Raw genomic sequence first — 45,766 nt, 5'->3', positions numbered from 1 at the left:
GGCGAGATTGGGGAACAGTCAATGGGACGATAGGTTGTGACATCATAAATCCTCCAGTAATGTTTTTTATAACAGTATACTGGAGGAGGGAGGGGATGGATAGGTACCTTGTTATTGGGCGGTTACACAGCTTCTTACCATTCTCTCATTTGTTCAGAAAGTTAATCGTTTTTCACCTAAAAAGCACCAATCTAACCAGATTAGTTACCACTAATCAGCCAGATTGATGCTTTTATCTTGCCAATTGGTCATCAAAAGAGCATTCCACTACTATTTCTAAACCTGAATCTTATGAATGAGCAGGTTTTAATAAGACACTTGACAAAGTTATGAAAGCCACTGCTGTCACTAGCATTGCCAAAAGATAAGGCCAGGCCTGTGCTAGGCTTCCTCCACTTTGGAAAACGGCGATGGCTGAAAGAACCCAATTCTGAGGTAAGAGTTTCCCAATAGCTTGCATATAAGAAGGGGTAATGGACAAGGGCCATAAACACCCTGCCAGCATAGACGTTGGCATTATAATTAAGTTGGCTAATTGACTACTTTGTTGGGTATTTTGAGTCACCGCACCAATTAACAAACCAAAACCTATCGCTAACAAACTAAAGAGGAAGAAAATCAGTAAGAGCATTGGGGTCGGAATGTAAAAACTAACGTTAAAAATCTTTAACAGGCTAAACATAATCGCAATTTGAATTGTAAAAGCGACAAGACCAACACAGACATAACTGAGCATGTATTGAAAACGAGACAAACGAGATAGTACTAAACGATTATAAATTTGACTAGACTTGTCTGTTAAAATCCCACCATAAATCACACTCGTGCTACCTAGCATCAAGATTAATAAGAAACCTGTTGTGGTAGATGACACTGATTTGCTACGTGAACGATCAGCTAAGGTCTCTTGTTGCACGTGGTAATTCAAACTCTTATTCTTCTGCAACAACTGGTCAAATCGTTTGTGATCCCCAGCAGCCACATCGCCCATGATATTATAATTCTCCAAAAGGTAATTAGCTTGTGCTTTGACCCATTCTGTAATTTCACTATTAGCAATAGAGCGCAGCTTCAGTTTCTGTGCTTTACCTGTTAACACTTTTTCGGAAAAGCCTTTATCAATGGTCAAAACAGCTTCTAAAGATTTGTTTTGAAGGTAATTATCAATATGCTTTTCTTCTATTTTGGTGAACACATCGTACTTTTTCGTTTGTTTTAGCTGAGCGACAAATTGTTTCGAAATTCGACTGTGATCTTTGTCTAAAATTCCAATTTTAGCCTGATTATTTCCTGAAAAGCTCAAAGATAAAGCCAACAGCGTTGTTAAAATAGGCAACAAAAGAAAGGTCACGTAACTGGTTTTTTTCCGTCGTATTTTAACAAATAATGTTTTGATAAAACGAATCATACGCTCACCTGCTTTCTCATTCCTATTAAAGCGAGTAGAATAAAGGCTGTTCCAAGGCCAATATTAACCATCAATGTCACTGGGATTGGATTGTTTTGCCCACCAAAAATAAGGTAAAACAAACTATCATTAACCCACTTGATTGGAGAAATATTGGATAATTGATTGAGTAAAGGACTATTCAAAGTAGACAACGGAACATAGCTTCCTCCCAAAAAGGCAAAGATAGGAATAACCGCATTTGAAGCCACTGTCAAGAAAGATTCATTTTTAATACTAGTTGCCATTCCGATACCGATAGCCACAGATAAATAAATCAAGGAAGCTGTCACTCCGATAATCTGCCAATCATTGGTTCCCCAATTGACTCGCAAGACAAACCTAGTAAAGATATAAAGAATACCCAATTGAACGGTCGTTGCTAGCATAGCCCCAATCACTTTACCAAGCACAAGCAAGCTAGGAGAAACCCCAGTCAGGTGAATCCGATTCGTTGTGTGTTGTTGCCGATCAGATAAGACAAGGTTCATTGCTGACATAATGCTATAAAACGTAATCATAGTGAACATGGAAATGGCATAATAATCAGCCGAGGTCATTCCCTTACTTGTTTGAACAGAACTAACCTTAACAAAGTCTACTTTGCGCTTCTTAACTTCCCCTAAACGTTGTGGGTACAAATCAGCGATGGAATCGTAGGTTTTAGCATTATCCACATAGTTTGTCACCAGCATATTGATCAAATCAGCATTCTGTTGATTAATCTTATTAGTCGTCACCTTAATGGTTTGGTTACTTTTGACTTCTAGAGTAGCCGTCAAAGCACCTTCGCTAACCTTCTTCTTATCCGCTTCAAGAGACTTGCTGGGTTCAGCTTCTAGCTTTAGTTCTTTGTTTAATACCTTCAAAAAATCTAGAAAATTCTTTTGATAGTCTGTTTTTTTCCCTTCCAGCTGGTAACGGACTGTTAACTTAGGGACTGTTGTGGCTGCATTGAAGCTTGATTTAAAGGCAAAACTTAAAATCACAATCATTACAATGGGAAAAATAACCATCATTAATAAAGCTGTTCGATTTCGAAAAATCTGCAAACTTTCTTTTTTGATTAAATGTAATAAAACCATAATAACCTCTAATCTCTTAACTTCTTACCCGTTAAGTGCAAGAAGATTTCTTCTAAATTCAAGTGGTTATGCTTAATCTCACTGAATCCAACATTTGCCTCAGTCAATTGACGGACCACGCTAGCAATGTCTTCGTTCTCAATGATTAAAATAGATTCATCACCATCATTTTTCAAGCTCCAACCAGGTTTGTCAGATACTTCTAAACCTTGCGGATTAGTCAAAGTTACTATGATTTGATTGGTCACATCAGCAGCATAACGTTTTTCAAGATCATGTTTATCGCCTTGTTCAATAACCTGACCGTGGTCCATAATGAAGATATAATCACAAAGGGCTTCAACTTCTTCCATATAGTGGGTCGTATAAATGACTGTGGCCCCTTCTGCATTTAAAAGACGAATAGACTCTAGAATATGATTTCGAGACTGTGGGTCAATCCCAACAGTAGGTTCATCAAAGATAATTAACTTAGGAGAATGCACCAAAGCACAGGCAATGTTTAAGCGTCTCTTCATTCCTCCAGAGAATTGACTAGGAAATTGTTTAGCCTGCTCACGCAAACCAACAAAATCTAAGCTTTTCAAAACCTTCTCCTTTAATTGATTACCTTTTAGACCATACAAAGAACCAAACAACTCCACATTTTCATAAGCTGTTAAGTCAGGGTAGACAGCAATATCTTGAGGAACATAGCCAATCTGAGAACTAATTTTACGAATCGATTTCTGAGATTCTTGTAAAACGGTCACATCACCAGAACTCAAAGGAATTAAGCCCAAAATCAGATTGATTAGAGTGGATTTACCTGCACCATTTGGTCCCAATAGGCCATAGATTCTACCTTCTTCAATGGTCAATGACACGTTATCAACCGCCCTTTTGCCACCTTTATAGACTTTGACAACATCTGTTAATTCTACAAAACTCATATATTACTCCTCTTCCAACATTACTGTTGCTCTTTAAAACTAATCATCGTGTAAGTCACCATTAATACTAACACTCCGGCTAACCAGCCATATAAGAGCGTAGCTGTTACCGCCCAAACTCCAATAAGAGCAAAGAGACAAAACGCCATCACCCAATGTAAACCACCTGAATAGCGACACGCCTTAGCCAATGCATAGCCTAAAACGATTCCTAATACACTCACTAGCGACTGCTTTCCTAAAGCCACCAATAGACCTAAATAGAAAATACTATCAGCAACGAGAACTAAGCCAAGTAAGAACAAACTAGCGATTGGTTTATCAGGTTTAAAAGCTAACCAGGTGAGTTTCTTAAACAGTAAACGACTATCTTTTTGGAGAACGAGATCAAAAAGGAGAACCAGAACAACAAGGGTTATTTCGATTAATGCCAATAGGTACAAAACCATATAGACTAGGAACTGCCAACTCCAAGTCAGCCGTCCTAGAAAAGGCAAAAAGTCTCCAAAATCAAGTCTCGCCGAATACCCAAACAATACCAGAACAACAATACTCATTTGGATAACACTCAACATCGCATCTAACCAATCTTGATAAGATAAGACACTTACCCGTTGAAAATGCCATCTCACTAATCGACGTCTACGAGGACTGGTTAACCAAAGTGTGATTAGGCATAAAACGATTAGTAACATTCCTATTATCATTTAGCCACCACCTTTGTCTGTCTTGTTTGAAGGTGGCTAAGACACTCAACTAATAGATTACTTCCAACGTGAGCGATGATGACCAACCATAAACTACCGGTCACGTAATAAAGACTTCCATAAATGACCCCTGTCACTAATTTGGCATAGAAAATAGATCTGCCCATCAATACGTGGTTCAACGCGTAACAAAAACTTGTGATGGCCAGTACAGCAGCTAGGGGAAGTTGCCATTGAACCAATAAAATGTTAAACCACAACAACCGATATGTGACTTCTTCACAGATAGCTAGGAGCAAAGGATAAATTAGATTCTTCCATTCCCCCGTTGTTCCAACAAATGATATGGTCAACTTAAACCATTGCCGCTTTTTCCAGCAACGCATAAGGTGAAGGAAAAGCACTTCAACCACTAAAATCAAAACACTCAATCCTAATCCCATGACAATCACTTTCCAACCAATGGGGCCAAAAGATAAGTTCAACTGAGGCGTCATTAGATAGGTGCCTGCTAATGCGATGACATAATAAACCAAAACTGCTTTTAGAAAAGCAACTAAATTAAAGCCGTAGCCACTACTTCCTTTCCCAAAAATAGCTTGCATAGGAATTGATGGGCAAATGGTCACTGACAGTAAGCAAAAATTAAGGCATTGGGTGAACAAAGGCATTGGTTACACCTCCAAACTGTCTCATTCGCGGATGATTAGCAAATGGAAAGGCCGGAATACACATTTCAAGAAGTTCAGGGGTTAACACACGGGTCACATACCAACCTTTTTCTGCAGCTTCAGGAGGGGTTATATCAAGAAAAACAGCATTGGGACTAACCTGTTTGGTATAAGCTAATAAGATTTTTAAATCTTCTTTTTTGTCTTTACCAGAATGATCCTCCAACTCACTAAGCAAGATTTCACCTGAAATCAAAGGTTCAAAAGCCTCCCATTTATAAGCTTGGTCTTTTGGATGAGCGTAATAGAACACATTACTATCCAAATCTAAGAAGAGCGGATGGTTACTCTCAATATTATCAAGAGCATCCTTTTTATACAAAAGATTATAGTAATAACTATAACTAATAGCTGCCGCTTCCATGATGCCTCTGAGTAAGGTATGTTTAGGATCTAAACCAGCCTGAACACCAAAGAGAAGATAAGGACCTTCGTTGTATTTATTTTTAAGGATAATGCCAAAGGTATATAGCGGATTATCTTCCCCCACTGTCATATCAATAGGAATAATCTCATACAAACTGTCTTTCCCTAATCTAGCTTCTTCCAAAATTGCCTGAATATCAGGGTCATCGATTATAATTCTAGGACAAGCTTTTTTGGTGTGCCAGCTCAGCATCATCGAATCAATTTGAATATATTCAATCAGGCTGTTGCACATAGCTGCTTCTAAACTAGTATGAGATGCTGTGCCTGTTGAAAATCCTGGAATAATATGTTTTTCTCCCGCTGCTTCATTAGTTTTATACCCAATACAAAGCATTTGGGCCGGAACATACATGTCTTGGTCCTCAAAGAACATCGGACATTTCACCCAGCCCAAAACATCCTCTTCAGTCACCATTTTATCACACATCACCATGTGCAAATCTAGGCAACGATCAATCTGGTCCTGTGTGAAGACTTGTAAATATTCCAAAGGCATAACGCGATCAGTTTGGCTCAATTCCTTATAAGAAGCATAAACAATTCGGTCAGATAACAAGTCCCCAGAAATGATACTCGCGTAACGTTCAATGCTTTCTCCTAAGTATCTAATCAGGGCCTCTTCATAGTGGCTGCCATATCCAATAATATGATAACTGACCTGGCTCAACTCACCAATAAATTGTTTATGGTAATCAGGCATCTGCCCCGTCACGCTTTTTAAGTAGACATCATGGGGATGGTTACAGACAGGAGCTTGTGATTGATTTAAAATACCCGTCCGGTTACCACTCAAGCCTTTGAGATCATCAAAAATATGATTAAAGGAAGGGTAATACTGTAACATCTTTCTACCTCCTTATTCTTCTTCGTTAAGGAGTTTTCTAACAATCTCACGTGTTGACATTTGTTGATCCTCATATTTTAATCTTGCTAATGCCCCCTGTGCCTGAGAATTTGACATTTTTAGAATATCTTGCACTTGAATTTCAAGTGTTGGTAAATAAATACTTAATAGACGGCCTTCAAATTTTGAGCTTCCTGTTTGAGCAATGATAAAGGCTTCGCTAATAACTAAATTCATCAAAATGTTAAGCAGAGGAAGATATGCTTTGCTGACCATTTGAGTTGGTGGTAAAGCTTGATTAGCAAAATGTTGATATAGCGTATGGTCTTGCAACCGGGCCAAGACACGTCTTTCTAAACTATCAAAATCAGCACTGTGAGGAGGATTTAAGGTACAAGCATGCAAGAATGGACCATCAACAAAGCCTAGTACCAATTGTTTATGATGAGAGACGCTTACTTCGTTCAAATGACGCAACATCATAATATTCAAGCGTTCTTGACAAACGACAATACTTTGGTAGCTTTCTAAAGCTTCAGTCAACTTCTTCATATATCGATGATGCGTCAATGCATCTAAGCGAGAGGTCACATCCGTTTGTTGAATCAGTAGTTTCAACTCATCACTGGCTACTTCCAAAGGCAAGTGTAATTGGTGAGCCAGTAATTCTGCTGACTCATTGACGTTAGTTGAATCACTGATAAAAAGAACTGGAGCAGTATTTTTAGTATGTCCAGCTTCTGCCATAAAACGGAAATTCCCCATTAAGACTTTCATGATATTCTCTTCAAGGGCATAATCGTCTTCTAGCATTAACAGATCATTATAATACAAAGCTGTTATAACTTCCATAAAGGTTGCAAATAGATCCGTATCTAAATCATTCTCATAATTATCTGTATCAAGAACTTCACCTGCAATCAAGGTTGTCACAACGTCTCGATAAGCTTCTTTTAAAGTCTGGGGTTCTTGCGAAACATCTAAAACAGCTTCATTAAAATCCCAAATACCTTTTCTAAAACAAAAAGTATCTTGAAATTGAACAATACGAACATTACTATTTAATTGGTATTTCATTGAGACTCCTTATTTCCTACAAGCGTCATGTGAATCACATGTTGACTGATTCCATCTAAATTTAACTTTTCTTGAAGGTATTCTTTATTATACCCGCCAATATCAATGCTACCGTAGACAAGAGCTGTCGCTGTTAATTGAATATTCTGAGCTATCTCACCTGATTCAATAAAGGCATAAGCAGTCGCCTGATTGCCATATTTACGTGTATTTTTAAGGTAGTGGTACACATAAATGAAAACAAGATTGCAATTTTCAGCATTAATGGCACCATATTCTGCGAAAGCCCTGACATTTTCCTCCGGGCTAAGCTGATGACACCTTAGGGCATGCTGGTAAGGCAAGTACTCATAAAAGCCATTTTGCAGTTTATTAATATTTCTGGCATAAAAGAGGAGAGTAATCGGGTATAAACCGCCCCCAGAAGCACAATTCCTTAACGTTACTTTATCCGGCCGACCATCTTTGATAGGTGCTTCCGCACTTACTCCACAAGCGTAATACAGGAGATTAGCTAAATCTTGGAGAGGCATTTCCCTCTCTACAAATTGTCGGTGACTCCTTCTCTGTGTAATACAGGTAGACAGTGCTGTTGTTATCTTCGACGGTTTAGGTAGAGGAATAATGCCTTCTCTACTTTCAAAATAAGCGCTACTTGAAAAAGTTGCCACAGCAGAATCGGTGAAGAAGTCGACGACACTTGCTTGGAAGCCTAGATAATTATTATTAGACTTGTAATTCATTAAAAATCGCTGACTAAGATTATCGGTCTCATTAGGCATTAAATGTTGAGCAACCAGCTGTTTTGATGTCTTTAGAACCGTCTGATGATGATACCCCGATAAGGATAAGTGATTGGTATTAAATTCAAATAATTGTCTTGCCTTTTCCGACGTTAGGGGAGGACGATTGTCTAAAACGTGTTTATCTTTCGTAAAAAATGGCATAGTGATCTTCCTATCTTATTCTAGCAAACATATAGTAATTAGCAGGTACCACTTAGTACCTGCTAATTACCTCGAGACACTAGAACCAAGACGATTACCACTGCCTCATGTCCTAACACCTCCATTTAATACTAGTCTCACCAACTGTTACGATAGGTAACCTAGTCGCTAGCAAACTAATCACGTTGATATGCCATTAAATTGAGGTATTAAGTAGATTATTTACCTGGTGTATAGCTTCCGCTACCACCTTGAGCACTACCGCCCCCAACGTTAATTGAGAAGCAACATGTAGTACAGCAGCAGCAGCAGCCTCCAGGAGCAACTTGAGTTGTTTCAGCTACACTAGTAGCTAAAATATTTGAAGTAAATTGTAACATAACGATTACCTCCTTATCCAACAAATAAACAACTGATAAGAGTTCGTATAATTGTTTTTTAGATAGCCCTAAATGTGACCTCATGACAAGGCTAGCTTTTGTATGATTGTCACCAAACAACTATTCAATTCTTATCACCTATATTATAGTAAAAAATGATTTAAATGTAAACCCTTTCTTTCTCATTTTGGGAAATTTTTGGGCTAAAAATAACAATTAATTAATACAAAAATGATAATTCAGAAAGACTCAAAAAACTCTAATGGAGGAAATCGCGAGACAACGAGAACCTAACTCTCAAAATTACTTCTTTCATCTTTGTACTCCTCTACTAACTCCTTTTTATCGTGGCCATTCTAGTCAGCCTAACTGGGGTGCGACGACAAAATCGTATTCTACGAATGACCAATCTCTGTTTTACCGCAAAAGAAAAGACTTGGATAACATATCCAAGCCTTCCTCAATAACTTTACCTCGCTAATACATTAGCTCAGGATAAATTAGTCCACAATTAGTTTTCACTCTTTAGAAAGAAAAAAGCTTGGGATTTCCCAAGCTTTCTATTCTATCACTTTTGCGTCGTAGCTGTCTGAACGCTCACTCCTTTTTGTCGTAGCCAACCTAGTCAGCCTGACGGGGGTGCGACAACGAAATCGCATTCTACGAATGACCGATTTCTGTCTTACCGCCTAATTTATTTTTTTAAGTTATCCCAATATCAAACAGTTCAATAAAATACGCTAAATTACTAACCTACTTTTTACCCGTTTAACTCTAAAATGTAAAGTACAAACAAGTACAATATACTAAAGGGGTAGTAAAAAAGGTATTAAATTATGAGTTCAGCAGGCAAGAAAATAGCACCCTATGAGGTGCTATTTTTTTATTAAAGCCATGCTAACTTTCGATTGATGAGTTTTACTACCAATTGGCACTTCTTTCACTTCACGGTAAATATCGATGAAACTCTTTCCCACATTATTTTTAGAACTTACAGTATTTATCTTTGTATTAATCCTTTTTTTAGTATCGAAAGAATGGTTTAAGAAATCCATAACTAACTCTCCTCTCTCATCCTATAATCAAGATTCTTATCAATATCAAAATAGTATTTTCTATCAATCCAAATCGGTCCCTCTCCTTTAGAAATAGCAAGTACATCTACCGGACCTCCTACTGTTTCAAGAGTATTGACAATTTTTCTCTTAAATGAAGTTAATTCAATAAACGTTTTAGCTGTACTCGCCATTTCATTAAGTGGCTGCATTCCAATAAGATCTATTATAGGATTTATATAATATTTTTGCTGTATAGATGATATATTTTCAAATATTTTCTCAGTTTCTTCACCTAATCCATTTTTATCCATAACAGATGATAATTGCTCTGCGATAAATATATTTAGGTTAGGGTCAATACCATTCATAATCGTTTCAACCATCTCTGATTGTGCAAAAGGAATTATATGACAAGTTTTATTATGATTAATTTCACTCTCATTAATAACTTTCCAAATTAATCGCTGAGAAAAAATACCGTATAGCTCAACCTGTCTAATAGATGGAAATATCTCTTCTTTTCCATAACCTGCAATAACCAAGCCAGTTACATTTGAAGAATCATATCCAGTAAATATTGCCTTATATAAAGATTTAGCAATCACATCAACTTCACCATCAGTATGAGGAAAGGTTTTAAAAAAATCTTCTACAATACTTTTTATTAAATTTAACTCAGCTTCAAAAAACTCAAAATGATGTTCTATTTCTATTTTTGAAATTTCTAAACTAAAATTATTTATATTATCTAATAATATTTTATTAAAACTATCTAGAGTTATAGTTTCACCGTTAGAAGCTCTTAAATCTGCCGTTTCTTGAGATTCATATGCAATGTTATCCAAAATACTTCTTGCACTTCTAACAATATAATTTATCAATAAATCCTCAACTTGAGTATGTTTAAAATTAATTAAAAACCTTATTAACTCATCAACATATTGAGCAGTATTATCTAATACCCCTTTACCAATAGTCTGTTTAAACTCATTTAGAATTACCTCCCATGGAACCTCCATAAATGAAGCATTACCATATATCATAATCCCAACAGAATGTTCTTTTGATAGAGTAAATAATTTTCGAGCACTATTAAAAACTTTTGAATTTTTTCCATCCGATAAAGTTACAGCACTATCAGAAGCTAATACTACACCATTTTTATTTAGTATTCCAATTTCTGCTGTCAAAATATTACCTCATCTTTTCTATGCTTGTTCATGCTCCAATGGTACAACAGCTAAAGTCTTACCCAAGCTAGCCAATACTTTTAGCACTGTATCAAGCTGTGGGCTTGTCTTTCCTGTTTCCATCCTAGCGATAACAGGTTGACTAACACCACTCATCTCCTCTAGTTTCTTCTGGCTAATTCCCTTTTCATTTCTAGCCTCAATAAGCTCGCTCATGATAGCCACGCGCATATCACTTTCTAAAATTTCTTCTTTGGTGAATAATTCAGCTCTTACATCTTTCCAGTTACTACCAATAGCATTATTTTTCATTGTCTAAACCTCTTTCTTTTAAATCTGCTAGCTCACGTTTAGCTTGCTCAATTTCTCTTTTAGGTGTTTTCTGTGTCTTTTTCATAAAGTGATGTAGTAAAACAAAACTACCATCAACCCAAGCCACAAATAAAATTCTATCTCTAAGTGGTCTTAGTTCCCAAATTTCAGCATCTAAATGCTTAATATAGGGTTCTCCTGCGCGTGTTCCATGCTGGCTTAGTAACTCAATATAATCATTGATTTTATTGAGTTTAATTCTACTATCTTTCCCTTTTTTACTAGCAAGCTCTCGCATATAATCTAAAACAGGCTCATTCCCATTCTTATCCTTATAAAAATAGATATTATGCACTATTAGCACCTCTTTCTAAGAGTTATTATAACCTAAAAGTTATTATTTGTAAATACTTTTAAGTTATTAAAACAAAAAAAGCACCTAGTTTCCTAGATGCTAGCACAATAGCCCGGATTCGAACCGGAATTTCCTCCATCAAGGCGTAATCCCTATATACTACTCCTTGTGCTTAAGTTTATTATATCACCGCAAAATAAAAAAGGAAATAGAAAATTATAAGCAACTCTATTTCCTTACATAGCAGACGGTAATTAAATTATACCATATATAGGCTAGTTTTTACAGTATTCCACGCATCCTATTATAAACCTTAGCATTATGGGTCTGTGCTTTAGTATAAGCATCAACCGTACCTCCAACTAATGCTCCGGTTTCAAGTACAATATCAGTTGATTTATCAACTAGTCTATCTAATTTATCACCAATTTTAAACAATTCATCAAGTGCTGATTTTTGCCCACTATCCTTAACATTTACAGTTGCTTTAACGGCTTTCTCAAAGTCAGATTTAACCTGTACCACCTTAGATAACTTGGTTTTACCAACACCAATAATATCCTCGGCTTTGTAGCTAAATGCCTGTATATTGTCATACATGCCACCCATAGCCTTATCAACATACTTGGTGTTTTTCTCGATACCAACAGCAACCCCCATTGGTAAGAAACGCCCTACGCTGTCTCTAAACAGTCTTGATGGTGAGTGAATTTGTGCTTTAGCTCGTGCCGCTCTTTCTGCTTGAGCTACCAAGGCATTAGCTGCTGCTGTAACAGCCCCTAAAGATGAGTACATACCTTGAGCCAATCCTTGCCCAATCATTGCACCAATACTACGCATAGAGCCTACACCAGACATACCAGCAGACCTTACAGCACTCATTAGAGCTTGCATAGCTCCTTGAGATTGTCCAATACCTCCCCTAATACCTTGAGCGATATTTTGGGCTGTCTGCTGTCCAATTTGGCGACCTTGTGACTTCATCTGATTGCCAACTGACCGAATAACAGACAGAATGGCTTGCATAGATGATTGCACTTGTCCACGCATCGCATTAAAGGCTGAAATGACGGATTGTGTGCTGGTTGCCATGTTTCTTACTTGAGATGAGGCATTATTAGCACTAGATGATACTTTTGTAAATCCGGATGATACAGCTACAAGAGATGTACCAACAACTGCAACCCTTGAACTCAACATAGTAAATGAGGTGCTTGCCATTGTCATTGTGGTTGAAATTGTCATCACACGCACATTAAACGCTGTAATAAGACCACCAACAGTAGCAAACGCTGTACTAATAACCATTGCTTTTGAGCCAAATGAGGAAAAGCTAGCACCAGCCATCATCAATGCCGGGGTAATCGTCATAATTTGGCTCTTGAATGTTGCAATAGGTGTATTGATAGCAGATAAACCAGATACCCCCTTTACAGCTTGTTCTGTAAAGCTCGCAAATCCAGATGCCGCTGTTGTCATTATGGTTGGTAATTTACCTAAAGTAGTTGATAATGAGGTTATTTTTGTTGAAAAAGCTGTAAGCCCTGCAACTGCCATTAAAGAAGATGTGGAAACTAGAACCATTGATGACCCTATTGTTTGGAAAGAACTTGATATTTTTCCAAATCCAGAGCCTAGCTCCTTAACTGCTCCACTAAGTTTTTTAATATCTGCTGTAAATCCAACTAGATTACCAGCATAAGATGCGGCACCTAAACCTGTAACAGCGGTAGCTAATGCAGCAGTTCCTGCGGCTGCGGCTGCAATTCCTCCAGCACTTTTGGAAATCTTAGCTAGTGAGTCGCCTATCTTGGTAAATGAGTTACCAACTGACTCAATGACACCTTTAATGCCATCTAGAACTGTTCTGATAGCCTCTCCAACGCTCTTGAATACGTTAGCTACTCCATCAAGTGCCGTTTTAACGGCAGTACCAAAACTCTTGACAACATTAGCAGCTCCATCTAAAGCAGATTGCAACCCTTGACCGATACCTTGTGCAGCAGTGCTAATCGCTTGACCTGTGGCGGCAATCGCCCCCTCTGCATTAGCAAAGGCATTTACCAACATTGACAACCCAGCTGCTGCAACTGCTACACCAGCGCCAATCAAAGCAACAGATGCGCCAAACGCTAAGATACCGACAGCATTTGCGGTCAATGCCGGTCCTAGCAAAGCAAAGATACCAGCTAAAGCTGCGATACCAACACCAAGTGCCACCATTGCAATTTGTGCGCTTGTACCAGCGTTGCCTAGTTGTATTGCTGCTTGTACCAAGATATAGATACCACCAGCAGCCAAAGCCACACCAGCACCGACCATGAGCATTGCAGCACCCATTGATAACCACTGAGCCGGATTTGCTTTTGATGCTGCCGATGCAAAACCATTAGCGATTATAGAAATCCCTTGACCGATACCTTGAGCCGTGGTTGAAATGCCCTTGCCTAGACCTTGAAAGGCTGTTGATAGACCAGTACCCAAGCCTTTTAGTACCGTTGCTATACTTGTTCCTAGTTTGGTTAAGATAGTACCTAAACCATTGAAAATCTTAGCTACTAAGCCACCACCTCGACTTGCTCGGTTGCTACCTTCTTCTCCTTTTTGACCAAAAATAGAGAATTTTTCACCTAACTTACCAAGGATTGCACCGATAGGGCTTTTACCTGTAATTGCTGAAAAGAGCTTAAAACCACCTATAACAGATGCAAAGGTTGCTATCCATGATTGCAACCTTGATGGCTCCATTGTAGCAATAAATCCAGAAATACCACTAGCTGCCTTAGAAAGCCATTTTACAATATTACCTAATGTCGTTCCAAAGTTCGTCCAGTCTCCTTTACCTCCACCTAAAGCAGCAAAGAAATTACCTATTGCAGCACCAACATTCTTAAAAGCACCCCCTAATGCAGTCAATGCGCCAGTATCTTTGAACTTATTAAAAAATTCTCCAACTTTTGTAATAGCTGTATTGATTTTATTAGCAACTTCATCAAAGTTCACTTTACCTGCTAGACCACTAAGGGCATTTATCATTTCAGTAATTTTAGGCTTTACTTTATCAATAACTGTGAGTAGTCCAGTACCTATTGTTGCTTGTAAATCACCAATAGCACCCTCGAATGTTGAGGTATTAGTAGCTGCTTCACGTTGACCTTCACCAAGTGAGATAATAGCTGCATTAAATTCATCTGCTGTAATCTCTCCTTTTTCCATAGCCTCACGGAAGTTCCCAGTATAAGCCCCTGCATCTAACATTGCTTTTTGCAATTTCCCACTCGCTCCTGGTATCGCATCGGCTAGCTGATTCCAGTTCTCAGTTGTAAGCTTTCCAGCTCCTGCTGTCTGGGTCATAACCATACCAACAGTTTTAAAAGTATCAGCATTACCACCAGCAACAGCATTTAAATTACCTGCACTTTCTGTAAGTTGCTTATAGTTGGTAATTCCATTTGCTGCTAATTGAGCTGTCGTATTTGCAATATCTTCAATGCTATATACAGTATCATCAGCATAGCTTTTAACATCAGCTCTAGCCTGTTTAATCGTGGAATTATCATAACCGCCAAAACTCATCGTTTGCTCAAATTTCTGCAAGCTATCACTAGCAGAGATAGCTTCACCCATCAGCCCCTGCATACCTGCTTTAGCGGCACCAAATACACTCATAAAAGCACCACTCAATAGATTGGCACTAAATACAGATTTAAAAATAGAGCCTACTTTTGAGCCTGTACTACCCAAACTATGAAAAGCACTTTTTAAAGAATTTACGTCATTTTGTGCTGATTTACCATCTAAATCAACTGTAATGGTAACTTTACCATCAGCCATAGCTACTCACCTCCTCTCTTTATTTTGTGTTCAAACTGATACATAGTAAAACCAGATACAGTATTAAAACCTTTTAAAATCATCCCTTTTTCATCATCAACCCAATATTTATATAGTAAATCTATAACATCATCTAGTGGGTAGTCTTTGAAATAATCAGTATGAGCTAACATACACATAGCAAGATGAGGCAATATAAACGGTGACACGCTTTTATCAGCCATCATCTCCCATATTTTTGAAACATTATCAAAAGAATAATCTAAACTGAATTCCCTACCATCTATAACAACATCTAATGTTGTTCCTCGTATTTTTTCTTCCATATTGCTTTACTCCTTTATAAAAATTAGATGCTCACCATTTCATGATATACCCCCATATTAGGCAAAGGAACAATACTAAAATACAAATCTGAATAGGTATCAAACCACTTATTCAGCTTAGTATATGCTGATGATTGAGTAAGAAATAGTATCCTCTGACAAGCTCCAATAACATTCATACGATTATATACATAAACCTCTTTTACAGTCTCTAGCACATCCTCTTGGCTTGTCTGTACCCTAATGTCTGTTATCTGCTTGATGGTAGCGTATTTTTGATAAGCTAGCATGTCTTGATTTTTAGCAGCGTCAAACATTTTACGCTCAAGGACACTATACTTAGGTTGTTCTTTATCTCGCATGAAATACCACTTAAGCCATAAAATCTTCTCTCGATGTATTACAGAAATACGATCGATTTTCTTCTTTGTCATTACTACCTCCTAAATCATCAATCTAACAATTCTAACCATTCAATTTTAGAAATAGTTGCATAGGGCTTGTTCGGTTTATGATACAAAGGTTCTAAACCTTTTTCCACCCTAATATAGTCCATCTTATCCTCATGAGTTGGAAAGTATAGTATTTCTGTTTCATCCTCACTTAACATACGGTTAGCATCATCATCAATAATAACCGCCACTTCCCACTCATGCCATTTTTTAAGGTTTTCTAAAAGTTCATTATCACTAAATAGCTCGCCATCTATTTGGAAAAATTCCCCTAGGTCATTGTTTCCCTCAACGATAATAAACTCTGGCATATTTCTATTACATAATAACTCCTTGAGTTCTTGTAACTCTTTGATTTCCTTTAGATACTTCCTCAATTTCCAACCTCAATTCTTCAATCTGCCTTACTACTCCAAAAATTTCATGGGTCTTATAAGATTGTTCAAGTATAGCCTTTGCTGCTTGAGTTCTTATGAATGGGTTAACTTTGCTATCCATCATAATATCATTGAGTACAGAAACAGCGTTAGATGATGCTAAATAAAGCATTTGAGTTGTTTTATCCATCATCTCATCTTGCTTTATCCTCAATGTCTTTCTAACAGCTGCAATATTCAGATACTTATGCCCTGTTGCCCTAGCTATCCCTGCTTTTTCGCATGCTTTTTCTATCGTTGGTTCAGTAAGCATGGCATCTATAAACTTAACTTGTTTAGTTGTAAGGCTATCATTTTCATTTCCTGCCACTTACTACCTCCTAACATGTAAAGGGGGATAATACCCCCTACGGACTAAAATAACCAACCATTTTAGCTATACCCTTTTTGATGGCTTGCCTAACTTCCTGCCACCTCGTAAAGGGTGATGGCTGTGAAATTTGCCCCTTTTCAAAGGCTCTGATAATTCTTTTTGAGTATAGATTGGCTGATTTGATTTGATGCATTGGTACTCTCTCTTGTTCTACAATTTCAGCATACAAATTAAATGCTTTTTTCTCTAACTCGGTGTCTTTTAGCAGATGTTGCAAAACAAGCGTAAATACCAATGCTGTATGATACTTCTTATAAATCATCCAAGATTAACTCCTAGGATACGCCCAGCATCATATAACTTCTGATAAGTCTCATAACCTAATGGGATTGCATTTGCTAGTGAATGATTATCAGCACCAATAAAAGTTGTTTGCCCACTGAATGCCTTTCTAAAATCTCCATTGACAACCTGTGATAACACTTCTTTGTTAAGTTCTGACGGCTTTTTAGTATAACGACTTAGCAAGGATACTGTTTCTTTAAAACTGTTCAATGTCTGCTCTGTCAGCTCTCTAACTTCTTCATTTTGCCCCCATTGCTCAATCAAATACGCATGGTATAACTCTTCAACTTCACGTAACTTATTAGGTAACTCTGCATCAAGTTCACGTTTCAAGGCATTATAGCGGCTCTCAACACGCATTATATAATTTTCTAACTCTGATACCTTATTATCAGTTTCAAATGAGAAATCCTTTTCTCTGTCAGTTTTTGCTTGCTCTAATTCTGACTTAGCTGCATCTAGTTTTTGTTTGTACTCATCCACCACATCACGTTTAGTATTTACTTGAGATACGACAGATTGAATGTTAGGCAATACATTTGATGTTGTCATTTTAAAACCCTCCTTATGACAAATAAAAGAACCCAACACAATAACAAAGCCATAAGCCTTGAAATTTGCATTGGGTTCTTCCTCTAGCATTATTTATTAAATTAAACTGTCAACGTGTTCAGTCTTTTTGTATGGCACACCAGCCCTAAAATGGATTTCTACGCTACCATGACTTACATTATTGACTTTCTTAAGTATACCATCTTTTTCTAAAATTATCCAGCCTTGGCTTAATAATTCAGCTACTGATTCCATTGGTTGAATATCTTTAAAATCCATGTTTTCGCTCCTTTATTTCATTTTATTATAATCTGAATACCCCTAGCCTATTGATTTCACTAGGTTTTTAGGGTTCGTATGCTAAAATACTACCCTTTTTGTGTACCCTATGGCTGATTTTTCAAATTGGTTAGATTGCCACGCTTGATTTATTTGGTCGTGGAAAGCATGGCAATTACTTCTCAAAGGGCGATTTCTCACCCCATGAAAAGTGTCTATTTTTGTTTAGGTTTGTAAGTTAGTTCATTATCACGTAACATCATATTGATGCAACTGATAGTATTATACAAACTAGAAAATACACCCTCTATCTGCTCCTTGGAATAACTAGTTCCCTCAAGCATTGCATCAAGTGCTAGTTTTTCTTGTTCATCAAGCCATTTTTTAAATTCATCATAAGTCATTTTAATTCTCCTGTTCTAAATTATTTTGTTTTTTAGCTGATTGATTGAGTAACGCTTATCTTTGATACCAAACGCCTTAAAAGTGTTACCCTCAAGCCCTTTTAGGATACGGCTATAATTCCGCTCATTATACACTGTCTTGAGTTCATCACTATCTAGGTTGGTATTAAAAATGGTATTTTCACGATTGTTAAGTACGTCAAAAAGTAAATCCTGCTCCCAGTCACTCTTAGGCTTAATAACAGCATTTTTTGCTCCTAAATCATCAATAATTAGATAATCAGCGGATTTCATAAGCTCAATAGCTTCAAATTCTGTAAGGGTTGCGCCTTTTCCATAGTTCCATCCCTCTTTTATTTGTTTGATGATTTCGGTCAAGCTAACAAATAATACACTCTTGGGTTCTCCTTTCATCTTATAACCCTCATTGATACCTTTAGCAATAGCGACTGATAAAAGTGTTTTTCCAATCCCTGTACCTCCAGTAATGAGTGTATTGCCTTTCATTCCGTCAAGATATTTTTGCACTTGACCTTTTGCAAATTCTAAAAATCGCTTTTCTTCTGGTGTTATAGCATTAAAATCATCAAATGTTTTAGTTTTCAACTCATTGGGAACATAGCTTTTATTGCTCATCAATACATTATAGGTTTTCAAGTATAGATTAGCATTCAAATTGTCAGTAATCGCATTTTCTTCATCCTGCTTTTTCTGTTCTATTTGGCATTGTTCACAATAGGGAGGGATATGGCGAACTTCTTTTATTGCCTCTCCATTCTCATTCCACCCCACTACTACATGTCTTTCTTTTTTTATTTGTGTTAGTGGTATTTCATGCTTAGGACACAATTCATCAAGTTTGACTGTCTCAATATTTCCTAAGCTAGGTTGCAATGTTTTCATTTTCCTACCTCCTAAAATGGATTTTCTTGTGTCGGTGTCCAATCTTCATAGCTAGTAGGCTCTGGTTGATTAGTTTGCTGCTTCTTAACCTCACGCGCTGCTTTGCTCTGCTTAACTTGTTCAATGGTATTAAGACCTTGCCCTTTCCATCGCTCAAGTATGGAACGCGTGTATCTAATTGACCTACCATTATTCAAAATAGTTTCATCTAGGGCATGCATCACTAGAATTTTCCCATGGCTTTCTAGCAAATCCTCCACTTCTCGAACGATTGTGCCAGATATTGCCATTTCTCCAAAAGCCTCTTTGAGTTTTTCAAAAATTGGATTTTTACCAACTCCAGCAGCATTTTTTTCTTTTTGCTCTAGCTGTTGCTCTTTCTCTATATCTAACTCTTTCTCTAACTCTATCTCTGTTGGACATGAGTTGGAATTTGTCAAATTTGATTGGACATTATCCAATTTCTCCTTTTCCCGCTGATTTCTTTTGTATCCAGCCCAGTTTGTTTCACTCATAACAATAGCTTTAGCTTGGGGCATCTCGGCATTTTTATCCTCATCAATCTGAATTAGCCCACATTTTGTAAAATATGCCATAGTCATATCTATATCATCTTCTGACACATCCAACTTCAAAGCTAACTCCTCTTTCAGGGTTTCAAAATACCCCTCATAGTATAAAACGCAATCACTATCAAGACTTTCTAGCATTAGCCTAATGTAAATAACAGTCATAGTATAGCCCCCCGGAACAGTCTTTAACCTTTTGATAAAAATGTTCTCAAAAAATTTTTTATCAATCTTGAGCCAAAAATATACTTTAGTTTTTGCCACGTTGTCGCATTTCCTCCATTCTAAGCTCGTTCACTTTTTTAAATAGTTGATATACCGGGTTATCGTCTGGTATTATTGGCTTCGCTCTAGCAAATTCTTCTGATGTAAATTCAGTGTCTTTATCCAAAATAGTACCATCTCCAAGCATATAGCCTTTTGGTAGCATGTTTATTACTTCATAATGTTCTTTAGGCATTCCTAACCTCCAAATTGTTTTACTACTTGATTTCGTCACACGTTCAATCAATTCATTGTGCATGTTTTTTGGTACTTTGTCGCTCATAAACACAACATCTAAACTAGGGGCATAATGCGCCTTACCTCTCCACGCATCACCATCAATTATAAACACTTTCAAAATAGACCTCCTAACGAATCGTAAGAAAGTTAATCACATCAGAAACCTTAAAATAAAGTTTCTTGCTACTTTCAAAAGGGGATTGATACGATACAAGCCCAATATCCATCCAATTTTTTAATGTTGTTCCAGAAATATCTAACTCATCTTTAAGCTCTTTTGCTGTAATTAGACCAGTTTTCTTTTGTAACTTCTTCTCTAGCTCTAGCTTTTGCTGTGCTAGCTTATCAACTCTATCTAATAAGCCCTGTTCAAATTCAACTGAAAATGTCGCCATGTTCCCCTCCTAATTGTAATGCTTGTTTGAGAACCAAATATATGCGCCATAGCGCTCTTTTACGTGGTCAGTGGTATCTTCCCCTACCTCATCAATTTGTGGGCTAATATCAAGCTCTATATAGCTATCATAACGCCATAACAGCAATAGAATAACCAAGCAAACAATAATCAATATAATATTTTCAGTGGGGGTTAAGTTTAACTCATTCATTCTTACACCTCCTCATATAGCTTGTCATGCAATTCTTGTAAATCATTTGATAAACATTGGTTAAGGTCATACGCTGCATTCAGTACTTTTACAGCTGCTAAATTTCTAATAGAGTTATCCTCAATACTCATAATGGCATCAAATGCAATAGATTGTAAATCTAACGCTCTCTTAACTGCTTCTGCCATATCTGCCAAATCAGCAAACTTCTTTTTATCGTTTTCTAGTTCCATTTGTGATTTCATTTCTACCATTTTTGATTTTCTCCTTTGTTTTTGGTAAAATTAAAGTGATAAAATTTGACAAGGGGGTAACGATTTTTTACGCCCTTGCTAATTACCTAACAAAACCACGCGCCTTGCCTTTGCTTGAGTTTTGTTATTTTTCCTTAGCCGTGTACGTTGGTTTGGTCGCCTGTACATGGCTTTTTTGATACCTTAGTAATCTTTTGCTAGCCATTCCATGACTGATGCATAAATTCGCTTTGGTGCTTTATAGTTACCAGCTACTATTTTAGGAACTGTACGACTAGCCACACCTATTTCTTTAGCAAATTCATATTGCTTTAGCTGCTTATCAGCAATCTTGCGACGAATAGCTTTGGCTTGAGTTTCTGTAATAATCATGTCCTTATTCTCCTTTCTCTATTGCTATCGTTTTGTTGTTCTATTTTTGAGAACAAAATCATTTTACATTCTCTATTAAAGAATGTCAATAGGGTTTATTCTTTTTTTGAGAATTTTTTACCTGTTATTCCATTTTTTGTGTTATACTTATCTTGAAAAAATTTATTTCCTTTAAGGAGAACAATATGGCAAATAGGATGAATAGATTAAAAGAGCTACGGAAAAGAGACGGAATTTCATTTAAAAAACTTAGTGATGAATTGAAAGAGAAATATAAAATAATAGTCTCAAGTAGTCAGCTTATGTATTATGAAAAAGGAGAAAGAGAACCAAGAAACAAGGAACTTTGGGGAAAGCTTGCCGATTTTTTTAAAGTTTCTGAAAGTTACTTATTAGGGTATAGTTCTGAACCTAATGTTAATTTCTCTCCTGTAAGAGAGTTGAAAGATGACAATGACAAAGTTCAAAAGGGTAAACAAATTTTTCATGATTTTAAAGGTGAGGATGCTGTTAAAACATTTGAGAATGATGTTTTATTATGGTATACAGAGAAATATAATGACATAGATGGAGAAAGTCCTACACCATCATTCTTTGCTGATAATTTCAAAAATCAAGTTTATTTTACACTTTCCGAAAGCCAAACATTCAATAATTACATATCTTTACTTCTAACCGATTTCTTCTCATTACCTTATAGCGAATGGGATAGAATAGCTCTCATGATTGCTGGATATTCTGAAAAACTAAATAAAGCTGACGAAGATTAGCCACTATCAAACTTCATGTATAAATACCTAACAAAACCACGCGCCTTGCCTGCTGATGGAAAGAAAGGTACAAATTACATGAAAATCAAAGATAAAATCAAAAAGAACGGTCAAAAAGTTTACTATGCTAGTGTTTACCTGGGCGTTGACCAACTAACGGGCAAGAAAGCCCGTACAACTGTTACAGCCACCACCCAAAAGGGTGTTAGAGTAAAAGCGCGTGAGGTTATCAATGCTTTTGCTGCTAATGGCTATACAGTTAAAGACAAGCCGACAATTACAACATATGAGGAGCTTGTAAAAGTTTGGTGGGATAGTTACAAAAATACAGTTAAGCCAAATACTCGCCAATCTATGGAGGGATTGGTTAGGGTGCATCTATTGCCTGTATTTGGCGATTACAAGCTATCTAAACTCACTACGCCTATTATCCAACAACAAGTAAACAAATGGGCTGACAAGGCTAATACTGGGCAAAAAGGAGCGTTTGCTAACTACTCCTTACTCCATAACATGAATAAGCGTATTTTGAAATATGGTGTTTCTCTCCAAGTGATAACATATAACCCAGCTAATGATGTTATTGTGCCACGTAAGCAGCAAAAAGAAAAAGCTGGTGTAAAATATCTAGATAACAAAGAGTTAAAACAATTTCTTGATTATCTCGATACCTTAGACCAATCAAACTATGAAAACCTGTTTGATATTGTCCTATACAAGACTTTGTTAGCTACTGGTTGTCGTATTGGTGAGGCTCTAGCTCTTGAATGGTCTGATATTGACCTAAACAATGGTATTATCAGCATCACTAAAACAGTCAACAGATTTCAAGAAATAAATTCTCCTAAATCAAGCGCTGGTTACCGTGATATACCAATAGACAATGCTACGTTACTTATGCTCAAACAATACAAGAACCGTCAACAAGTGCAATCTTGGCAACTAGGGCGGTCTGAAACAATTGTATTCTCTGTATTTACAGAAAAATATGCTTATTCTTGTAATTTAAGACAACGCCTAAAGAAACATTTAAAGGCTGCTGGCGTAACTTATGTGTCATTTCATGGTTTCCGTCACACACATACAACAATGATGCTCTACGCTCAAGCTAGCCCCAAAGATGTACAATACAGATTAGGACACTCTAGCTTAATGATGACAGAAAATGTTTATTGGCACACTAACCAAGAAAATGCAAAAAAAGCTGTCTCAAATTATGAAACAGCAATCAATAGTTTATAAGGGTTTCCCCATATCGGGTTACCCTCTTACTATACCTAATTTTCACTAGGGGTAGTACAAAGGGTAGTAAATTCTAAAAAAGCACCTTGGGATGATGCCCCAAAGTGCTTAATATCAAGGTTTCTAGCCCTTTATGCAATAATTAAATTATTTTTTTAAGTTATAGAATGATTTGATTCCTTTGTATTGAGCAACTTCACCAAGTTGATCTTCGATACGAAGCAATTGGTTGTATTTAGCAATACGGTCTGTACGTGACAATGAACCTGTTTTGATTTGGCCAGCGTTTGTTGCAACTGCGATGTCAGCGATTGTTGAATCTTCAGTTTCACCTGAACGGTGTGATACAACGGCAGTGTAACCAGCTTCTTTAGCCATTTCGATAGCTTCAAAAGTTTCAGTCAAAGTACCGATTTGGTTAACTTTGATAAGGATTGAGTTAGCTGCATTTTCTTTGATACCACGAGCAAGGTATTCAGTATTTGTAACGAAGAAGTCGTCACCAACCAATTGAACACGTCCGCCTAGGCGTTCAGTAAGAGCTTTCCAACCATCCCAGTCGTTTTCGTCCATACCATCTTCGATAGTAATAATTGGGTATTTGTTAACCAACTCTTCAAGGTAGTCGATTTGTTCTGCAGATGTACGAACAGCAGCGCCTTCACCTTCAAATTTAGTGTAGTCGTAAACGCCACGCTCTTTGTCGTAGAATTCTGATGATGCACAGTCGAAACCGATCATAATGCCGTTTTCACCAGCTTCGTAACCAGCTGCTTCAATAGCTTTAAGGATAGTTTCAACACCGTCTTCAGTTCCTTCAAATTTAGGTGCAAATCCACCTTCGTCACCTACAGCTGTAACAAGTCCGCGTTCTTTAAGGATTTTCTTAAGAGCGTGGAAAACTTCAGCACCCCAACGAAGACCTTCTTTGAAAGTAGGTGCACCAACTGGCATGATCATGAACTCTTGGAATGCAATTGGAGCATCTGAGTGTGATCCACCGTTGATGATGTTCATCATAGGAGTTGGAAGAACTTTAGTGTTGAATCCACCAAGGTAAGTGTAAAGTGGCACTTCAAGGTAGTCAGCAGCAGCACGAGCAACAGCGATAGAAACACCAAGAATAGCGTTAGCACCAAGTTTACCTTTGTTAGGAGTACCGTCAAGTGCGATCATTGCACGGTCGATAGCTTGTTGATCGCGAACATCGTAACCGATGATTGCTTCAGCGATAATGTTGTTAACGTTATCAACAGCTTTTTGAGTACCAAGACCAAGGTAACGAGATTTGTCACCATCACGAAGTTCAACGGCTTCATGTTCACCAGTTGAAGCTCCTGAAGGAACCATACCACGTCCGAATGCACCTGATTCTGTGTAAACTTCTACTTCAAGTGTTGGGTTACCGCGTGAGTCAAGGACTTCGCGAGCGTAAACATCAGTAATAATTGACATTATAATACTCTCCTTATGAGTTTAAATATTTTACATGTTAATAATACCACAAACTAGGCCTTTAATCAACTCAAAAAGCAATTTCGTGAAAACCTTACCTTGTTTTCAATTTATCATTCATAAACTTTCGTTGGTTTACAGAAAACTTCCACAGTTGATTGAATTGGTATTTTTGGAGATAAATCGGTATAATAAAGAGACTAGAGAGAAAAGCGAGGAAAGTTATGGAGCGGTTAGACGATAAACTATTACAAGGCGCCCTAGGAGAAAAACGATTCAACCCTGACGAACAACGTCATTACTTAGGAACTTATGCTGAGCGAGTCGTTTTAAGCTTACCTTTGGAAAATGCCCAAGATAATCGGGTAAAAGATTACTTAGAAAGCGAATTACCAAATCTTGCTCTAATATACCAGCCCCTTACCTTAAAGATTTCTTCACTGTTAGCACCTAACTACCAGATGCTTTACATGAAACTAGCCAAACAGTATGAGCTAGCAGCAACTATCGTAACCGAAAAACACATGACCTCGCCTTTTGCTTTTGTTCTTCACACAGATCACGTGGTAAACCTAGATGAAACACGCCTAGAAGTTATTTTGACACAAACTGAAGACAGTAATACCATCGATCAACCGGCTGACAAACCTAAAACCTTTTGGCAAAAATTATTTCACTAAACTGACAAGACAAGCATATCTATTTATTATGCTTGTCTTTTTCGTGGAGAGACAAGATAGGAATCAAGACAGTCTAATACTAACCCTAAATCTGGCTGATCAATGTAATCATCAGCAGCTTCTTTAAGAACTGGTTTAGGACAGTAGGCTATCCCAAGACCAGCCTGCTGCACCATTAAAAGATCGTTAGCCCCATCCCCAACAGCGATGGTTTGTGACAACCTTAAACCATTCTCATCAGCCCATCTTTTGAGGCAATCGGCCTTTGTCTGTTGAGTTACCACTTCTCCTATGACACTTCCTGTTAAACGTCCACAATTTATTTCTAAGCGGTTAGCTTTAACATAATCAATCTCAAGAGTAGCCGCCAAGTCATCAATAATCTCATGAAAACCTCCCGACACTAGACCAATTTTATAACCTCTTTCCTTCATCTTCGTAATAAGCTTTTTAGCCCCCTTATGCAAATGAAGAGATTGCGAAACCTTTTCAAAGGCACTTGTAGGTAAACCAGCTAAAAGAGATACTCGCTGAACCAAAGCTGTTTTAAAATCTAATTGATCTGCCATGGCTGCTGCTGTTATGGCTACAATTTCCTCTTCTTGCCCTGCTTCTTTTCCAAGAAGATTAATCACTTCTTCTTGAATGAGTGTCCCATCGACATCCAATAACAATAACCCTGTCACAGTTTCCATATTGTTCTCCTTCTATTATCACAACCAATAAGCATTTTAGTAATGACTTTTTCACCTAAATCGCTTTTTCTCATTAGCAACTAAAGCCAACAGCTAGCAAAAAAGCCGTGATAAATCACAGGCTTTTAGGTATTAAAAACGGATACGTTCACGCGTCTTTTCATAGGAGTTAACAAAACGGTCTGTCACTCCGGGCTCTACTGTTTCAAGCGCATAAGATATTTCATCAAATGATGCTTGATAATCATTGTCTACTTCAAACAATCTCAAGGCGTGCTCAAAACTATTTTGAACACCAGCTTCAAAGGAACGGTAACGGTTAGAGTATTGTAATAATTGTTCTGTCAAAATCGCATTTTGAACGACTTGGTAAGTTAATTCTTCTAAGTTTGCAATAGCCACCGTAGCAACCTCAGATAAGCGTGAAACAGCTTCAATATTGATGCGGCCTCTGCTAAGTTCATCCATTAAAGCTTCTAATTGAGAACTAGTTGTGAAGAAAGCACTAAGGAAATCTTGAGGGATTCCAGGTAAGTTACGCTTCTCCATGTAACGTTTGATCATGTGAAGCTGAGTCACATAAATTTCAAGATTTTGACGGGCATACGATTCAATTTTTTCAATATCTTTGACAGCTTCAAAAACATCCATTTGACCAGATTCAACCGATGCTAATGTTTTGATGCTGCGTTCAAAAATAAGTTGTAGTTCTGAGAATGGTTTTTCTTGTGTACCAAACTGCTCTGCAATTTCAAGGGTGTTTTCCTCAACGTCATTAATATCCTTCTCAAAAGCTTTAACATTGAACCCTTCATTTTCACTCAAAATGTATTTTCGAGATAGACGAGAAATTTCAGTTTTAAGTTGTTCGTTATTGCGTTTAGCATGAGCCAAGTATCGTGGTAATATTTTGCTATTTTTAGCGGCAACCTTATAAGCCGCGATTTCACGTTCAAATAACTCATATAAAGAATCGATTCGCTCTTGAATATGAGTGTTTTCTTCTCTAGCACGATCTAAATCCAAAGTCACCAATTCTGAAGAGTTGGCACGAATAGACTCGCGAATTTCTTGAAAACGAGCTTCAATATTTTTCTCTGGGAAATGGTAATTTTCTTCAAGTAAGCGACGATAACCAGATTCCAAATCATCTAGTTGATCTGGGAAATCATCTTCTAATTTAGCCACAATGGCTGGAATTTGCTCAGTGATTTGTCCCAATGCAATCGTATGCTCTTCAGCTCGATCGAGTACTTCAGCCGCTTCAACAGGATCTCCAGAAGAATTGAGAGCAACGAATTGTGAAAATTCAGTTTCAATATTCTTCATCTGTTTGTCGATTTCAGCCATAGTAGAACCGAAGTTGTCTTCATTTTCAGAGATAGATGCTTGTAATTTTTCATACAAATCAAGGGCATGTGTGACCCGTGCACTATTTTTCTCTTCTTGCTCTTTTAAGATACCAAGCGCTTCACGAATAGAGGTAATATCTTCTTCAACAAGGTTAAGCTGACTTTCAACACTACTAATTTCATGTTTGGCACGAATAAAGTTAAATGTGTCATTCAAGTTCTCAGCTTCAAAGATATGATTTTCAATATCTGCAAAAGAGTTGAGGGTTAAATCCGTCCACTTTTGGTTCCATTCACGAAAAGACGTTTGACTTTGTCCAATCAAATGCAATGATTTCACTTCTTCGATCTCATCATTAACAGGCAGGGCAAACAAGGCCTGTTTTCGTTCTTCTAGACTGGTAATTAGTGAATCATTACGTTTTCGTATAATGACACCTACTAGATAGGCGATAATCACTAGTAGGACTATAGCCACAATCAGCAAGATAATTCCGCTTGACATCTGAATCTCCTTATTATTAGATGCGATTTGTCAATGTGTGTCTCAGCAAAAATCGAGACTCCTTAATCGCCTTTTATTAAAATTTTATCAAAAATACACTATAACGTTACGATTATAACATACTTTCAAGTGCATTTCAAAACATATTTGACTAATTCAACAATCTCCTACAAGCGACTCACACGGCTTTCTTAGTAGAGACTAGCATAGGTGTCGAAGCCTGGCCTCAACACCTATTCATTAACACTATTCCTAGAGATAGCGACATGCTAAATCAGCACCCTATCAGCACAGGTTTTAGTCAGTTCGTCCTCTTTGGTAACAAATCCTTATACGGCTAACAAGGGCATTCATTAAATATCCAAAGTGCTGTAAACCGCATTTTCCTCGATAAATTCACGTCTTGGCTCAACACGGTCTCCCATGAGCATGTCAAATACTTTGTCTGCTTCTGCTGCATCATGAACAGTAACACGTGCCATCAAACGATTCTCAGGATCCATTGTCGTTTCCCAGAGTTGGTGATCGTCCATTTCTCCCAGACCTTTATAACGCTGGACAGTTGGTTTTGAACGGCCGACACTGTATTTTTCAAGAGCTGTTTTTAATTGTTCTTCCTGTTCAATACCAGGTTGAATGTATTCTTTGATCTCACTACCTACTTTCACCCCATAAATAGGTGGTTGAGCAATGTAAACATAACCTGCTTCTAAAACCGGTCTCATAAAGCGATAAATGAGTGTTAGTAATAAAGTTCTAATATGGGCACCATCGACATCCGCATCAGTCATAATCACCAACTTTTGGTAACGAGCTTTTGACACATCAAAATCTGCACCAAAACCTGTTCCCATAGCAGTAAAGAGACTTCGAATTTCTTCGTTGGCCAAAATCTTATCCATAGTTGCCTTTTCCACGTTTAAGATTTTGCCTCGAATAGGCAAAATGGCCTGAAACTCTCTGTTACGACCTGATTTAGCTGATCCCCCTGCTGAATCTCCTTCGACGATGAAAAGTTCGTTTTGGCTGGCATCATTTGAAGAGCAATCAGCCAATTTACCAGGCAAGTTGGAAATTTCCAAACCGGATTTTTTTCGAGTCACTTCACGAGCTCGCTTAGCTGCAATTCTAGCCTTAGAGGCTAAAATGCCTTTTTCCACAATTTTACGAGCAACCTGTGGATTTTCTAAAAGAAAACGTTGAAAGGCTTCACTAAAGAGACGGTTAGTGATTTTAACAACCTCTGAATTGCCAAGTTTTGTCTTGGTCTGTCCCTCAAATTGTGGATTTGGATGCTTGACAGAAATGACTGCTGTTAAGCCTTCGCGGACATCTTCACCTGTCAAATTATCATCATTTTCTTTAAGGATTTTATTTTTCTTAGCGTAATCGTTAATGACCCGAGTAAGAGCTGTTCGAAATCCTTGTTCGTGAGTTCCACCCTCATGGGTATGGATATTGTTGGCAAAACTCATGACCACCTCATGGTAACTAGTGGTGTATTGCATCGCAACTTCTACGGCAATCCCTTCTAACTCACCATCAGTGTAAATAGGAGTATCAAAAATAACCTCTTTTTTATCATTTAAAAACTCAACATAAGAGCCTATACCACCTTCGTAGTGAAAATGCTCTTCTTGTTCCATACCTGAGCGTTTATCTGTAATAGAAATTTTTAAACCGCGGTTCAAAAAGGCTAGTTCTTGAATACGTTTTGCTAAAACCTTGTAATCAAATTCAGTCGTTTCGGTAAAAATTTCTGGATCTGGTGTAAAGTGTACCGTTGTCCCAGTCACATCAGTGGTTCCAATGACCTCAAGATCTGCTACGACAGCCCCGCGTTTAAATTCTTGGTAATGTATCTGACCATTTTTATAAACACGAACATCTAATTGTGTCGATAAGGCATTCACAACAGAGGAACCAACACCATGTAGTCCTCCAGAAACCTTATAGCCTCCACCGCCAAATTTCCCTCCGGCATGTAAAACGGTAAAGACAGTTTCAACGGCTGGACGACCTGTTTTAGCTTGGATATCGACGGGGATACCACGCCCATTATCAACGACTGTGATTGAATTGTCTGCCTCGATAAACACCTGGATGTGAGTAGCAAATCCGGCTAATGCCTCGTCAATAGAATTGTCGACGATTTCCCATACTAAGTGGTGCAAGCCCTCTTTAGCTGTAGATCCGATATACATTCCGGGACGCATCCTTACCGCTTCGAGGCCCTCTAAGACCTGAATCTGACTGGCATCATATTCTTGTGCTTTCTCTTCAACTTGTTTGTTTTCTTCAATCATCTAAGTTACTATCTCCAATAGGTTTTTTCTACCATCAACAAGCAAGGTATCAAAACCTGCTGCCTGTCCCGCTTGCCTATCAAGGTCACGATCCCCGATAACCAAGCCACTCTCAATGTTATATTTTGCTTTTAAATACAGTAAACTCTCAGGATTAGGCTTACGAGCGAAACCATTCGAAGCTGTGACCACTTCGGTAAAATATTCCGAGAGTCCAGCTTGTTTTAACAGCTGGTTAACTTGCTGATCACGATGAGACACTAAAAAATTACGTGATCCCGACGCCACAATTTGAGCCAAAATTTCCCTAGCTCCCAGACACCAAATCGGTTGAGTCAGCTTTGCCGCTTCATTTTGCTTGTACTCTTGCAAAAATTGAGGTTGGTATGGAGCAAAGGTCGCAACCGCAATGGCTGTAGATTCCTTCAATTTTTGGTAAACTGCATCATGTTCACCTGGAAGGTTAAAAAAGTCTAGCGTCTGAACAAAGGCCTGGGTCGAAATTTCGTAATTATCGAGTAAGGTACCACCCAAATCCCATATATAATCGTGATAATCCATGCCTTTCATTATATCACAAATTCACTTAATATTACAGTGATTTCCGTAAATAAAAAGGGACTAGTCACAACTTGCTTCACAAGCACTAGGTCCCTTATTTTCTAATGATAGCGTAGGCGTCTCTTTAAGTTTTTTTCGCTTTCTTTGTCACGCGCTAGCACCTGTTGATAATTCATCGATAAAATCAAACCGACCCCAATCAAGTTGGAAATTAAGGCTGAGCCCCCTTGTGAAATAAAGGGCAGAGGAATTCCCGTAAGGGGTAGAATACCAATCGCTGCTCCAATATTTTCAAAAATATGAAACAAAATCATCATGATAAAGCCTGTTGAAATATAAGTGTAAAAGAGGTTATTAAACTCAAAAGTGACTTTTAACATTCTATAAATCAAGAGCAGGTAAAGCATTAATAACAGATCTGAACCCATAAAACCAAAATTTTCAGCAATAACAGTGAAGATCATATCACTTTCTCTAACAGGAACGGGCAATTCTAAAACATTAAACCCTTTTCCAAACAGTCCCCCACTGCCGATTGCAATCATACTTTGTGTTTGCTGATAAGCGATAGTTTCTGAAAAAGCAAAAGGATCTAACCACGCTGAAATACGATTCAATTGGTAAGTATCCATTCCTAGTTTTAAAAGCAACTCTTTGCCTTCAGGGAATAAAAAGATAAGGAAAAAGGCCACAAGAAATCCCGCTACGACAAAAGTTAAAGGAATGATTAACCACCAGGAAATCCCAGACATGAGGACCATTCCCGCCAAAATGGCAAGAAAAACCATAGCAGTCCCTAAATCTTTTTGCAAAGCAAGTAAGAGTAGCACAGGAAACGTTATAGTGACATAAACCCCTAATAGAATCCAATCGTCTTTGAAGTGGATACGCTCTTTTTTTCCTTTAAACCAGACTGTTGCTCTTGCCATCAATAAGATATAAGCGATTTTCATAAACTCAGAGGGCTGAAACAAGGTCACCGATCCAATCGTAATCCAGTTTTTAGCTCCTGTTGCCGCTACCAACTGAGGGCTAAAGAAAATTAAGGGCAAAATCATTAAACCGAGTCCCAGAAGGTACAACCAGGGCGTCAATTTCCATAGAGTGGCTGTAGTGAAAAACATCAGGATAAAGGCTAAGGCTGCTCCAATAGCAATCCATAGCACCTGCTGTCCCATAACGGCTATCACATGCTGTGGAAAATCATAACTTGTCGCCACATAAATAGAAACCAATCCTAACACGAGTAAACAACAAACAGGAAAAACAATGGCATAGTCAATACGACGTTCAATAGATTTCCTTTGAGACAAGAGGCAACCTCCTTTTTAAGTGACCATAGTGGTAAAATACGGTTGTTGAAGTTCATTTAGCCAAAAATGAAAAAGAGCCCCAATCTAAGGGCAAACCAGCCTATCATCAACACCTTTTCTCTAGGAAAAGCTATCCTAGACTGTTCAACAACAGATTGCTCATGTTCATGATGACTAACAAAATGGTTCAGGCGGCCAGTTCAAAGCTCTGAACCCGATATGACCCCTGCCGGAATCGAACCAGCAACTACTCCTTAGGAGGGAGTTGTTATATCCATTGAACTAAGGGGTCTACTGGATATCTGTAGTATCTATTGTAACCTAGAAAAAGAGGGAATGCAAGTTCAAATCTCAGTCAAGAGGTCTCATTTTCATGATGACTAACAAGATGGTTCAGGGAGTCAGTTCAAAGTTCTGAACCCGATATGACCCCTGCCGGAATCGAACCAGCAACTACTGTTTTCGGTGTTTCTATTGTCTTCTTTCTAGACATAATGGATTATCTACTTAACCTGTTTTGCCAAACTCACATGACTTCTACCTCTCCAATAAACGCTATAAAACAAGAAAAAAAGACTAGAACACTCTAGCCTTTTGTCATTCCATCGCCTCTTATTCGGATTAACGACGGATTTCTTTAATACGAGCAGCTTTACCTTGTAATGCACGCAAGTAGTAAAGTTTCGCACGACGGACTTTACCGTGGCGGATAACTTCGATTTTGTCAACACGTGGTGTGTGGATTGGGAATGTACGTTCTACCCCGATACCACCTGAGATTTTACGAACAGTGTACATTTCTGAGATCCCTTGACCTTTACGTGAAATAACAACACCTTCAAAGATCTGAATACGTTCGCGAGTTCCTTCGACAACTTTTGCGTGAACGCGAACAGTGTCACCAGGACGGAAGTTAGGGATATCAGAGCGAAGTTGACCTTCTGTCAAACTTTGGATTAATGGATTCATTTTTATTCTCCTATCTTACTAATCTTAAGTACTTGTCTTAGCGGATTAGCCGTAATTTTCGTGTGTCCATTACACACAAATTTTATTCTAACAAAAAGCTTCTTTATTGTAAAGCTATTTTTTTAAATCCACCTGATTTACCGTCATGTCTTCCAAACTAGTCATTGCCACTTTTTGATAACTGTAAATGGAATGTCTGTGACTGACCATATAGGCTGCTCCTGCTGTCACAAAATAAGCCAAGGCATTGTCAGCTCCAAAAACCTCTATCCCAATAAAGATAGGGGCCCAGAACGTATTAGTGGCACTTCCAAATACCGTGGCATAACCAAGTGCAGCGACTAACAGTACAGGAAGACCTAAGTAAGTGGCCAAAACGATGCCTAAAGAAGCTCCAATAGCAAATAGAGGTGTTACTTCACCACCTTGAAAACCTGCTGACAAGCTGATAACCGTCACAATCATTTTGAGAAGCCAGTCGTAAGTTAGGATAGTTTGGCCAGAAAAAGCTGCCGCAATCAAATTGGTTCCTAAACCACTATATCTTCCGACGTGACCAATCATCAGACAGATAGATAACAAAGCACCGATAAAAGCAATCCGGAAATAAGGATTTGGTAGCTTTTGACTGAGGTAAGGTTTAAACCAGCCAAGTAAATAGGCAAAACTATTTCCCACCAGACCAAAAATAAGGCCTAACCCAATTAATTTAACCAATGTTAAGGGAGTTATGGTCAATGTTTCTTCAAGAACAATCGTAAATTTCTCTAATCCCAAGGCATGGGAAGTCCAAGAAGCCACGTAAGCAGCAACTAAGGAAGGCAATAAAGCGGAATAACGAAGCGTTCCTACTAATAAAACCTCGAGGGCAAATACGACAGCAGCAATTGGCGTTTGAAAAAGCCCTGCAAAACCGGCTGCCATCCCCATAATCAAAAGATGTCGTGCGGCTTCTTGACTAGTCACAAGTTTCCGACAATAATGAGAGATGGTAGCTCCTATTTGAACGGCTACCCCTTCTCGACCCGCACTCGCTCCAAATAAGTGGGTTACCCAAGTCGAGAACAAAATAAGAGGAATGAGAATAGGAGGAATCTTATCTTTTTGACCATGCCCTACCTGAAAAACCAATCCCATCCCTTGACGAACCTCTTTGCCTAACTTATCGTAAAGAAAAACGATAACAGGGCCTGCTAGGGCAAGAAAAGGAAGAAGCAAGAAAAGGTGTTGATCGCGATATTCGGAAAGAAACAAAAGCCCTTTGCCAAAAATAACATCAACCACTCCAACCGCGACCCCTATGGGAAGTGCTAATCCTACTAGTCCTAACACTTCTTTTAAGAAAGGTTTAGGCAGTGTTGCAATTGATTTAATCATTAGTGTCACCACCTGTTAAGCGTTGCGTTTGATACTGTCGTGAAAGAGACATAATGGTTTTGAATGTCTCATGGATAACTGGTTTAAAGGCTTGGTCTCTAACAAGACGAGAAACCCTATCTAGGATTTGATTTTCCCTCGCCTGATCTAAGACAGGCAATTGATTAGCTAGTTTATAAGCTGTTACTTGCTCCACAAGTGCCATCCGCTTTTCTAATAAGGCAACCAAGTGTTGATCAATACCATTGATTTCTTGTCGTATCTCTTCTAAACGCATAACTTTCCTTTTCTAGATGTATTAGATTATCTTTTTATTATAGTTAATAAGAGGATCAGAAGCAAGGTGAAGCTGATTGTTTTTTTCAATTCCTACCCTGAAGTGACATTCCCTTTATTTTAGGTTAAAAAGCTAAAAATGCCAAGGAAGCCCCTGACATTTTTACTAAATAGTTTTATAGATTATTAACAGCCTGTGAGAGTTGCTCTGCAAAGGCCTCTAAACGGTCGATGTCTTCATCTTCTGCTGCCAAGTCTACTTTGACAGGCTCTGCACCTTTGGTTGCGCCAGTAAGGGCAAATTGCTCTGAAAAGTCATCGACAGACTTGCAGAAATAATCATAGAATGTATCACCAGAGCCGACCACGCCATAGATTTTACCTTCTAAATCTAAATCTTGTAGGTCTTCGTAAAAATCAACAATTTCATCTGGTAAATCACCATCACCATAAGTATAAGTCGCAACGATTGCTATATCAGCATCCTCAAATTCTGAAGCGTCAACTGTTGTGCACTCGTCAATGTCAACATCATGGCCCAATTCTTGCAATTTATTTGCAACGATATCAGCGATTTCTTCAGTATTTCCTGTCATGCTGGCATAAACGATTTTTGCTAATGCCATAAATTCCTCCCAAAATTACTAAACTATTTTTATTTTAGCACACTTTTTAGGGAAAAGCACTAATTCTTTAAAGATAAGGCTGATATGATTGTTCAAGGCGATTCAGAAGCTCTGCTTTTTCGATTGGACTGGCAAAACTAGCCTTGATAGCATCTTGATTGTGCAACAGAAAATCTGCTGCGCCTGTTTGGAAATGTTGGGCAAAGAGTTGGTATTCTTTGATTAAATTGGTATCAGAAACCGTGCGATTGTCTGTATTAATCGTTACCTTAGCTCCTGCTGCTTTCATTTCTAAATAAGGAAAATCCGCTATCGACCTCGCAGCTTTCGTCTGGAGGTTGCTAGTCAAGCAGAGTTCTGCAGTCACCTCATTTTCAATAAACTTAGACAGTAGCTCTTTTTGATGATGAATAGCTGTGACATGACCTAAGCGCTTGATTCCTAAATCAATAGCATCTGAAATATAGTTAGGACAGCCACATTCTCCAGCATGCAAGGTAAAAGGAAGACCCCGTTCTTTGGTTTGCTTAATTATTCTTTCTAATACAGTTGGCGGGAAGTCAAGTTCATTACCTGCAAAATCAAAACCGACTAGGCCTTTTGGCGCCAAAGAAACCACCTGGTCAAAAATAGTTTGACTCACTGCTTGAGACGATTGACGAAGCCCACACACAATAGCCTTGCCCACAATACCAAAGTCTTCTTGACCTTTTTGAATACCTGCTAACACAGCCTCTACAACATCAACAGCTGTTAGTCCTTGATCCATCGACAATTCTGGTGCAAAACGAATCTCAATATAAATCACTTGGTCAGCTGCCGCTTGCTTCATTACGTCATAAGCAGCTAATTCCAAGGCCTCTTGCGTCTGTAAAAGAGGTCTTATAACATCAAATGTTTTAAGGTAATCCATCAATGATTCGCAGGTTTCTGGAGCTGTAACCAAGGTCTTTAAGCTAGCGTCGTCTTCGGGTAAGGTTACATTCGCTAAGGCTGCTAATTGACGAATGACCTCTAAGGAGAGGGAACCATCAAGGTGGCAATGCAATTCTGTTTTAGCTATTGTGTTAAAGTCTATCGTTTCCAAAGTAGGTCTCCTTGTAAAGATTTTTTTAATATCATACCAAAACTAAAGGAAAAAGCAAGCAATTTTTGTCACATTTTCGGGTGTAATGTCTGTATTTTATAAACTTTAGAAAGGCTGAAAAATTCATTTTCATAAAAATCAAACAAAACCCGAACTTTATCTTCAAAAAGATAACTTGTAGCAAATTTTTGTGCTTTATTTGGGCTTCTGCTATGATGACAATAAGAAAAAGCGAACAGGAGGTTTTTAAATGACAAGCTATCATATCCCCGAGATTTGGGAAAATAAAGGGCGCATGTCAGGACTCAATGCTGACACTGCAGGAAGCCGGTTTGAGGAAATTTTACCTAAAGGGAAGAAACCTTACCAACTCTACTCCCTTGGAACACCAAATGGTATTAAAGCTACTATTATGTTTGAAGAGTTAAAAGGATTAGGTGTTTCAGGAGTTGACTACGACTTGTTTCGTATCGATATCTCTAAAGGAGAACAATTTGGCAATGACTTTGTAAGCATCAACTCAAATGCTAAAATCCCTGCTCTGCTCGACTTATCAGGCGAAGAGCCCATTCGCATCTTTGAATAGGCACATATTTTGCTTTATCTTGCTGATAAACACCATCAACTGATCCCTCAAGCACCCAAAGAGCGTGCTGAAGTCCTCAATTGGTTATTTTGGCAGACTGGTGCTGCCCCCTTTTTGGGCGGTGGCTTTGGTCATTTTTTCCATTACGCCAAGGAAAAATTAGAATACCCTATTGACCGCTTTGCTATGGAAGCTAAACGCCAACTTGATTTATTAGATAGAGAATTATCCCAAAAACCTTACATTGCTGGTGATCACTATACCATTGCCGATATTGCCATCTGGTCATGGTATGGGCAATTAGTCCAAGACAAGCTTTGGAACAGGGCTGGGCAATTTCTTCAAGTGAATCATTACAAGCATATACAGGCTTGGAGCCACACTATCGCCAAACGTCCTGCTGTCAATCGAGGACTAGCTGCAGACTACCAAGCTATCTCTTAACTTTCTTGACTGCTTTTGGCAATTTTAAAAGAAGATTGTGCTATAATATGAGACAAAGAAGACAACAATGGAGAAAGTAAGATGATGTGGACTCTAAAACTTTTTGACCAATTATCTACAGAAGAGCTTTTTGCGATTTATAAGGAGCGTGTTGCTGTCTTTATTGTAGAACAGGCCTGTCCTTACCCTGAAGTGGATGAGCTCGATAAAGAAGCCCTACACCTCTTTACTAAAGATGAGCTTGGTATCACGGCTTACTGTCGCTTAATCCCCACAAAAGACCAGCTGAAACTAGGAAGAGTTTTAGTGGCTAGTCGCGTTCGAAAAACTGGTCTTGGTCGTGACTTGGTCGCCAAAGCCTTAGAGGTAGCTGAGAATCAGTTTTCAGATTTACCCGTTTATGCTCAGGCACAGGCTTACTTAGAACAATTTTATGCTTCATTTGGTTTTAAACCAATCTCTGAAATTTATTTAGAAGATGACATTCCCCACCTTGATATGCTGAAAGATTAAAAAACATGACAACAACTTTTGAAACTATTCTAGAAACCATTAAAGCTTACCAGACGATTATTATCCATCGTCATCAAAATCCCGACCCTGATGCTCTAGGGAGCCAGGCGGGCTTAAAAGAAATCATTAAGCAAAATTTCCCAGATAAAAAGGTCTTGATGACCGGTTTTGACGAACCCAGTCTCACTTGGATAAGTCAAATGGATCAGGTGGATGATGAGGATTACAAGGAAGCCTTGGTTATCGTCACTGATACTGCTAATCGACCAAGAATTGATGATGATCGTTACCTGAATGGCAACTGTTTGATGAAAATTGATCATCACCCAAATGAAGATATCTATGGTGATGTCTATTATGTGGACACAACTGCTTCCAGTGCTAGTGAAATTATTGCAGACTTTGCCTTTAGTCAAAACCTGATGATTTCTGACAAGGCGGCTAGTCTCTTATACACTGGTATTGTTGGGGATACTGGTCGTTTCCTCTATGCATCAACTACCAGTAAAACCCTCACCATTGCTAGCCAGCTTAGACATTTCCATTTTGATTTTGCAGCTATATCTAGACAAATGGATTCTTTCCCTTTTAAAATTGCAAAGCTACAAGGTTATGTTTTTGATCATCTCACAATTGATGAGAGCGGCGCTGCTTATGTCCTTCTCAGTCAAGACACCCTTAAAACCTTTGACGTGTCCTTAGCTGAAAGCTCTGCCATTGTCTCAGCTCCAGGTAAAATTGATATCGTTAAGGCCTGGGCTATTTTCGTTGAACAAGCTGATGGTAGTTACCGCGTTCGCATGCGCAGTAAAGAAAAAGTTATCAACGGTATCGCAAAGCGCCATGACGGTGGAGGCCATCCTCTTGCAAGTGGAGCCAATTCAGCTAGTTTAGAAGAAAATCAAACGATTTATCAAGAATTGATTGCTGTTTGTCAGGGAAATTAGTTTTTCTGTGAAATAATCAGAGAAAAGGCTTGTCAAGTCTTTCAACTTCTGTTAAACTAGAATGGTTAATAACTATGATGCAGAACGTGTCATGGCAGAAAGGAATTTTTTTAAGATGAGAAAAGACATTCATCCAGATTATCGTCCAGTTGTTTTCCTTGATACAACTACAGGTTACCAGTTCCTTAGCGGCTCAACAAAAGCTTCTAAAGAAACTGTTGAGTTTGAAGGTGAAACTTACCCACTTATCCGTGTGGAAATTTCATCAGATTCACACCCATTCTACACAGGACGTCAAAAGTTCACTCAAGCAGATGGACGCGTGGACCGCTTCAACAAAAAATACGGTCTCAAAGACGCAAACGCAGCAAAATAAGCAAGACAATACGAAAACCCTTCCTGTTTCAGGAGGGGTTTTCTTTTATGTCAATAGCATCATCGAGGCTATTGCTTCTAGTCAAAGCACCTAAACTTTGCTTCCTTTTCTGCAGCTTCTTTTATAAAAGAGTAGGGAGTTTTGTCGCATAGATAAGATTTGGCTCAACTCAATAAGCTGTCTGATGACTCAAAATACTTTGAAAGAGGATTACTCGTCGTCATCATCTGGAAATTGCTTAAGTAGAGCCTTAACATCATGAATATTCTCACTTGCAAATGCTTTAAGGTCAACCGTTTCTCCGAGGAGATTAGCATTGATGAAACCGATAACCATAGGCATATTCATACCAGCATACAATTCGAATTGATAGCCCTCCATCAAGAGACGACTAAGAACATTACAGGGTGTTCCTCCCATTAAGTCTGCAAAGACAACAACTTCTTCTATTCCTTCGATGCTTGTTAAGAATTTTTGACGAAAGTCCTCAATTCCTTCTGAAGCCAGTAAAGGAACTGTGATAATACCTTCCTGAGCTCCCATAATCATTTCTGTACTGGCTTTTAAGGCCTCGCAAAAAGGACCGTGACTGACTAATACTAACTGTTTTCCCATTAGTTCATCCCCATGATAAAATGACCAAAGGCTGAGCAAGCAATAGCAATCACAATGATAACTAAGATAGCTTTCGTTGATGTCATGCCCTTACGCCCAAGCAACCAATAAACAAAACCAGTAAAAGCTGCTGGGACCAGACGAGGGAAAATCATGTTAAGCAAATTTTGAACATCCAGCCCTGCCCCCATAGGGATGTTGAGACTAACTTCAAAATTAATCATGCTAGCAATGAGTGCTCCGACCATAAAGACGCCCATGACAGAAGCAGCATCAACAATAGCTGTTAAATGGTTGCGCATAGTAGTAACCAACTTGGTTCCTTGTTGGTAAGCAATTTCTAATTGTTTCCAACGGAAAATATTAATGAGCCAGGCCACAGCTATCCAAAGAAAGATGCCTAAGGGATTATTTTCTTTAGCCAAACCAGCTGCTAGCGATCCCATAATCGTTGGCACAAGGGAAGCGAAAAGAGAATCTCCAATCGGAGCAAATGGTCCCATAAGACCTGTCTTGACCCCATTGACGGCATCTTTTGAAGCTAGACCTTCATTTTCTTCAAGCGCCAAATCAATCCCTGTAATAATAGTGTGGAAGAAATTTGATATATTGAAGAATTGGGTATGAGTCTTCATCATCTCTTTTAATTCAGGTGTACCATCTCCATACATTTTGCGCAGTTGTGGCAAGATAATATAAAGGTAACTAGAACCTTGCATCCGTTCGTAATTCCAGCCCCATTGGAAAGTAAAGAGGCTACGCTTATTGATCTGCTTAAAATCTTCTTTGGTTAAGGTATACTTAGATTTCATCATCTTCAATTTCCCCACTTTCTGACACTTCTGCCTTTGGCTCAACAAGAGTTACCTGTTGACTATTTTTATAATGAAGGGTTGCTAGAGCTCCACCAATAATCGCAATCCCAATCATTGGTAAACTTTTAAAAGGTGCCCCATTAAAGACTGTTGTCTTCAAACCTGCTTCTTTAATTACATCGGTCAATGTTCCTGACACAGTTTGTAAGTTTTTATAAATCACAGTTAACATAGCAGTGAGCCCAAAGCCAAGGGCGAGGTAGTGAAGATTACGTTTAACTGGTAAGTAATGAAGTAAGATGGCAAAACCAAGCCCTGGTAGCATCATACCAGCTAATTTAAGCCCATCAGCCAACCATTTGACACTGTCAACCCAATCCACCAAGGTTTGAACAGCACCAGCTCCAAAGGCAAGAGCAATAAAGACAGGAAGGGCACGAGATAAAGCCCAAGGCAAGGCCCCCATTAAGTAATTTCGTTCAATCCCCTTATAGTTAAAGTTTTCCACGTGACGGTCAATGCGGTGAGCAAAGAAGGTTGTTGAAAAACGTCCAAGAATATCAGTGTAAACCATCAGAGCTGCTACGGGAACAGCAATTGTTGAAACGGCTAACTCCGCATTAATGCCCTGTGCCACTGAGAAAGCAGTTGCTAAGACCGCACCTGACGTTGCATCAATCCGGGAAGCACCTCCAAAAGTACCTACACCAAGGACCATTAATTGTAAGCTACCACCAATAAGAAGACCTGTTTTCAAATCTCCCATGATAAGACCTGCTATAAAGCCCGCAAATACAGGAGAACCCGCTGAGGTATTAATGGTCAGTTCGTCCAAAATTTGGTAAGCCGAATACAAGGTTAGAAGTAAAATTTGCCACCATTGAATCATAATGATTTCCTCCAAAAAAGTAATGTATTAAGGTGTACAGAATTATCTCACTTTATCCAATAAAGGTATAAAGTCTGCGGGAGTATCTCCTGGAACCATTTGAGCAATGAGGTGTGTTCCTTTAGCCTGAATAGCATCAAAATCTTGGATATCTTCATCCACCACATTGATGGAACGGGTTACCGAACGGGTTTCAGGCGTTTGAGACATGTTGCCCACATTCAGTTCTGTAAGAGTCACCCCTTTGTTCATAAGGCCTAGAAAAGTTTTAGGGCGTTTAGCCACAATCAATAAACGTTGGGAATCATAACGGCCTGCCAAGATATTGGTGGCTGCTTTGTCAATCGTTAGAACAGATAATTTTACGCCTGCTGGAGTCGCTAACTTCAGAGCTGTTTTTTCTAAATCACTATTAACAATATCCTCATCTACAACCATGATACGACTAATGTTTAACTTAGTTGTCCATAGATTTGCGACTTGGCCATGAATTAACCGACCATCAATACGTGTTGCTACAATTGTCATCCTTCTTCTCCTTTTATAGTTTGATAAATGGGGGTCTTGATTAAATGAAGGGTCTCACTATATTGCCCTTCGGTTTCAAAAATCACCAAACGATTCTTTCCTTTCTGCAACAATCCTTTTGGTAAATAGAGGGACAAGATAGGGCCTTTTTGCCAAAATCTACCCAAATTAAAACCGTTGATTAGAACAATCCCTTTACCAAATTGACTTAAGTCAATATAAGTATCAGTTGGCACTTGGCAGTCAAAATCATAGGCATAAAAACTCGGGAGCCCCTCAATCCAACCCTGTGAAAAATCCAGCCAGGACAGTTCTTGAAAATCCAAAGGAATCTGTTCCCACTGCCCTATAAAATGCAAATCACTCATTACGCCACGCCCCAGCCCCTTGTGTTGACTAGGAGCAGTCAACTTATGACCATAGCTGACTCGTCCCATGTTTTCAACTAAAATGGTTAGTTGAGACTGCTGCTTTGAAAGAGTCATCAAAATATCCTGCCCAATGTCCTCTTGATACTGGGTTTGGATTCGCCTATCATCCAAGAATACCTGAACACGATCTCTAGCATCAATGATTCGCAACCTTTCTTGATCACCGTACTTGGAAAGCCTGCTACGATACAACATATATCCCAAAGAATGGTTTAAGGCTTCCATAGATTGCGGGTAAAAACTAAAAGTGATACCGCTTACATTTTTGAGCGTCGTCAACAAACTTACTTTTTGTGTAAGAGGGATAGGACCGATAGCCATGCTTGGGCTGACTAGCGGTTCTGCAAATGCTAAATCTGGGTAAGTAGCTTTTAAGGCTTTCTGCAAAAGACTGTATTTGAGGGTAGGATTTCCTGCTTCATCCAGCAGGGCATCGTAATCGTAAGAGGTCACTTGCGGGAGGGCCTTTTGCAGTCTGGCTGATGAGCCATTCATGAACCCAAAATTGGTACCGCCACAGAACATATAAAGGTTGATACTTCCTTGTTCAATCATATCCCTGATAGTAGCTACGGTTTCCTGAGGATCCCGTCGAATAATCGCCTCTCCCCACCGATTAAACCAACCCAGCCAAAATTCCATGCACATCATGGGCCATTCTTTGCCATGTTTAGACATAAATGCCCTAAGGCTGGCCACATTTTGAGGAACCTTAGAACCGAAGTTTCCTGTTACTAAAAGATTATCTTCAATTAAGCTTCCTGCCTCCAAGGCACTTTCCCAAGCCCCATCAGAGGTAAAAAGCGGTGCTTCAATGCCTCGCGCTAGCATCATATCTTTCAAAGCACGGAGATACTCCTTGTCCTCTCCATAAGAGCCATATTCATTTTCTACTTGGAACATGAGGATATTACCCCCGCGGTCCAGTTGACGTTTGGATAATTTGGGGAGAAGCACATCATAGTAAGATGCGACATGGTCTAAATAGACCTTATCTCGTGAACGAACTCTGCACGGCTCTTCTAGTAACCAAGCAGGTAAACCACCAAATTCCCATTCAGCACAAATATAAGGAGAGGGTCTCACAATGGCATACAAGCCAAGATTCTGAGCCAGATCGAGAAAGGCTTCTAAGTCTGCAAGACCTTCAAAGCAGAAATGTCCTTTTTGTGGCTCATGCAAGTTCCAAGGCACATAAGTCTCAACCGTATTAAACCCCAGAGCTTTTAGGTTATACAAGACACGGTACCAACTGTCTGGGATAATTCTAAAATAATGAACCGCTCCAGATAAGATTTTAAAGGGTTTCCCATCAAGGTAAAACGCCTCTTTGATTTGAAATCGTTCCACTTTTCCTCCTTTTAAGTTAAGCGTAGGCTAGAGGGGATCTCATGCAAGAGAAGCATGCTATCTTCTGGCTTTTTTGCTATAATAGCTAATAATAACTTGTAAAGATGAGATGCTATATCAATGAAACGCCCTAAATATCAATTAATTAAAGAAGAATTACAAGACCAGATTTTATCAGACCATTACCATGTTGGTGACAAATTTTTCACCGAGGCAGAGCTAATTAATCGCTTCAACGTTAGCTCCATTACCATTATTCGAGCTTTAAAAGAGTTGGAAAAAGAAGGGTTTATTAACCGTAAACAAGGGATTGGCAGTTTTATTGCCAGAACACGCAAAGAAAAGCTGGTGCAGTTTGCCTACCTTGACACCCTAAAAAATCAATCTGAATTAGTTCGCGTCATCGGTCTCACCAAAGGAAATGACCCTACCTATTTAAAACGTCTGGAACTACATAAGACTGAATATTATTATGTCCTTACAAGAGAACGAACTCTCAATGGCAGGCCCTACCTTTACCAGTTGTCTTACATTCCTCATGATTATTTATTATCAGAAGATTGTGACTTGAGTACCTATCAATCGCTTTATAAACGCTTCTTTCTTGATTTCACCATTCAAATGGCTAATCAGACATTTAGACAAGAAACCTGCTTGACCACCCAAATGCCACAAGCTGTTAAAGACTTTCTGCAGCTAACAGACAGTGCTCCTTGCGTGCTTCAAACTAAAATCACTCGATCTAAAAGTAATCAACGCGTTCTAGAATACGCCCAAGTTTACAAACACTGGGAATTCTTCTCGTATGAACTGTCTTCCAGTGATTATCAATAATCTTCTTGCAATACCTACTGCCATATCGCCTTGGGTATTGTTTTTTTATGCCTCATTTTCCACTAAAGATATGGGCTGGTGATTTTTTCTGTCCAAGGAGTAGCTGTTGCTTCCAACACCTTGTTCAACTCGTCAATATTTTGGAAACCTTCAGTACGGAGCCAGTTCCTAGCTGCCTCCTCGCTCTCTCTAATATAAACCGGAACAGCTCCTGCCCAAGTAGCACGTCCACAAAGCACCCCACTAAATTTAGCACCTGCTGCTGCCGCAAAACGCAAAGTTTCTTGGAAGAGTTGGGCAGATACACCGGCACTCAAATAAATATAAGGTAAATGGCTAGCCGCTTCTTGATCTCGAAAGGCCTGAGCAGCCTCTTCTTGACTGTAAAGCACTTCACCTTTAGCAAAACCGTCCACATAGGCCATGTTAACCGGCACTTCAACTTTAAGAACGTCAATGCCAAACCGGTCATCAGAGAAAACGGTCATTGCTCCGTTGACCTTATGAGGCTTCACCTTTGCAAAAGCTGTGCTGCTATTGTCTGCAATGGTTTCGTCATAGCTCAGTATTTCAAGGAA

At 38.6% G+C, this 45,766-nt stretch carries 53 protein-coding genes, 1 tRNA gene and 1 pseudogene; 8 read left to right on the top strand and 47 right to left on the bottom strand.

Going from position 1 to position 45,766, the window contains the following annotated elements; genetic code table 11:
• Positions 1–289 precede the first annotated feature (289 nt).
• From ACYTR8_RS06555 to ACYTR8_RS06415, 29 genes are all read right to left on the bottom strand, one after another.
• Positions 290–1,408, bottom strand: a complete 1,119-nt coding sequence (locus ACYTR8_RS06555; protein WP_479641894.1) for an ABC transporter permease — start codon at positions 1,406–1,408, stop codon at positions 290–292.
• On the bottom strand, positions 1,405–2,532 hold the full coding sequence (locus tag ACYTR8_RS06550) for a SagG family ABC transporter permease subunit (RefSeq protein ID WP_003057432.1): 1,128 nt from the start codon (positions 2,530–2,532) through the stop codon (positions 1,405–1,407). Before ACYTR8_RS06550 ends, ACYTR8_RS06555 begins: the two co-directional genes overlap by 4 nt.
• Positions 2,533–2,540: 8 nt before the next feature.
• A complete protein-coding gene (locus tag ACYTR8_RS06545) occupies positions 2,541–3,464 on the bottom strand; it encodes an ABC transporter ATP-binding protein (RefSeq protein ID WP_443596972.1) in 924 nt (307 codons plus the stop codon).
• 20 nt (positions 3,465–3,484) lie between these two features.
• Positions 3,485–4,171: a SagF family protein gene (locus ACYTR8_RS06540; RefSeq protein WP_443596973.1), complete on the bottom strand. Its 687-nt coding sequence runs from the start codon at positions 4,169–4,171 to the stop codon at positions 3,485–3,487.
• Positions 4,168–4,842 carry a CPBP family intramembrane glutamic endopeptidase gene (locus ACYTR8_RS06535; protein WP_269760811.1) on the bottom strand — a complete coding sequence of 225 codons (675 nt, stop codon included), beginning with the start codon at positions 4,840–4,842 and terminating at the stop codon, positions 4,168–4,170. Before ACYTR8_RS06535 ends, ACYTR8_RS06540 begins: the two co-directional genes overlap by 4 nt.
• Positions 4,817–6,175, bottom strand: a complete 1,359-nt coding sequence (locus tag ACYTR8_RS06530; RefSeq protein ID WP_111715977.1) for a YcaO-like family protein — start codon at positions 6,173–6,175, stop codon at positions 4,817–4,819. The genes ACYTR8_RS06535 and ACYTR8_RS06530 overlap by 26 nt, the downstream gene beginning before the upstream one ends.
• 12 nt (positions 6,176–6,187) lie before the next feature.
• Complete coding sequence (locus ACYTR8_RS06525; RefSeq protein WP_111715974.1) at positions 6,188–7,252, bottom strand: streptolysin associated protein SagC; 1,065 nt, start codon at positions 7,250–7,252, stop codon at positions 6,188–6,190.
• Positions 7,249–8,199, bottom strand: coding sequence for a SagB/ThcOx family dehydrogenase (locus tag ACYTR8_RS06520; protein ID WP_111715972.1), 951 nt, complete (start codon positions 8,197–8,199; stop codon positions 7,249–7,251). The genes ACYTR8_RS06525 and ACYTR8_RS06520 overlap by 4 nt, the downstream gene beginning before the upstream one ends.
• A gap of 218 nt (positions 8,200–8,417) precedes the next feature.
• Positions 8,418–8,579 carry a TOMM family cytolysin streptolysin S gene (gene sagA / locus ACYTR8_RS06515; RefSeq protein WP_012766767.1) on the bottom strand — a complete coding sequence of 54 codons (162 nt, stop codon included), beginning with the start codon at positions 8,577–8,579 and terminating at the stop codon, positions 8,418–8,420.
• 875 nt (positions 8,580–9,454) lie between these two features.
• Entirely contained in the window at positions 9,455–9,634 is a 180-nt protein-coding gene (locus tag ACYTR8_RS06510; RefSeq protein ID WP_226315629.1) for a hypothetical protein, read from the bottom strand.
• A gap of 2 nt (positions 9,635–9,636) precedes the next feature.
• On the bottom strand, positions 9,637–10,827 hold the full coding sequence (locus ACYTR8_RS06505) for a hypothetical protein (protein WP_479641893.1): 1,191 nt from the start codon (positions 10,825–10,827) through the stop codon (positions 9,637–9,639).
• 18 nt (positions 10,828–10,845) lie between these two features.
• Positions 10,846–11,139 carry a helix-turn-helix domain-containing protein gene (locus ACYTR8_RS06500; RefSeq protein ID WP_226315631.1) on the bottom strand — a complete coding sequence of 98 codons (294 nt, stop codon included), beginning with the start codon at positions 11,137–11,139 and terminating at the stop codon, positions 10,846–10,848.
• On the bottom strand, positions 11,129–11,494 hold the full coding sequence (locus ACYTR8_RS06495) for a type II toxin-antitoxin system RelE/ParE family toxin (RefSeq protein ID WP_226315632.1): 366 nt from the start codon (positions 11,492–11,494) through the stop codon (positions 11,129–11,131). Before ACYTR8_RS06495 ends, ACYTR8_RS06500 begins: the two co-directional genes overlap by 11 nt.
• A gap of 282 nt (positions 11,495–11,776) precedes the next feature.
• Positions 11,777–15,328 carry a tape measure protein gene (locus ACYTR8_RS06490; RefSeq protein ID WP_479641892.1) on the bottom strand — a complete coding sequence of 1,184 codons (3,552 nt, stop codon included), beginning with the start codon at positions 15,326–15,328 and terminating at the stop codon, positions 11,777–11,779.
• A 2-nt stretch (positions 15,329–15,330) separates the two neighbouring features.
• Complete coding sequence (locus ACYTR8_RS06485) at positions 15,331–15,654, bottom strand: hypothetical protein (RefSeq protein ID WP_155778765.1); 324 nt, start codon at positions 15,652–15,654, stop codon at positions 15,331–15,333.
• A 23-nt stretch (positions 15,655–15,677) separates the two neighbouring features.
• Positions 15,678–16,088, bottom strand: coding sequence for a hypothetical protein (locus tag ACYTR8_RS06480; RefSeq protein ID WP_479641891.1), 411 nt, complete (start codon positions 16,086–16,088; stop codon positions 15,678–15,680).
• Between the two features lie 17 nt (positions 16,089–16,105).
• Positions 16,106–16,417 (bottom strand): hypothetical protein, encoded by a 312-nt coding sequence (locus tag ACYTR8_RS06475; protein WP_479641890.1) that lies wholly within the window; start codon positions 16,415–16,417, stop codon positions 16,106–16,108.
• Positions 16,418–16,424: 7 nt separating this feature from the next.
• Positions 16,425–16,853, bottom strand: coding sequence for a replication protein (locus ACYTR8_RS06470; protein ID WP_430768658.1), 429 nt, complete (start codon positions 16,851–16,853; stop codon positions 16,425–16,427).
• Positions 16,854–16,890: 37 nt separating this feature from the next.
• A complete protein-coding gene (locus tag ACYTR8_RS06465) occupies positions 16,891–17,178 on the bottom strand; it encodes a hypothetical protein (RefSeq protein WP_479641889.1) in 288 nt (95 codons plus the stop codon).
• Positions 17,175–17,753 (bottom strand): hypothetical protein, encoded by a 579-nt coding sequence (locus ACYTR8_RS06460; protein WP_479641888.1) that lies wholly within the window; start codon positions 17,751–17,753, stop codon positions 17,175–17,177. Before ACYTR8_RS06460 ends, ACYTR8_RS06465 begins: the two co-directional genes overlap by 4 nt.
• Positions 17,754–17,849: 96 nt before the next feature.
• On the bottom strand, positions 17,850–18,032 hold the full coding sequence (locus ACYTR8_RS06455) for a hypothetical protein (protein WP_479641887.1): 183 nt from the start codon (positions 18,030–18,032) through the stop codon (positions 17,850–17,852).
• A 215-nt stretch (positions 18,033–18,247) separates the two neighbouring features.
• Positions 18,248–18,436: a hypothetical protein gene (locus tag ACYTR8_RS06450; protein WP_479641886.1), complete on the bottom strand. Its 189-nt coding sequence runs from the start codon at positions 18,434–18,436 to the stop codon at positions 18,248–18,250.
• Positions 18,437–18,451: 15 nt separating this feature from the next.
• The gene (locus ACYTR8_RS06445; protein ID WP_479641885.1) at positions 18,452–19,339 is read right to left on the bottom strand and encodes an ATP-binding protein; all 888 of its coding nucleotides are present in this window, start codon (positions 19,337–19,339) and stop codon (positions 18,452–18,454) included.
• Positions 19,340–19,350: 11 nt separating this feature from the next.
• Complete coding sequence (locus ACYTR8_RS06440) at positions 19,351–20,172, bottom strand: phage replisome organizer N-terminal domain-containing protein (RefSeq protein ID WP_479641884.1); 822 nt, start codon at positions 20,170–20,172, stop codon at positions 19,351–19,353.
• Positions 20,159–20,524 (bottom strand): BOW99_gp33 family protein, encoded by a 366-nt coding sequence (locus ACYTR8_RS06435; protein WP_479641896.1) that lies wholly within the window; start codon positions 20,522–20,524, stop codon positions 20,159–20,161. The genes ACYTR8_RS06440 and ACYTR8_RS06435 overlap by 14 nt, the downstream gene beginning before the upstream one ends.
• 16 nt (positions 20,525–20,540) lie before the next feature.
• Entirely contained in the window at positions 20,541–20,807 is a 267-nt protein-coding gene (locus ACYTR8_RS06430; protein ID WP_000190301.1) for a hypothetical protein, read from the bottom strand.
• A 9-nt stretch (positions 20,808–20,816) separates the two neighbouring features.
• Positions 20,817–21,020 carry a hypothetical protein gene (locus ACYTR8_RS06425; protein ID WP_479641883.1) on the bottom strand — a complete coding sequence of 68 codons (204 nt, stop codon included), beginning with the start codon at positions 21,018–21,020 and terminating at the stop codon, positions 20,817–20,819.
• A gap of 2 nt (positions 21,021–21,022) precedes the next feature.
• Positions 21,023–21,274: a hypothetical protein gene (locus ACYTR8_RS06420; RefSeq protein WP_479641882.1), complete on the bottom strand. Its 252-nt coding sequence runs from the start codon at positions 21,272–21,274 to the stop codon at positions 21,023–21,025.
• A gap of 183 nt (positions 21,275–21,457) precedes the next feature.
• Positions 21,458–21,646 carry a DNA-binding protein gene (locus tag ACYTR8_RS06415; RefSeq protein ID WP_138082939.1) on the bottom strand — a complete coding sequence of 63 codons (189 nt, stop codon included), beginning with the start codon at positions 21,644–21,646 and terminating at the stop codon, positions 21,458–21,460.
• 185 nt (positions 21,647–21,831) lie between these two features.
• On the opposite strand from ACYTR8_RS06415, the gene ACYTR8_RS06410 reads away from it, so the two are divergent.
• Both ACYTR8_RS06410 and ACYTR8_RS06405 read left to right on the top strand, forming a co-directional pair.
• Positions 21,832–22,416: a helix-turn-helix domain-containing protein gene (locus ACYTR8_RS06410; protein ID WP_479641881.1), complete on the top strand. Its 585-nt coding sequence runs from the start codon at positions 21,832–21,834 to the stop codon at positions 22,414–22,416.
• A 78-nt stretch (positions 22,417–22,494) separates the two neighbouring features.
• Positions 22,495–23,658 carry a tyrosine-type recombinase/integrase gene (locus ACYTR8_RS06405; protein WP_479641880.1) on the top strand — a complete coding sequence of 388 codons (1,164 nt, stop codon included), beginning with the start codon at positions 22,495–22,497 and terminating at the stop codon, positions 23,656–23,658.
• Between the two features lie 147 nt (positions 23,659–23,805).
• On the opposite strand, the gene eno is transcribed toward ACYTR8_RS06405, so the two are convergent.
• Complete coding sequence (eno, locus tag ACYTR8_RS06400; RefSeq protein ID WP_003050115.1) at positions 23,806–25,113, bottom strand: surface-displayed alpha-enolase; 1,308 nt, start codon at positions 25,111–25,113, stop codon at positions 23,806–23,808.
• Between the two features lie 224 nt (positions 25,114–25,337).
• On the opposite strand from eno, the gene ACYTR8_RS06395 reads away from it, so the two are divergent.
• Entirely contained in the window at positions 25,338–25,793 is a 456-nt protein-coding gene (locus ACYTR8_RS06395; RefSeq protein ID WP_479641879.1) for a YueI family protein, read from the top strand.
• A 26-nt stretch (positions 25,794–25,819) separates the two neighbouring features.
• On the opposite strand, the gene serB is transcribed toward ACYTR8_RS06395, so the two are convergent.
• The 11 genes from serB to add all read right to left on the bottom strand — a co-directional run bounded on the left by serB (position 25,820) and on the right by add (position 36,860).
• The gene (serB, locus tag ACYTR8_RS06390) at positions 25,820–26,488 is read right to left on the bottom strand and encodes a phosphoserine phosphatase SerB (RefSeq protein WP_111715964.1); all 669 of its coding nucleotides are present in this window, start codon (positions 26,486–26,488) and stop codon (positions 25,820–25,822) included.
• A 132-nt stretch (positions 26,489–26,620) separates the two neighbouring features.
• Entirely contained in the window at positions 26,621–28,345 is a 1,725-nt protein-coding gene (gene ezrA, locus ACYTR8_RS06385; protein ID WP_479641878.1) for a septation ring formation regulator EzrA, read from the bottom strand.
• A 353-nt stretch (positions 28,346–28,698) separates the two neighbouring features.
• A complete protein-coding gene (gyrB, locus tag ACYTR8_RS06380) occupies positions 28,699–30,651 on the bottom strand; it encodes a DNA topoisomerase (ATP-hydrolyzing) subunit B (protein WP_479641877.1) in 1,953 nt (650 codons plus the stop codon).
• Positions 30,652–31,212: an HAD-IA family hydrolase gene (locus ACYTR8_RS06375; protein ID WP_111717911.1), complete on the bottom strand. Its 561-nt coding sequence runs from the start codon at positions 31,210–31,212 to the stop codon at positions 30,652–30,654.
• Positions 31,213–31,313: 101 nt separating this feature from the next.
• Positions 31,314–32,525 carry an FtsW/RodA/SpoVE family cell cycle protein gene (locus ACYTR8_RS06370; RefSeq protein WP_479641876.1) on the bottom strand — a complete coding sequence of 404 codons (1,212 nt, stop codon included), beginning with the start codon at positions 32,523–32,525 and terminating at the stop codon, positions 31,314–31,316.
• Positions 32,526–32,745: 220 nt separating this feature from the next.
• A tRNA-Arg gene (locus tag ACYTR8_RS06365) sits at positions 32,746–32,817 on the bottom strand.
• Between the two features lie 329 nt (positions 32,818–33,146).
• Entirely contained in the window at positions 33,147–33,494 is a 348-nt protein-coding gene (rplS, locus tag ACYTR8_RS06360; RefSeq protein WP_002985298.1) for a 50S ribosomal protein L19, read from the bottom strand.
• A gap of 114 nt (positions 33,495–33,608) precedes the next feature.
• Positions 33,609–34,871: a voltage-gated chloride channel family protein gene (locus ACYTR8_RS06355; protein ID WP_443596983.1), complete on the bottom strand. Its 1,263-nt coding sequence runs from the start codon at positions 34,869–34,871 to the stop codon at positions 33,609–33,611.
• Positions 34,864–35,148, bottom strand: coding sequence for a chorismate mutase (locus ACYTR8_RS06350; protein ID WP_443596985.1), 285 nt, complete (start codon positions 35,146–35,148; stop codon positions 34,864–34,866). Before ACYTR8_RS06350 ends, ACYTR8_RS06355 begins: the two co-directional genes overlap by 8 nt.
• 175 nt (positions 35,149–35,323) lie before the next feature.
• Positions 35,324–35,773: a flavodoxin gene (locus tag ACYTR8_RS06345; RefSeq protein WP_003056802.1), complete on the bottom strand. Its 450-nt coding sequence runs from the start codon at positions 35,771–35,773 to the stop codon at positions 35,324–35,326.
• A gap of 67 nt (positions 35,774–35,840) precedes the next feature.
• Positions 35,841–36,860 (bottom strand): adenosine deaminase, encoded by a 1,020-nt coding sequence (add, locus tag ACYTR8_RS06340; protein ID WP_111715951.1) that lies wholly within the window; start codon positions 36,858–36,860, stop codon positions 35,841–35,843.
• A 250-nt stretch (positions 36,861–37,110) separates the two neighbouring features.
• Here add and yghU point away from each other — a divergent pair.
• From yghU to ACYTR8_RS06320, 4 genes and pseudogenes are all read left to right on the top strand, one after another.
• Positions 37,111–37,890: pseudogene (gene yghU, locus ACYTR8_RS06335) on the top strand (glutathione-dependent disulfide-bond oxidoreductase).
• 84 nt (positions 37,891–37,974) lie between these two features.
• Positions 37,975–38,403, top strand: a complete 429-nt coding sequence (locus tag ACYTR8_RS06330) for a GNAT family N-acetyltransferase (protein WP_479641895.1) — start codon at positions 37,975–37,977, stop codon at positions 38,401–38,403.
• Positions 38,404–38,408: 5 nt separating this feature from the next.
• Complete coding sequence (locus tag ACYTR8_RS06325; protein WP_129555945.1) at positions 38,409–39,350, top strand: DHH family phosphoesterase; 942 nt, start codon at positions 38,409–38,411, stop codon at positions 39,348–39,350.
• A gap of 115 nt (positions 39,351–39,465) precedes the next feature.
• Entirely contained in the window at positions 39,466–39,726 is a 261-nt protein-coding gene (locus ACYTR8_RS06320; RefSeq protein ID WP_002985307.1) for a type B 50S ribosomal protein L31, read from the top strand.
• Between the two features lie 210 nt (positions 39,727–39,936).
• Here the strand turns inward: ACYTR8_RS06320 and ACYTR8_RS06315 are convergent, their stop codons facing one another.
• The 5 genes from ACYTR8_RS06315 to ACYTR8_RS06295 are packed head-to-tail and all read right to left on the bottom strand — an operon-like array spanning position 39,937 to position 44,354.
• Entirely contained in the window at positions 39,937–40,341 is a 405-nt protein-coding gene (locus ACYTR8_RS06315; RefSeq protein WP_003059425.1) for a PTS sugar transporter subunit IIA, read from the bottom strand.
• The gene (locus tag ACYTR8_RS06310) at positions 40,341–41,156 is read right to left on the bottom strand and encodes a PTS system mannose/fructose/sorbose family transporter subunit IID (protein ID WP_479641875.1); all 816 of its coding nucleotides are present in this window, start codon (positions 41,154–41,156) and stop codon (positions 40,341–40,343) included. Before ACYTR8_RS06310 ends, ACYTR8_RS06315 begins: the two co-directional genes overlap by 1 nt.
• Complete coding sequence (locus ACYTR8_RS06305) at positions 41,143–42,045, bottom strand: PTS mannose/fructose/sorbose/N-acetylgalactosamine transporter subunit IIC (protein WP_479641874.1); 903 nt, start codon at positions 42,043–42,045, stop codon at positions 41,143–41,145. The genes ACYTR8_RS06310 and ACYTR8_RS06305 overlap by 14 nt, the downstream gene beginning before the upstream one ends.
• Before the next feature lie 42 nt (positions 42,046–42,087).
• Positions 42,088–42,573 (bottom strand): PTS sugar transporter subunit IIB, encoded by a 486-nt coding sequence (locus tag ACYTR8_RS06300; protein WP_111715941.1) that lies wholly within the window; start codon positions 42,571–42,573, stop codon positions 42,088–42,090.
• Positions 42,570–44,354 carry a glycoside hydrolase family 35 protein gene (locus tag ACYTR8_RS06295; protein WP_479641873.1) on the bottom strand — a complete coding sequence of 595 codons (1,785 nt, stop codon included), beginning with the start codon at positions 44,352–44,354 and terminating at the stop codon, positions 42,570–42,572. Before ACYTR8_RS06295 ends, ACYTR8_RS06300 begins: the two co-directional genes overlap by 4 nt.
• Before the next feature lie 120 nt (positions 44,355–44,474).
• On the opposite strand from ACYTR8_RS06295, the gene ACYTR8_RS06290 reads away from it, so the two are divergent.
• Complete coding sequence (locus tag ACYTR8_RS06290) at positions 44,475–45,188, top strand: GntR family transcriptional regulator (protein ID WP_479641872.1); 714 nt, start codon at positions 44,475–44,477, stop codon at positions 45,186–45,188.
• Between the two features lie 62 nt (positions 45,189–45,250).
• Here the strand turns inward: ACYTR8_RS06290 and ACYTR8_RS06285 are convergent.
• Positions 45,251–45,766, bottom strand: a 516-nt coding sequence (locus ACYTR8_RS06285; protein WP_479650923.1) for a tagatose 1,6-diphosphate aldolase, incomplete at its 5' end; no start/stop codon positions are given.

It is taken from the genome of Streptococcus sp. F2 (assembly GCF_056500955.1).
The sequence above is the reverse complement of the archived record's forward strand: the minus strand, read 5'-3'. Positions and strand labels throughout refer to the sequence as shown.

Excerpts from the sequence above, each read along its gene's own strand:
- ACYTR8_RS06475 (WP_479641890.1), bottom strand. The coding sequence starts at position 16,417 with ATGCCAGAGTTTATTATCGTTGAGGGAAACAATGACCTAGGGGAATTT.
- ACYTR8_RS06445 (WP_479641885.1), bottom strand. The coding sequence starts at position 19,339 with ATGAAAACATTGCAACCTAGCTTAGGAAATATTGAGACAGTCAAACTT.
- ACYTR8_RS06460 (WP_479641888.1), bottom strand. The coding sequence starts at position 17,753 with ATGACAACATCAAATGTATTGCCTAACATTCAATCTGTCGTATCTCAA.
- ACYTR8_RS06485 (WP_155778765.1), bottom strand. The coding sequence starts at position 15,654 with ATGGAAGAAAAAATACGAGGAACAACATTAGATGTTGTTATAGATGGT.
- ACYTR8_RS06355 (WP_443596983.1), bottom strand. The coding sequence starts at position 34,871 with ATGATTAAATCAATTGCAACACTGCCTAAACCTTTCTTAAAAGAAGTG.
- serB (WP_111715964.1), bottom strand. The coding sequence starts at position 26,488 with ATGGAAACTGTGACAGGGTTATTGTTATTGGATGTCGATGGGACACTC.
- ACYTR8_RS06455 (WP_479641887.1), bottom strand. The coding sequence starts at position 18,032 with ATGGATTTTAAAGATATTCAACCAATGGAATCAGTAGCTGAATTATTA.
- ACYTR8_RS06315 (WP_003059425.1), bottom strand. The coding sequence starts at position 40,341 with ATGGGAAAACAGTTAGTATTAGTCAGTCACGGTCCTTTTTGCGAGGCC.
- ACYTR8_RS06290 (WP_479641872.1), top strand. The coding sequence starts at position 44,475 with ATGAAACGCCCTAAATATCAATTAATTAAAGAAGAATTACAAGACCAG.
- ACYTR8_RS06525 (WP_111715974.1), bottom strand. The coding sequence starts at position 7,252 with ATGAAATACCAATTAAATAGTAATGTTCGTATTGTTCAATTTCAAGAT.
- ACYTR8_RS06430 (WP_000190301.1), bottom strand. The coding sequence starts at position 20,807 with ATGGCGACATTTTCAGTTGAATTTGAACAGGGCTTATTAGATAGAGTT.
- ACYTR8_RS06500 (WP_226315631.1), bottom strand. The coding sequence starts at position 11,139 with ATGAAAAATAATGCTATTGGTAGTAACTGGAAAGATGTAAGAGCTGAA.
- ACYTR8_RS06395 (WP_479641879.1), top strand. The coding sequence starts at position 25,338 with ATGGAGCGGTTAGACGATAAACTATTACAAGGCGCCCTAGGAGAAAAA.
- ACYTR8_RS06345 (WP_003056802.1), bottom strand. The coding sequence starts at position 35,773 with ATGGCATTAGCAAAAATCGTTTATGCCAGCATGACAGGAAATACTGAA.
- sagA (WP_012766767.1), bottom strand. The coding sequence starts at position 8,579 with ATGTTACAATTTACTTCAAATATTTTAGCTACTAGTGTAGCTGAAACA.
- ACYTR8_RS06305 (WP_479641874.1), bottom strand. The coding sequence starts at position 42,045 with ATGATTCAATGGTGGCAAATTTTACTTCTAACCTTGTATTCGGCTTAC.
- ACYTR8_RS06530 (WP_111715977.1), bottom strand. The coding sequence starts at position 6,175 with ATGTTACAGTATTACCCTTCCTTTAATCATATTTTTGATGATCTCAAA.
- ACYTR8_RS06450 (WP_479641886.1), bottom strand. The coding sequence starts at position 18,436 with ATGACTTATGATGAATTTAAAAAATGGCTTGATGAACAAGAAAAACTA.
- gyrB (WP_479641877.1), bottom strand. The coding sequence starts at position 30,651 with ATGATTGAAGAAAACAAACAAGTTGAAGAGAAAGCACAAGAATATGAT.
- ACYTR8_RS06540 (WP_443596973.1), bottom strand. The coding sequence starts at position 4,171 with ATGATAATAGGAATGTTACTAATCGTTTTATGCCTAATCACACTTTGG.
- ACYTR8_RS06415 (WP_138082939.1), bottom strand. The coding sequence starts at position 21,646 with ATGATTATTACAGAAACTCAAGCCAAAGCTATTCGTCGCAAGATTGCT.
- ACYTR8_RS06490 (WP_479641892.1), bottom strand. The coding sequence starts at position 15,328 with ATGGCTGATGGTAAAGTTACCATTACAGTTGATTTAGATGGTAAATCA.
- ACYTR8_RS06300 (WP_111715941.1), bottom strand. The coding sequence starts at position 42,573 with ATGACAATTGTAGCAACACGTATTGATGGTCGGTTAATTCATGGCCAA.
- eno (WP_003050115.1), bottom strand. The coding sequence starts at position 25,113 with ATGTCAATTATTACTGATGTTTACGCTCGCGAAGTCCTTGACTCACGC.
- ACYTR8_RS06330 (WP_479641895.1), top strand. The coding sequence starts at position 37,975 with ATGTGGACTCTAAAACTTTTTGACCAATTATCTACAGAAGAGCTTTTT.
- ACYTR8_RS06550 (WP_003057432.1), bottom strand. The coding sequence starts at position 2,532 with ATGGTTTTATTACATTTAATCAAAAAAGAAAGTTTGCAGATTTTTCGA.
- ACYTR8_RS06410 (WP_479641881.1), top strand. The coding sequence starts at position 21,832 with ATGGCAAATAGGATGAATAGATTAAAAGAGCTACGGAAAAGAGACGGA.
- ACYTR8_RS06310 (WP_479641875.1), bottom strand. The coding sequence starts at position 41,156 with ATGATGAAATCTAAGTATACCTTAACCAAAGAAGATTTTAAGCAGATC.
- ACYTR8_RS06555 (WP_479641894.1), bottom strand. The coding sequence starts at position 1,408 with ATGATTCGTTTTATCAAAACATTATTTGTTAAAATACGACGGAAAAAA.
- ACYTR8_RS06545 (WP_443596972.1), bottom strand. The coding sequence starts at position 3,464 with ATGAGTTTTGTAGAATTAACAGATGTTGTCAAAGTCTATAAAGGTGGC.
- ACYTR8_RS06535 (WP_269760811.1), bottom strand. The coding sequence starts at position 4,842 with ATGCCTTTGTTCACCCAATGCCTTAATTTTTGCTTACTGTCAGTGACC.
- ACYTR8_RS06520 (WP_111715972.1), bottom strand. The coding sequence starts at position 8,199 with ATGCCATTTTTTACGAAAGATAAACACGTTTTAGACAATCGTCCTCCC.
- rplS (WP_002985298.1), bottom strand. The coding sequence starts at position 33,494 with ATGAATCCATTAATCCAAAGTTTGACAGAAGGTCAACTTCGCTCTGAT.
- ACYTR8_RS06405 (WP_479641880.1), top strand. The coding sequence starts at position 22,495 with ATGAAAATCAAAGATAAAATCAAAAAGAACGGTCAAAAAGTTTACTAT.
- ACYTR8_RS06425 (WP_479641883.1), bottom strand. The coding sequence starts at position 21,020 with ATGAATGAGTTAAACTTAACCCCCACTGAAAATATTATATTGATTATT.
- ACYTR8_RS06350 (WP_443596985.1), bottom strand. The coding sequence starts at position 35,148 with ATGCGTTTAGAAGAGATACGACAAGAAATCAATGGTATTGATCAACAC.
- ACYTR8_RS06325 (WP_129555945.1), top strand. The coding sequence starts at position 38,409 with ATGACAACAACTTTTGAAACTATTCTAGAAACCATTAAAGCTTACCAG.
- ACYTR8_RS06420 (WP_479641882.1), bottom strand. The coding sequence starts at position 21,274 with ATGGTAGAAATGAAATCACAAATGGAACTAGAAAACGATAAAAAGAAG.
- ACYTR8_RS06320 (WP_002985307.1), top strand. The coding sequence starts at position 39,466 with ATGAGAAAAGACATTCATCCAGATTATCGTCCAGTTGTTTTCCTTGAT.
- ezrA (WP_479641878.1), bottom strand. The coding sequence starts at position 28,345 with ATGTCAAGCGGAATTATCTTGCTGATTGTGGCTATAGTCCTACTAGTG.
- ACYTR8_RS06480 (WP_479641891.1), bottom strand. The coding sequence starts at position 16,088 with ATGACAAAGAAGAAAATCGATCGTATTTCTGTAATACATCGAGAGAAG.
- ACYTR8_RS06465 (WP_479641889.1), bottom strand. The coding sequence starts at position 17,178 with ATGATTTATAAGAAGTATCATACAGCATTGGTATTTACGCTTGTTTTG.
- ACYTR8_RS06375 (WP_111717911.1), bottom strand. The coding sequence starts at position 31,212 with ATGGATTATCACGATTATATATGGGATTTGGGTGGTACCTTACTCGAT.
- ACYTR8_RS06510 (WP_226315629.1), bottom strand. The coding sequence starts at position 9,634 with ATGGATTTCTTAAACCATTCTTTCGATACTAAAAAAAGGATTAATACA.